Annotated in this window: 67 protein-coding genes and 1 tRNA gene (1 of these 68 running past the window's edge); 24 read left to right on the forward strand and 44 right to left on the reverse strand. The window is 71.8% G+C overall.

Annotation, left to right across the window (positions count from 1 at the left end; translation table 11 throughout):
• Positions 1–118: 118 nt before the first annotated feature.
• Entirely contained in the window at positions 119–691 is a 573-nt protein-coding gene (locus tag VFV89_RS19240) for a class I SAM-dependent methyltransferase (protein WP_329707585.1), read from the forward strand.
• A 13-nt stretch (positions 692–704) separates the two neighbouring features.
• Here VFV89_RS19240 and VFV89_RS19245 read toward each other — a convergent pair whose 3' ends face one another.
• The 4 genes from VFV89_RS19245 to modA form a co-directional block, all read right to left on the reverse strand.
• The gene (locus tag VFV89_RS19245) at positions 705–1,088 is read right to left on the reverse strand and encodes a TOBE domain-containing protein (RefSeq protein WP_329707586.1); all 384 of its coding nucleotides are present in this window, start codon (positions 1,086–1,088) and stop codon (positions 705–707) included.
• Between the two features lie 9 nt (positions 1,089–1,097).
• Positions 1,098–2,156 (reverse strand): sulfate/molybdate ABC transporter ATP-binding protein, encoded by a 1,059-nt coding sequence (locus VFV89_RS19250; protein WP_329707587.1) that lies wholly within the window; start codon positions 2,154–2,156, stop codon positions 1,098–1,100.
• Entirely contained in the window at positions 2,153–2,941 is a 789-nt protein-coding gene (locus tag VFV89_RS19255) for an ABC transporter permease (RefSeq protein WP_329707588.1), read from the reverse strand. Before VFV89_RS19255 ends, VFV89_RS19250 begins: the two co-directional genes overlap by 4 nt.
• Before the next feature lie 85 nt (positions 2,942–3,026).
• Complete coding sequence (gene modA, locus VFV89_RS19260; protein WP_329707589.1) at positions 3,027–3,797, reverse strand: molybdate ABC transporter substrate-binding protein; 771 nt, start codon at positions 3,795–3,797, stop codon at positions 3,027–3,029.
• Positions 3,798–3,852: 55 nt separating this feature from the next.
• Here modA and VFV89_RS19265 point away from each other — a divergent pair, with 55 nt between their 5' ends.
• From VFV89_RS19265 to VFV89_RS19280, 4 genes are all read left to right on the forward strand, one after another.
• Complete coding sequence (locus tag VFV89_RS19265; RefSeq protein WP_329707590.1) at positions 3,853–4,191, forward strand: DUF202 domain-containing protein; 339 nt, start codon at positions 3,853–3,855, stop codon at positions 4,189–4,191.
• A gap of 60 nt (positions 4,192–4,251) precedes the next feature.
• Positions 4,252–4,671 (forward strand): PPOX class F420-dependent oxidoreductase, encoded by a 420-nt coding sequence (locus VFV89_RS19270; RefSeq protein ID WP_329707591.1) that lies wholly within the window; start codon positions 4,252–4,254, stop codon positions 4,669–4,671.
• Between the two features lie 74 nt (positions 4,672–4,745).
• Positions 4,746–5,786, forward strand: a complete 1,041-nt coding sequence (locus tag VFV89_RS19275; protein WP_329707592.1) for a YihY/virulence factor BrkB family protein — start codon at positions 4,746–4,748, stop codon at positions 5,784–5,786.
• Between the two features lies 1 nt (position 5,787).
• Positions 5,788–7,200 (forward strand): FAD-dependent oxidoreductase, encoded by a 1,413-nt coding sequence (locus VFV89_RS19280; protein WP_329707593.1) that lies wholly within the window; start codon positions 5,788–5,790, stop codon positions 7,198–7,200.
• Positions 7,201–7,203: 3 nt separating this feature from the next.
• Here the strand turns inward: VFV89_RS19280 and VFV89_RS19285 are convergent, their stop codons facing one another.
• Both VFV89_RS19285 and VFV89_RS19290 read right to left on the reverse strand, forming a co-directional pair.
• Complete coding sequence (locus VFV89_RS19285; RefSeq protein ID WP_329707594.1) at positions 7,204–7,536, reverse strand: co-chaperone GroES; 333 nt, start codon at positions 7,534–7,536, stop codon at positions 7,204–7,206.
• Between the two features lie 61 nt (positions 7,537–7,597).
• A complete protein-coding gene (locus tag VFV89_RS19290) occupies positions 7,598–7,861 on the reverse strand; it encodes a DUF3618 domain-containing protein (RefSeq protein ID WP_329707595.1) in 264 nt (87 codons plus the stop codon).
• Positions 7,862–8,148: 287 nt separating this feature from the next.
• Between VFV89_RS19290 and bcp the strand changes: the two genes are divergently transcribed.
• The 3 genes from bcp (at position 8,149) to VFV89_RS19305 (ending at position 9,321) form a co-directional block, all read left to right on the forward strand.
• A complete protein-coding gene (gene bcp, locus VFV89_RS19295) occupies positions 8,149–8,622 on the forward strand; it encodes a thioredoxin-dependent thiol peroxidase (RefSeq protein WP_329707596.1) in 474 nt (157 codons plus the stop codon).
• Positions 8,612–9,223, forward strand: coding sequence for a maleylpyruvate isomerase N-terminal domain-containing protein (locus tag VFV89_RS19300; protein WP_329707597.1), 612 nt, complete (start codon positions 8,612–8,614; stop codon positions 9,221–9,223). The genes bcp and VFV89_RS19300 overlap by 11 nt, the downstream gene beginning before the upstream one ends.
• Before the next feature lie 16 nt (positions 9,224–9,239).
• Positions 9,240–9,321, forward strand: a tRNA-Leu gene (locus VFV89_RS19305).
• A 21-nt stretch (positions 9,322–9,342) separates the two neighbouring features.
• Here the strand turns inward: VFV89_RS19305 and rdgB are convergent.
• Together rdgB and rph are read right to left on the reverse strand one after the other, a co-directional pair.
• On the reverse strand, positions 9,343–9,948 hold the full coding sequence (gene rdgB / locus VFV89_RS19310; RefSeq protein ID WP_329707598.1) for an RdgB/HAM1 family non-canonical purine NTP pyrophosphatase: 606 nt from the start codon (positions 9,946–9,948) through the stop codon (positions 9,343–9,345).
• Complete coding sequence (rph, locus tag VFV89_RS19315) at positions 9,945–10,664, reverse strand: ribonuclease PH (protein WP_329707599.1); 720 nt, start codon at positions 10,662–10,664, stop codon at positions 9,945–9,947. The genes rdgB and rph overlap by 4 nt, the downstream gene beginning before the upstream one ends.
• 69 nt (positions 10,665–10,733) lie before the next feature.
• Between rph and VFV89_RS19320 the strand changes: the two genes are divergently transcribed.
• Complete coding sequence (locus VFV89_RS19320) at positions 10,734–11,255, forward strand: SigE family RNA polymerase sigma factor (protein WP_329707600.1); 522 nt, start codon at positions 10,734–10,736, stop codon at positions 11,253–11,255.
• On the forward strand, positions 11,252–11,878 hold the full coding sequence (locus tag VFV89_RS19325; protein ID WP_329707601.1) for a hypothetical protein: 627 nt from the start codon (positions 11,252–11,254) through the stop codon (positions 11,876–11,878). The genes VFV89_RS19320 and VFV89_RS19325 overlap by 4 nt, the downstream gene beginning before the upstream one ends.
• A 37-nt stretch (positions 11,879–11,915) precedes the next feature.
• On the opposite strand, the gene VFV89_RS19330 is transcribed toward VFV89_RS19325, so the two are convergent.
• Entirely contained in the window at positions 11,916–12,704 is a 789-nt protein-coding gene (locus tag VFV89_RS19330) for an ABC transporter permease (protein ID WP_329707602.1), read from the reverse strand.
• A complete protein-coding gene (locus VFV89_RS19335) occupies positions 12,701–13,633 on the reverse strand; it encodes an ABC transporter ATP-binding protein (protein WP_329707603.1) in 933 nt (310 codons plus the stop codon). The genes VFV89_RS19330 and VFV89_RS19335 overlap by 4 nt, the downstream gene beginning before the upstream one ends.
• A gap of 131 nt (positions 13,634–13,764) precedes the next feature.
• Between VFV89_RS19335 and VFV89_RS19340 the strand changes: the two genes are divergently transcribed.
• The gene (locus VFV89_RS19340) at positions 13,765–14,922 is read left to right on the forward strand and encodes a sensor histidine kinase (RefSeq protein ID WP_329707604.1); all 1,158 of its coding nucleotides are present in this window, start codon (positions 13,765–13,767) and stop codon (positions 14,920–14,922) included.
• On the forward strand, positions 14,919–15,593 hold the full coding sequence (locus VFV89_RS19345; RefSeq protein WP_329707605.1) for a response regulator transcription factor: 675 nt from the start codon (positions 14,919–14,921) through the stop codon (positions 15,591–15,593). Before VFV89_RS19340 ends, VFV89_RS19345 begins: the two co-directional genes overlap by 4 nt.
• 134 nt (positions 15,594–15,727) lie before the next feature.
• Here the strand turns inward: VFV89_RS19345 and VFV89_RS19350 are convergent, their stop codons facing one another.
• On the reverse strand, positions 15,728–16,489 hold the full coding sequence (locus VFV89_RS19350; RefSeq protein WP_329707606.1) for an MBL fold metallo-hydrolase: 762 nt from the start codon (positions 16,487–16,489) through the stop codon (positions 15,728–15,730).
• 7 nt (positions 16,490–16,496) lie between these two features.
• On the reverse strand, positions 16,497–17,303 hold the full coding sequence (murI, locus tag VFV89_RS19355; protein WP_329707607.1) for a glutamate racemase: 807 nt from the start codon (positions 17,301–17,303) through the stop codon (positions 16,497–16,499).
• 148 nt (positions 17,304–17,451) lie between these two features.
• Between murI and VFV89_RS19360 the strand changes: the two genes are divergently transcribed.
• Positions 17,452–17,742 (forward strand): DUF1330 domain-containing protein, encoded by a 291-nt coding sequence (locus VFV89_RS19360; RefSeq protein WP_329707608.1) that lies wholly within the window; start codon positions 17,452–17,454, stop codon positions 17,740–17,742.
• A 4-nt stretch (positions 17,743–17,746) separates the two neighbouring features.
• On the opposite strand, the gene VFV89_RS19365 is transcribed toward VFV89_RS19360, so the two are convergent.
• Positions 17,747–18,346: a TetR/AcrR family transcriptional regulator gene (locus tag VFV89_RS19365; protein ID WP_329707609.1), complete on the reverse strand. Its 600-nt coding sequence runs from the start codon at positions 18,344–18,346 to the stop codon at positions 17,747–17,749.
• A 76-nt stretch (positions 18,347–18,422) separates the two neighbouring features.
• Here VFV89_RS19365 and VFV89_RS19370 point away from each other — a divergent pair, with 76 nt between their 5' ends.
• The gene (locus VFV89_RS19370; RefSeq protein WP_329707610.1) at positions 18,423–19,493 is read left to right on the forward strand and encodes a hypothetical protein; all 1,071 of its coding nucleotides are present in this window, start codon (positions 18,423–18,425) and stop codon (positions 19,491–19,493) included.
• Between the two features lie 33 nt (positions 19,494–19,526).
• Here VFV89_RS19370 and VFV89_RS19375 read toward each other — a convergent pair whose 3' ends face one another.
• The 10 genes from VFV89_RS19375 to clpS all read right to left on the reverse strand — a co-directional run bounded on the left by VFV89_RS19375 (position 19,527) and on the right by clpS (position 27,860).
• Positions 19,527–21,239 carry a VCBS repeat-containing protein gene (locus VFV89_RS19375; protein ID WP_329707611.1) on the reverse strand — a complete coding sequence of 571 codons (1,713 nt, stop codon included), beginning with the start codon at positions 21,237–21,239 and terminating at the stop codon, positions 19,527–19,529.
• 59 nt (positions 21,240–21,298) lie between these two features.
• The gene (locus VFV89_RS19380) at positions 21,299–22,276 is read right to left on the reverse strand and encodes a ribose-phosphate pyrophosphokinase (protein ID WP_329707612.1); all 978 of its coding nucleotides are present in this window, start codon (positions 22,274–22,276) and stop codon (positions 21,299–21,301) included.
• A 26-nt stretch (positions 22,277–22,302) separates the two neighbouring features.
• On the reverse strand, positions 22,303–23,262 hold the full coding sequence (locus VFV89_RS19385) for a DUF3152 domain-containing protein (protein WP_329707613.1): 960 nt from the start codon (positions 23,260–23,262) through the stop codon (positions 22,303–22,305).
• Between the two features lie 140 nt (positions 23,263–23,402).
• Positions 23,403–24,368, reverse strand: coding sequence for a PLP-dependent cysteine synthase family protein (locus VFV89_RS19390; RefSeq protein ID WP_329707614.1), 966 nt, complete (start codon positions 24,366–24,368; stop codon positions 23,403–23,405).
• Entirely contained in the window at positions 24,368–24,640 is a 273-nt protein-coding gene (locus VFV89_RS19395; RefSeq protein WP_329707615.1) for a MoaD/ThiS family protein, read from the reverse strand. The genes VFV89_RS19390 and VFV89_RS19395 overlap by 1 nt, the downstream gene beginning before the upstream one ends.
• Positions 24,640–25,083, reverse strand: coding sequence for a M67 family metallopeptidase (locus VFV89_RS19400; RefSeq protein WP_329707616.1), 444 nt, complete (start codon positions 25,081–25,083; stop codon positions 24,640–24,642). The genes VFV89_RS19395 and VFV89_RS19400 overlap by 1 nt, the downstream gene beginning before the upstream one ends.
• Positions 25,077–26,351 (reverse strand): MFS transporter, encoded by a 1,275-nt coding sequence (locus tag VFV89_RS19405; RefSeq protein ID WP_329707617.1) that lies wholly within the window; start codon positions 26,349–26,351, stop codon positions 25,077–25,079. The genes VFV89_RS19400 and VFV89_RS19405 overlap by 7 nt, the downstream gene beginning before the upstream one ends.
• Before the next feature lie 48 nt (positions 26,352–26,399).
• On the reverse strand, positions 26,400–26,903 hold the full coding sequence (locus VFV89_RS19410; protein ID WP_329707618.1) for a MarR family winged helix-turn-helix transcriptional regulator: 504 nt from the start codon (positions 26,901–26,903) through the stop codon (positions 26,400–26,402).
• Positions 26,904–26,972: 69 nt separating this feature from the next.
• On the reverse strand, positions 26,973–27,560 hold the full coding sequence (locus VFV89_RS19415) for a DUF2017 domain-containing protein (protein ID WP_329707619.1): 588 nt from the start codon (positions 27,558–27,560) through the stop codon (positions 26,973–26,975).
• A 3-nt stretch (positions 27,561–27,563) separates the two neighbouring features.
• Complete coding sequence (gene clpS / locus VFV89_RS19420) at positions 27,564–27,860, reverse strand: ATP-dependent Clp protease adapter ClpS (protein ID WP_329707620.1); 297 nt, start codon at positions 27,858–27,860, stop codon at positions 27,564–27,566.
• 33 nt (positions 27,861–27,893) lie between these two features.
• Between clpS and VFV89_RS19425 the strand changes: the two genes are divergently transcribed.
• Genes VFV89_RS19425 through VFV89_RS19440 form a run of 4 tightly spaced genes read left to right on the forward strand, consistent with a single transcriptional unit; the run spans position 27,894 to position 31,302 of the window.
• A complete protein-coding gene (locus VFV89_RS19425) occupies positions 27,894–29,189 on the forward strand; it encodes a nicotinate phosphoribosyltransferase (RefSeq protein WP_329707621.1) in 1,296 nt (431 codons plus the stop codon).
• Positions 29,189–29,953, forward strand: coding sequence for an alpha/beta hydrolase family protein (locus VFV89_RS19430; RefSeq protein WP_329707622.1), 765 nt, complete (start codon positions 29,189–29,191; stop codon positions 29,951–29,953). The genes VFV89_RS19425 and VFV89_RS19430 overlap by 1 nt, the downstream gene beginning before the upstream one ends.
• Before the next feature lie 22 nt (positions 29,954–29,975).
• Positions 29,976–30,533 carry a nicotinamidase gene (locus VFV89_RS19435; RefSeq protein WP_329707623.1) on the forward strand — a complete coding sequence of 186 codons (558 nt, stop codon included), beginning with the start codon at positions 29,976–29,978 and terminating at the stop codon, positions 30,531–30,533.
• Complete coding sequence (locus VFV89_RS19440) at positions 30,520–31,302, forward strand: enoyl-CoA hydratase-related protein (protein WP_329707624.1); 783 nt, start codon at positions 30,520–30,522, stop codon at positions 31,300–31,302. The genes VFV89_RS19435 and VFV89_RS19440 overlap by 14 nt, the downstream gene beginning before the upstream one ends.
• Positions 31,303–31,305: 3 nt before the next feature.
• Here VFV89_RS19440 and VFV89_RS19445 read toward each other — a convergent pair whose 3' ends face one another.
• Together VFV89_RS19445 and VFV89_RS19450 are read right to left on the reverse strand one after the other, a co-directional pair.
• Entirely contained in the window at positions 31,306–33,249 is a 1,944-nt protein-coding gene (locus VFV89_RS19445; protein ID WP_329707625.1) for a bifunctional metallophosphatase/5'-nucleotidase, read from the reverse strand.
• A 112-nt stretch (positions 33,250–33,361) separates the two neighbouring features.
• Positions 33,362–33,886, reverse strand: coding sequence for a DUF1697 domain-containing protein (locus VFV89_RS19450; protein ID WP_329707626.1), 525 nt, complete (start codon positions 33,884–33,886; stop codon positions 33,362–33,364).
• Positions 33,887–33,942: 56 nt separating this feature from the next.
• Between VFV89_RS19450 and VFV89_RS19455 the strand changes: the two genes are divergently transcribed.
• Together VFV89_RS19455 and VFV89_RS19460 are read left to right on the forward strand one after the other, a co-directional pair.
• Entirely contained in the window at positions 33,943–34,410 is a 468-nt protein-coding gene (locus VFV89_RS19455; protein ID WP_329707627.1) for a MarR family winged helix-turn-helix transcriptional regulator, read from the forward strand.
• Entirely contained in the window at positions 34,407–35,660 is a 1,254-nt protein-coding gene (locus tag VFV89_RS19460; protein ID WP_329707628.1) for an MFS transporter, read from the forward strand. The genes VFV89_RS19455 and VFV89_RS19460 overlap by 4 nt, the downstream gene beginning before the upstream one ends.
• Before the next feature lie 9 nt (positions 35,661–35,669).
• Here VFV89_RS19460 and VFV89_RS19465 read toward each other — a convergent pair whose 3' ends face one another.
• The 8 genes from VFV89_RS19465 to hppD form a co-directional block, all read right to left on the reverse strand.
• On the reverse strand, positions 35,670–35,963 hold the full coding sequence (locus VFV89_RS19465) for a DUF3303 domain-containing protein (RefSeq protein ID WP_329707629.1): 294 nt from the start codon (positions 35,961–35,963) through the stop codon (positions 35,670–35,672).
• A gap of 37 nt (positions 35,964–36,000) precedes the next feature.
• The gene (locus VFV89_RS19470) at positions 36,001–36,615 is read right to left on the reverse strand and encodes a hypothetical protein (RefSeq protein WP_329707630.1); all 615 of its coding nucleotides are present in this window, start codon (positions 36,613–36,615) and stop codon (positions 36,001–36,003) included.
• Positions 36,612–37,490 carry a hypothetical protein gene (locus VFV89_RS19475; RefSeq protein ID WP_329707631.1) on the reverse strand — a complete coding sequence of 293 codons (879 nt, stop codon included), beginning with the start codon at positions 37,488–37,490 and terminating at the stop codon, positions 36,612–36,614. The genes VFV89_RS19470 and VFV89_RS19475 overlap by 4 nt, the downstream gene beginning before the upstream one ends.
• Positions 37,487–38,356: an ATP-binding cassette domain-containing protein gene (locus VFV89_RS19480; RefSeq protein ID WP_329707632.1), complete on the reverse strand. Its 870-nt coding sequence runs from the start codon at positions 38,354–38,356 to the stop codon at positions 37,487–37,489. Before VFV89_RS19480 ends, VFV89_RS19475 begins: the two co-directional genes overlap by 4 nt.
• Positions 38,353–39,177, reverse strand: coding sequence for a hypothetical protein (locus VFV89_RS19485; RefSeq protein ID WP_329707633.1), 825 nt, complete (start codon positions 39,175–39,177; stop codon positions 38,353–38,355). Before VFV89_RS19485 ends, VFV89_RS19480 begins: the two co-directional genes overlap by 4 nt.
• The gene (locus VFV89_RS19490; protein WP_329707634.1) at positions 39,174–39,710 is read right to left on the reverse strand and encodes an RNA polymerase sigma factor; all 537 of its coding nucleotides are present in this window, start codon (positions 39,708–39,710) and stop codon (positions 39,174–39,176) included. The genes VFV89_RS19485 and VFV89_RS19490 overlap by 4 nt, the downstream gene beginning before the upstream one ends.
• 63 nt (positions 39,711–39,773) lie before the next feature.
• Entirely contained in the window at positions 39,774–40,523 is a 750-nt protein-coding gene (locus VFV89_RS19495; RefSeq protein WP_329707635.1) for an RDD family protein, read from the reverse strand.
• A gap of 10 nt (positions 40,524–40,533) precedes the next feature.
• Positions 40,534–41,745 carry a 4-hydroxyphenylpyruvate dioxygenase gene (gene hppD, locus VFV89_RS19500; RefSeq protein WP_329707636.1) on the reverse strand — a complete coding sequence of 404 codons (1,212 nt, stop codon included), beginning with the start codon at positions 41,743–41,745 and terminating at the stop codon, positions 40,534–40,536.
• Positions 41,746–41,826: 81 nt separating this feature from the next.
• On the opposite strand from hppD, the gene VFV89_RS19505 reads away from it, so the two are divergent.
• Together VFV89_RS19505 and VFV89_RS19510 are read left to right on the forward strand one after the other, a co-directional pair.
• Positions 41,827–42,306, forward strand: a complete 480-nt coding sequence (locus VFV89_RS19505; protein WP_329707637.1) for an Lrp/AsnC family transcriptional regulator — start codon at positions 41,827–41,829, stop codon at positions 42,304–42,306.
• Between the two features lie 69 nt (positions 42,307–42,375).
• Positions 42,376–43,179, forward strand: coding sequence for a hypothetical protein (locus VFV89_RS19510; RefSeq protein ID WP_329707638.1), 804 nt, complete (start codon positions 42,376–42,378; stop codon positions 43,177–43,179).
• A gap of 9 nt (positions 43,180–43,188) precedes the next feature.
• Here the strand turns inward: VFV89_RS19510 and VFV89_RS19515 are convergent, their stop codons facing one another.
• Both VFV89_RS19515 and VFV89_RS19520 read right to left on the reverse strand, forming a co-directional pair.
• Complete coding sequence (locus VFV89_RS19515) at positions 43,189–44,856, reverse strand: DEAD/DEAH box helicase (protein WP_414690409.1); 1,668 nt, start codon at positions 44,854–44,856, stop codon at positions 43,189–43,191.
• A 107-nt stretch (positions 44,857–44,963) separates the two neighbouring features.
• Positions 44,964–45,254 (reverse strand): DUF3039 domain-containing protein, encoded by a 291-nt coding sequence (locus VFV89_RS19520; protein ID WP_329707639.1) that lies wholly within the window; start codon positions 45,252–45,254, stop codon positions 44,964–44,966.
• A 250-nt stretch (positions 45,255–45,504) separates the two neighbouring features.
• Between VFV89_RS19520 and VFV89_RS19525 the strand changes: the two genes are divergently transcribed.
• On the forward strand, positions 45,505–46,722 hold the full coding sequence (locus tag VFV89_RS19525) for a cation:proton antiporter (RefSeq protein ID WP_329707640.1): 1,218 nt from the start codon (positions 45,505–45,507) through the stop codon (positions 46,720–46,722).
• A gap of 4 nt (positions 46,723–46,726) precedes the next feature.
• Here the strand turns inward: VFV89_RS19525 and VFV89_RS19530 are convergent, their stop codons facing one another.
• Positions 46,727–47,296: a YqgE/AlgH family protein gene (locus VFV89_RS19530; protein WP_329707641.1), complete on the reverse strand. Its 570-nt coding sequence runs from the start codon at positions 47,294–47,296 to the stop codon at positions 46,727–46,729.
• Positions 47,297–47,430: 134 nt separating this feature from the next.
• Between VFV89_RS19530 and VFV89_RS19535 the strand changes: the two genes are divergently transcribed.
• Positions 47,431–48,114 (forward strand): TetR/AcrR family transcriptional regulator, encoded by a 684-nt coding sequence (locus VFV89_RS19535; protein WP_329707642.1) that lies wholly within the window; start codon positions 47,431–47,433, stop codon positions 48,112–48,114.
• A gap of 26 nt (positions 48,115–48,140) precedes the next feature.
• Here the strand turns inward: VFV89_RS19535 and VFV89_RS19540 are convergent, their stop codons facing one another.
• The 8 genes from VFV89_RS19540 to VFV89_RS19575 all read right to left on the reverse strand — a co-directional run.
• Complete coding sequence (locus VFV89_RS19540; protein WP_329707643.1) at positions 48,141–49,151, reverse strand: DUF3048 domain-containing protein; 1,011 nt, start codon at positions 49,149–49,151, stop codon at positions 48,141–48,143.
• 155 nt (positions 49,152–49,306) lie between these two features.
• Positions 49,307–50,074 carry a 3-oxoacyl-ACP reductase FabG gene (locus VFV89_RS19545; RefSeq protein ID WP_329707644.1) on the reverse strand — a complete coding sequence of 256 codons (768 nt, stop codon included), beginning with the start codon at positions 50,072–50,074 and terminating at the stop codon, positions 49,307–49,309.
• A gap of 51 nt (positions 50,075–50,125) precedes the next feature.
• Positions 50,126–51,295 carry a hypothetical protein gene (locus VFV89_RS19550; RefSeq protein WP_329707645.1) on the reverse strand — a complete coding sequence of 390 codons (1,170 nt, stop codon included), beginning with the start codon at positions 51,293–51,295 and terminating at the stop codon, positions 50,126–50,128.
• A 65-nt stretch (positions 51,296–51,360) separates the two neighbouring features.
• Complete coding sequence (locus tag VFV89_RS19555; protein ID WP_329707646.1) at positions 51,361–52,107, reverse strand: hypothetical protein; 747 nt, start codon at positions 52,105–52,107, stop codon at positions 51,361–51,363.
• Between the two features lie 44 nt (positions 52,108–52,151).
• Entirely contained in the window at positions 52,152–52,571 is a 420-nt protein-coding gene (locus tag VFV89_RS19560) for an HIT family protein (protein ID WP_329707647.1), read from the reverse strand.
• Between the two features lie 44 nt (positions 52,572–52,615).
• Positions 52,616–52,933, reverse strand: coding sequence for a metalloregulator ArsR/SmtB family transcription factor (locus VFV89_RS19565; RefSeq protein WP_329707648.1), 318 nt, complete (start codon positions 52,931–52,933; stop codon positions 52,616–52,618).
• A gap of 212 nt (positions 52,934–53,145) precedes the next feature.
• On the reverse strand, positions 53,146–53,355 hold the full coding sequence (locus VFV89_RS19570) for a hypothetical protein (RefSeq protein ID WP_329707649.1): 210 nt from the start codon (positions 53,353–53,355) through the stop codon (positions 53,146–53,148).
• 9 nt (positions 53,356–53,364) lie between these two features.
• Positions 53,365–53,870, reverse strand: partial view of a GNAT family N-acetyltransferase gene (locus VFV89_RS19575; RefSeq protein WP_329707650.1) — the 3' portion only. 1 nt of this gene lie beyond the right edge of the window; 506 of the gene's 507 nt are visible here — the last part of the coding sequence; only part of the start codon is in view: it crosses the right edge, with 2 bases visible at positions 53,869–53,870; its stop codon occupies positions 53,365–53,367.

A 53,870-nucleotide genomic window follows, 5' to 3' on the forward strand; every position in this document is an offset into this window, starting at 1 on the left:
GAACGCCTGGACCGTTGCGACTGGTTGACAGGTCACCGCCGCCACGACTCGTGGGCCGCGAAAGGGTCGCGCCCCCACACAGGCAAGACACGGATGCAGGCGATTAGGGTCCACGCCCGTGAGCGAGTTCTGGGACGCCGAGGCGGCGAGCTTCGACGACGAGCCCGACCACGGGCTGCGCGACCCCGCGACCCGCGAGGCCTGGCGCCGGCTGCTGCGCGACCACCTCCCCGAGCCGCCCGCGCGCATCGCCGACCTGGGCTGTGGCACCGGCACGCTGTGCGTCCTCCTCGCGGACGAGGGGTACGCCGTCGACGGGGTCGACTTCTCGCCGGCGATGGTCGATGCCGCACGGGCCAAGGCAGGCGGCCGATCCGGCATCACGTTCGCGGTGGGTGACGCCGGCGAGCCGCCGCTCGACCGGGCGGCGTACGACGTCGTGCTCTGCCGGCACGTGCTCTGGGCCCTCGACGACCCCGCGGCCGCCCTCGACAGGTGGATCGGCCTGCTCCGGGAGGACGGACGGCTGGTGCTGGTCGAGGGCGCCTGGCACACCGGTGCCGGCCTCCGGGCCTCCGAGACCGAGGCCCTGCTGCGTGCAGCGGGCCGCGAGCCGACGACCACCCCGCTGCGCGAGGAGGCCTACTGGGGTGGCCCGACCACAGACGAGCGCTACCTCGTGGTGGCTTGACCGCCAAGCCTGGCTACGCCTGGTTGACCTCGACGATCACGTTGGTCGCCTTGACCACCGCGGTGGCGGGCTTGCCCACCTCGAGGCCGAGCTCGTCGGCGGCGTCCCGGCTCATCAGCGACACGATCCGGTAGTCCCCGCAGGCGAGCTCGACCTGGGCCATCACCTCGTCCCGCTTGACCCCGACCACGATGCCGGTGAGCCGGTTGCGCGCGCTCGACGTCGACGACGAGCCGGCCAGGGAGGCGATCAGCGGAGCCAGCTCGGCCGCCGGCAGCACCCGCTGGTTGCCCTGCCGCTGGAAGGTGACCTTCCCCTCGGTCTCCCACCGCCGCAGGGTGTCGACGCTGACGCCGACCGCCTGGGCCACCTCGCCGATGCGCAGGTACTCCGCCACCCGCGAAGTCTACGAGCGCGAATAGACCGAGACCTCGGTCGCCTTGACCACGAACCGCACGACCTGGCCCGCCGCCAGCTCCAGCTCGGCCGCGGCCTGGACCGTGACGTCGGCGTGCAGCGGCCCGGCGTGCACCCGGACCAGGTCCGCCAGCGGCTCGAGCTCGCTCACCGTCACGGTCAGCTCGTTGCGCGGGCTGCCCTCGACGGGGTCCCGGTAGACCGCGACGGCGGCCGGCCGGAAGGTCGCGATCGCGGCCTCGCCCTGCGCAAGCGGCCCACCTTCGACCTGACCGTGCACCCGCAGCCCGTCGGGCGCCTCGACGCAACCGTCCCGCCAGGTGCCGGAGACGAGGTTCAGCCCGGCGAGTCGCGCCGCGAAGGGGCTGCGCGGCCGGGACAGGACCTCGGTGGCGACGCCCTGCTCGACCACCCGGCCCTCGGAGAGCACCACCACGCGGTCGGCGAGCAGCAGCGCGTCGAGCGGGTCGTGCGTGACCAGGACGGCGCTGCGGCCGGCCAGCACCCGGCGCAGCGTCTGCCGCAGCGCCGGCAGGACGGCGACGTCGAGCGCCGACATCGGCTCGTCGAGCAGCAGCAGCGCAGGCGCCGCGGCCAGGGCCCGCGCCACCGCGACCCGCTGGGCCTGCCCGCCCGACAGCTGCGCGGGCCGACGGTGCGCCAGCTCCCCGACGCCGACCTCGTCGAGCCAGCGCTGCGCCGACCGGCGCGCGGCAGAGCGACCGGCGCCGGCACTGCGTGGCCCGAAGGCGACGTTCTCGAGTGCGTCGAGGTGCGGGAAGAGGAGCGGGTCCTGCCCGAGCAGCGCGGTACGCCGGTCGTGCGGCGGCACCAGCAGCCCGGGCCGGCCGGGGCCGACGTCGGTGAGCACGCGCCCCTCCAGCACGACCCGCCCGGTGTCGGGTGCGACCAGGCCGGCGGCGACGCCGAGCACGGTCGACTTCCCCGACCCGTTGGGACCCAGGACGGCCAGGGTCTCCCCCGTGGCGACCTCGAAGGCCACGCCGACGTCCCGCTCCGCCACGTCGCAGGCCAGCTCGAGGGTCACAGCGCACCTCGTCCCTGCCGTGCGAAGCCGATGACCAGCACTGCGACGACGACCAGCACGAGCGAGAGAGCGACCGCGGCGTCCGGGTCGGTCTCGCGCTGCAGGTAGATCTCGAGCGGCAGGGTGCGGGTCCGGCCCTGCAGGCTGCCCGCGAAGGTGATGGTGGCCCCGAACTCACCCAGCGCCCGCGCGAACGACAGGACCGTCCCCGACACCAGCCCGGGCAGGACGAGCGGGATCGTGATCCGCCGGAACACCGTGGTCGGGCCGGCACCGAGCGAGGCGGCGACCACCTCGTAGCGCTGGCCGGCGGTGCGCAGCGCGCCCTCCAGAGACACGACGAGGAACGGCATCGCGACGAACGTCTGCGCCATCACCACTGCGATCGTCGAGAACGCCACCTGGACCCCGAGCACCTCCATGGCGCCGCCGAGGAGGCCCCGGCGGCCGAAGGTGTAGAGCAGCGCCAGCCCGCCCACCACCGGCGGCAGCACGAGCGGCAGCAGCACCAGCGATCGCAGCACGGAGAGTCCGGGGAACTCCCGGCGGGCCAGCACCAGCGCCAGCGGGACGCCGAAGACCAGGCACAGCACGGTGCTGGCCGTCGAGGTCTTCAGGCTCAGCCAGAACGCCGTCCGGGAGTCCTCTGAGGTGATCAGCGCGCCGAAGTTCGCCCAGTCGACCTTGGCCAGGATCGCGACGAGCGGGAGCAGCACGAACGTCGCGCCGGCCAGCGCAGGGACATACACCCAGCGCGGCAGATCGACGGGGCGCGGCGCGGTCACCGGCCGGCCCCGGTCACGGCTCGGGTCACGGCTCGGGTCACGGCTCGGGTCATGGCTCGGGTCACGGCTCGGGTCATGGCCCGGGTCATGGCTTGGCGAAGCCGGCCGCGTCGAGGATGGACTGCCCGGTGTCACCGGTCACCAGGTCGATGAACTCCTGGGCGAGGTCGGCGTTCTCGGAGTCGTCGAGCGCCACGATCGGGTAGGTGTTCACGATGTCGCTGGACTCGGGGAAGGTCACGCCCTCGACCGAGTCGCCCGCGCCCGTGACGTCGGTGACATAGACCAGCCCGGCGTCGGCCTCGCCCGAGGACACCTTGGCCAGGACGTCGGTGACCGACTGCTCCTCGCTCACCGGGTTGATCGTGACGCCGGTGGCCGCCTCGGCCTTGACCGCCGCCGCTCCGCAGGGCACCTCCGGCGCGCAGACCACGACGTTCACGCCGTCCTTCCCGAGGTCGGCGAACGACGTGACCCCGGCTGGGTTGCCCGGCGGGGTGGCGATCTCGAGGGTGTTCGAGGCGAAGTCCACCGGGTCGCCGGCCTGCAGGTCGTCAGCGGTCAGCTTCTCCATGTTCGCCTGGTCCGCCGAGGCGAACACGTCCGCCGGGGCCCCCTGCTGGATCTGCGCCACCAGGTCGGAGGAGCCGCCGAAGCTGAACTCGACCTCGACCCCGTCGTGGTCCGACTCGAACTCCTGGCCGATCTCGGTGAAGGTCTTGGTCAGCGACGCCGCTGCGAAGACGGTGAGGGTCGTGTCGCCGCCGCCGTCGTCGGAGTCGTCCCCGCAGCCCGAGACCAGACCGGCGAGCAGGAGCACCGCGACGCCGAGGACGCCCGGGCGACGAGAGATCATGGACTGAATGGAACCACATCACCTAGGCAATACCTAGGTTGAACTGGAGGTGCTGATGGCCGAGTCGAGCGCGGTCCGCGACCACCTGGCCAACGAGCGCACCCAGCTCGCGTGGCTCCGCACCAGTGCCAACGTGATCGTGGTCGGGCTGGCGGTCGCCCGCTTCGCCGACGGCGGGGAGGTCACCGCGGCCAGCCTGGTGGCCGGCGGCGTACTGATCCTCACCGGCGCGGTCGGCGTCGTCTACGGGACACTGCGCTACCGGCGGGTCAGCGAGGCGATTCGGAGCGGGGACATCGGCGGCGTCAGCTCGAGCCTGGGGCCCAGCGTCGCGGCGATCGTGCTGCTCGCCGCCGTCCTGGTCTCGGCGGTGGTCCTGCTGGCCAGCGCCTGACCGCCGGCGGACCCCCTCCCGCCGAGGAACAACCACCGGTCCCGGTGCGCTGCACCGGACATGGACATCGAGACTGCCCTCGAAGCCGCCCGCGCGACGCACCAGTCGATCCTCGTCACGATGCGCAAGGACGGCCGGCCGCAGCTCTCGAACGTGCTGCACTACGTCGGCGACGACGGAGTCATCCGGGTGTCGACCACGGCGGACCGCGCCAAGTACGCCAACCTGCGCCGCGAGCCGTGGGCGGCGTTGCACGTCGACGGGTCGAGCTTCTGGTCCTGGGCGGTGCTCGAGGGCGAGGTGACCCTCTCGCCGGTGGCGGCGGACCCTGCCGACGAGACGGTCGACCAGCTGGTCGACTACTACCGGGCGATCAGCGGCGAGCACGACGACTGGGACGACTACCGGGCCGCGATGGTGCGGGAGCGGCGGCTGGTCGTCCAGCTGCGACCGACTCGGGCCTACGGCGCCCTGCGCTGAGACTGCAACGACCAACTCCGGTCGATCGTCCGCGGACGGGTGTGTCGTCCCGGGCGGTGGGTCACCGGGAGTTCATGCCCCTGACGAAGTCCCGGCCCGCGTCGGCCTCGGACGAGATCGACAGCCCGACCGACCTGGACAAGCCCTCGTGGCGTTACGTCCTGCGCCGGACCGTCCGCGAGTTCTCGGCCGATGAGTGCACCGACCTCGCCGCAGCGCTCACCTACTACTCGGTGCTCGCCCTCTTCCCGGCCGCCATCGCACTCACCTCGCTGCTGGGGCTCGTCGGACAGGGCACCGAGGCCGTCGACCAGGTGCTCGGCATCCTGCGTGACCTCGGCGCCTCGGGCGTCGTGGACAGCGTCGGGCCCACCCTGCGGGAGCTGGCCGGCTCCCAGTCCGCCGGCTGGGCCCTGCTGCTCGGGCTGCTCGGCGCACTGTGGTCGGCCAGCGGCTACGTCGGCGCCTTCGGCCGCGCGCTGAACCGCATCTACGAGAGAGGTGAGGGAAGGCCGGTCTGGAAGCTTCGCCCGGCCATGCTCGTGCTCACCGCGTTCCTGGTCGTGCTGGTGGCGATCGCCCTCGCCGGGCTGGTGGTCAGCGGCCCCGTCACCTCGGCGATAGGCGATGCGATCGGCGTCGGGTCCACCGTCCAGACCGTGTTCTCGGTGGTCAAGTGGCCGATCATCCTGGCGGTCGTCGTGCTCATCGTCGCCCTCCTCTACTACTGGACCCCGAACGTGCGTCAGCCCAGGTTCCGCTGGGTCAGCGTGGGGGCGGTGCTGGCGATCGTCACGTGGGCCGTCGCCTCAGCGGCGTTCGGCTTCTACATCGCGAACTTCTCGTCCTACGACAGGACCTACGGCTCCCTGGCCGGCGTCATCGTCTTCCTGCTGTGGCTGTGGATCACCAACCTGGCGCTGCTCTTCGGCGCCGAGCTGGACGCCGAGCTCGAGCGCGGGCGCGAGCTGCAGTCGGGCATCGCCGCTGAGGAGTCCATCCAGCTCCCGTCGCGCGACGACAGGAACCTCGAGAAGCGAGCGAGGAAGGACCGGGCGGACGTCCTGCGGGGCCGAGAGCTCCGCAGCCGCGCCCGCCGACACCAGAAGGACTGACATGACCCTGACCTCCCTGTGGCAGGACCGTCATCCCCGGACCCCGCCGGCCAGCGTTGCGGCCATCGGAGGCCGCTACGACGTCGCGGTGGTCGGGGCCGGCCTGACCGGGCTGACCACCGCGCTGCTGCTCGGCCGGGCCGGGCGCTCGGTCGTCGTGCTCGAAGCCGGCCACATCGGGTCGGGCACGACCGGCCGCAGCACGGCCAAGATCAGCTGCCTGCAAGGCACGCAGCTGTCGAGCATCGCCAGCAAGCACCGCGCGTCGGTGGTGGGTCACTACGTCCAGGCCCAGCTCGAAGGGCTGGCCTGGCTGGCCCGGTTCTGTGCGGAGCACGCCGTGCCGACGCAGACCCGGGACGCGGTGACCTACGCCAACACCGCGGAGGGCGAGCTGCGCGTCCGCAACGAGCTGGAGGTCGGCCGGTCCGCCGGCCTGCCGTGCGAGTGGGACGCCGACCTCCCGCTGCCGTTCCGGACTCGCGGCGGGGTGCGGCTCGCCGGACAGCTGCAGGTCGACCCTGTCGAGCTGCTCGACGCGCTGGCGCTCGAGGCCGCGGCGCACGGCGTACATCTCGTCGAGCAGGCGCGGGTGACCAAGGTCTCCGACTCGGACCCGTTGCGGGTCACGACCACCGCCGGCGAGACGAAGGCCGCCAAGGTCGTGCTGGCCACCAACATGCCGATCCTCGACCGGGGCGGCTTCTTCGCCCGGATGGAGCCGGCGCGCTCCTACAGCCTCGCCTTCCGGACCCCGACGCGCTATGTGGACGCGATGTACCTCTCGGCCGACCGGCCCTCACGCTCCCTGCGGGATGCGGGGAGCGACGACGGCCCGATGCTGCTGGTGGGTGGGAACGGCCACAAGGTGGGTGCCGCCGTGGACACCCGGCGCCGGGTCGAGGAGCTGCGCACCTGGACCCACGAGCTCTGGCCCGACGCCGTCGAGACCCACGCGTGGTCGGCGCAGGACTACGTGCCGCACCATGCGCTGCCGTTCGCCGGTCCGGTGCTGCCAGGATCGGACATCTTCGTCTCGGGCGGCTACTCCAAGTGGGGGCTGACCAACGCCGTCGCGGGCTCGCTGGTGCTGAGCGCGCAGCTGCTCGGTGGCCACCTCGGCTGGGCCGAGGCGTTCCGCACGTGGAGCCGCCACGAGGTGCCCGGGCTGGCCAGGGCGGCGCTGGTCAACGCCGGCGTCGGCTGGGAGATGACCCGTGGCTGGGCCGGCGCCCTGGCCGGCCGGTCGCTCCGAGCAGACGGTGTCGTGCGGGTCTGCACCCACCTCGGCGGCATCGTCCGCTGGAACGACGCCGAGCGGAGCTGGGACTGCCCCCTGCACGGCTCGCGGTTCGACGAGGACGGCTCCGTGCTCGAAGGGCCGGCCGTGTGCGGGCTGCGCCGGACCCCGTGAGCCCTAGAGGTAGAGCCCGGTCGAGTCGCCGCCGTCGTCGTCGAGCCGGTCGGCGGCCACGGCGTGGATGTCGCGCTCGCGCATCAGCACGTAGATCTCACCCTGCACCTCGACCTCGGACTTGTCCTCGGGGTCGAAGAGCACCTTGTCGCCGACCTGCACGCTGCGGGCGTGCGGCCCGACCGCGACCACCTCCGACCACGCCAGCCGGCGTGCGCCCATCGCGGCGGTCGCCGGGATCACGATCCCGCCGGACGAACGCCGCTCCCCGGCCTCCTGGTCCACCTCGACCAGGATCCGGTCGTGGAGCATGCGGATGGGGGTCTTCTCGCTCATGTCCTTCGGGTTCCCCGCGGGAGGGTGGTGCGAAGCGGGGCGGTTCGCGGTCGGGTGGGGGTCAGCGGGTGACCCTCCGGATCAGGGTGAACAGCACCACGGCGCTCACGACGCCGCCGACCACCTTGAGGATGTTCTCGGTCCGCGGCTCGCCGGTGTGCGGGTCGACGAAGTACCCCTTCACCTGCGCGGCCTGGCGGCTGACGATGGTGCGTGGGCTGGAGCGGTAGATCAGCTCGTCGATGGTGCCGGCGAGCCGTTCGCGGGTCTCCTCGATCTCGCGCGCGAGCTCGGTGGGACCGTCCACCCCCTTGTCTCGTGCCACGAGCCGGAGGCTATCAACCGCACCGCCCGCGCCGGACGCCGCGGTGCCGCGCTCGTGGTCACCTCCGCAATTCTCGGCCCGTGGTGGAGCGGTGGCTGAGGTGCGAGGAGCGCCAGCGACGAGCCTCGAAGCCACGCGACCCGTGGCTGGAACTCGCCTCGGTGCCCACGCCGCGGAGGCTTCGAGGCTCGGCCGTGAACGGCCTCGCACCTCGGCCACCGTGCCAGCTCTGCCGAGAGAAGTCGGTACCTCCATTGCCTCCGACGGCACCCACTAGCGTGGAGCCCGTGACGAACCGACTCTCACCGGGTGACCCCGCACCCGACTTCACGCTGACCAGTGACACCGGCGACCAGGTCCGGCTCGCCGACCTGCGCGGGAAGAAGGTGATCGTCTACTTCTACCCCGCGGCGATGACGCCGGGCTGCACCAAGGAGGCGTGCGACTTCACCGACAACCTCGCCTCGCTGAAGGCCGCGGGTTACGAGGTGCTCGGCATCTCCCCCGACAAGCCGGAGAAGCTGGCGAGGTTCCGCGAGCGCGACTCGTTGACCATCACCCTGCTTTCCGACCCGGACCGGACGGTCATGAACGCCTACGGCGCCTACGGCCTGAAGAAGCTCTACGGCAAGGAGATCGAGGGCGTGATCCGCTCGACCTTCGTGGTGGACGAGGAGGGCGCCATCCAGCTCGCCCAGTACAACGTCAAGGCGACGGGCCACGTCGCGAAGCTCCGCAAGGACCTCGGGCTTGCCGCCTGAGTCAGCGCCCGAGTGGGCTGCGACCTACCTCGAGGCAGCCAGCTCGTTCGCCGACCTGGTCGCCGGGCTCCCGCCATCGCTCTCCGGGCCGGGTCTCGGCGAGTGGGACCTGCGCGCGCTGGTCGGACATACCTCCCGGTCGCTCGTCACGGTCTCGGACTACCTCCGCAGACCCGCGGATTCGGTCGCCCTCGAGAGCGCGGTGGACTACGTCGCGAGCCTGGCCGCGGCCGCCGGCGACGCCTCCGTCACGCCGCGCGGCGTCGAGGCCGGCGAGAAGCTCGGCGACGACCCGGCGGGCGCCGTACGCGCGCTGCTCGACCGGGTCACCGCGGACCTGTCGCACGCCGACCCCGACCAGGTGATCACGACGTACGCCGGCGGCATGCGGCTGCGCGACTACGTGCCCACCCGCACCTTCGAGCTGGTCGTGCACTGCCTCGACATCGCCGCCGCCGTCCCCGCTCGCTGGACTCCCCCGGCCGCCGCCCTGCGCGAGGCGGTGCTGCTTGCCGCCGAGGTGGCCGTCCGCCGCGGTGAGGGCGCGGTCCTGCTCCGCCTGGTCACCGGTCGCGAGCCGGGCGGTCTCGCGATCGTCTAGCCTCGTCGCGGCACTCGCCGGAGTGGTGGAACAGGCAGACACGCACGGTTTAGGTCCGTGTGCCTTCGGGCGTGCGGGTTCGAATCCCGCCTCCGGCACAGCGGCTGGCCGCGGCCGGGTCAGCGCAGCAGCGCGGCCACCTGCGGCGCGATCGCGCGCAGCGCCCGGCCGCGATGGCTGATGGCGTCCTTGTCCTCGACCGACAGCTCGGCGGTCGTGGGGCCGGGGTGGTCGTCGGCCACGAACACGACGTCGTAGCCGAACCCCCCGGTCCCGCGGGTCTCGCGGATGATCCGGCCGTCCATCCGGCCCTCGACGACCAACTCGTCGTGGCCGGGCGCGCAGAAGGCGACCGCGCAGGTGAAGTGGGCACCGCGGCGCTCGTCGGGGACGTCCTCGAGCTGGGCCAGCAGCAATGCGTTGTTGCGCTCGTCCGACTTGGGTGTGCCCGACCAGCGTGCCGAGAGCACGCCGGGCATGCCGTTGAGCGCGTCGACGCAGAGGCCGGAGTCGTCGGCCAGCGACGGCAGCTCGGTGTGGGCGAGAGCGGCCCTGGCCTTGAGCAGCGCGTTGCCCTCGAACGTCGGCTTGTCCTCCACGGGCTCGTCGTAGGCCGGCACGTCGTCCAGGCCCAGCACCTCGACCGAGGGCAGGTGCTCGCGCAGGATCCGCTGCATCTCGGCGAGCTTCTTGGGGTTGCGAGAGGCGAGCAGCACCTGGCTCACGAAGCCAGCGCCTGCTGCTGCAGCCTGGTCAGGTCCGCGCAACCCTTCTCGCCGAGGGCGAGCAGCGCGTCGAGCTCCTTGCGCGAGAACGCCGCTCCCTCGGCGGTGCCCTGGACCTCCACGTAGGACCCGGCGCCTGTCATCACGATGTTCATGTCGGTCTCGGCGCGCACGTCCTCCTCGTAGGGCAGGTCGAGCCGCGGGGTGCCGTCGATGATGCCGACCGACACCGCGGCGACCGACCCGGTGAGCGGCTCGCCGGCCAGCAGCCCCTCTCCGCGCAGGTGCGCGACCGCGTCGGCCAGGGCGACGTACGCCCCGGTGATCGAGGCGGTGCGGGTGCCGCCGTCGGCCTGGAGGACGTCGCAGTCGAGCTGGATGGTGTTCTCGCCGAGCGCCTTGTAGTCGATCACCGCGCGCAGCGAGCGGCCGATCAGCCGGCTGATCTCGTGGGTCCGGCCACCGATCCGGCCCTTGACCGACTCCCGCTCGGAGCGGGTGTTGGTCGAGGCGGGGAGCATGGCGTACTCCGCCGTCACCCAGCCCAGCCCCGACCCCTTGCGCCAGCGCGGCACGCCCTCGGCCGCCGAGGCGGCGCACAGCACGCGGGTCCTGCCGAACTCCACCAGCACCGAGCCCGCGGCGTGGTCGAGCCAGTGCCGGGTGATCCGCACCTCTCGGAGCTCGTCGTCGGCCCGTCCGTCAGCTCGCGTCATAGGCAGGACACTAGATGGGAGGCAACCGGGCGGGTGCCCGCACCCGTCAGGCTGGGTGAGAGGAGATGGATGCGAGCCACCGAGCGCGACACCGAGTTCGTCGAGTTCGTCACCGCCCAGCGCACCGCGCTGCTGCGGATGGCGCGCCTGCTCACGGCCGGTGACGACGCCGGGGCCGAGGACCTCGTGCAGACCACGCTGACCCGGCTCTACCTGCACTGGCCGCGAGTACGCCGCGCGGGCAACCCGGTCGGCTACGCGCGGACCAGCCTGACCCACGCGTTCGTCGACGAGCAGCGCCGCGCGTACAAGCGTCGCGAGCTGACCACGGACGTGGTCACCGACCGGGCTACGCACGACGACGACCGGGACCTGCCCCAGCTGGTGCTGGCGGCCCTCGCGCAGCTGGCGCCCCGGCAGCGAGCGGTCGTCGTGCTCCGGCACTTCCTCGACCTCGACATCGCCGAGACCGCGCGGATGCTCGGCTGCACGACCGGCACCGTGAAGTCCCAGAACGCCAAGGCCCTCGACCGGCTGCGCTCCGTCCTCGAACCAGAGATCACCGTGTCGACCAGCAAGGAGCTCGCATGAACGACCTCAACGCTCTCCTGGAGCGGGCCGCCGGCCCGGCCACCGCCCCCTTCGACGCGTACGCCGACCTGACCCGGGCCCAGCGCGCGCTGTCGCGCACCAGGCGCCGCCGGCGCGCACTCGGGCTGGCCGGAGTCGCCGCGGCCGGCGTGGTCGGTGTCGGGATCGAGCGGTTCTCGGGCCAGGGAGACCTCGCCACCGACCGGACCGCCGCGAGCGATCCGACGGTCCCCACGGCGACCCCGGCCCCCCCGGACGTCACGGCAGGGCCGTACACGTTCCCGGCCCTGCCGGACGGCTGGGAGGTCCAGAGCGCCAGGCCCCAGGTCGTGACCATCGCGCCCGTCGGCTTCCCCGACCAGCAGCCGCTCTCGTTCTTGGGCAAGCTGGTCATCGGCTACGACCAGAACCCGCCCTCAGGGGAGAAGGTGCAGCGAGACGGGCGGACCTTCTGGGTCAACGACGGTGGCGACACGGCCATCGTCTCCGCGCGCACCCGGCCCGGCGAGCCCGACGGCGAGGTGACGGTCCAGTTCCCCACCGCCGCGTTCTCGACCGACGACATGATCACCTTCCTGGCCGGCGTCCACGTCGGCCCGGGTGCCGAGCCGGCACTCGGTTAGGCGACGGGGGGCCCGGCCGCCGCCAGCACATCCAGAGCTACTTGACCTCGGCCTTGCTCACCCGGATCAAGCCGGCGATGAACGGCGCGACCACCCAGATGAGCGTCGACGTGGCCAGCTGCCACCACTCCTTGCTGGAGAGGTCGTCGAGGTTCTGCAGCGGAGTCTGGGCGTAGTTGAGGTCGACCCACCCCTGGTACTGGTTGAGCCAGTGCCAGACGCTCGCGACGATCGAGAACACGATCGGCAGCAGGTAGTTGAGCACGATGGCGGCAGCCGAGTTGAGCAGGATCAGGCCGAACGCGAGCCCGAGCAGGATGCCGAGCTCCTCGGTGAGCAGGATCTTGCCGACCGCGTCGAGACCGACGCCGTCCCACGCGCCGGAGTCACCGAACGCGACCGTCGCCAGCGCCGCGAAACCCATCGCGACGATGGCGGCGACCACACCGAGCATGACGGCCGCCGTCACTTTGGCCGCGACCACCCGGCCGCGTGACGGCTCGAGCGTGAATGTCGTCAGGTTGGTGCGCTGCCCCCACTCGCTGGTCACCAGCAGGATGCCCAGCACCGGCAGCAGGATGCCCTGAGGCGCTCCGCTGGCCGCCATGAAGTTGGGGAACGTGCGCTCACCGTCGTGTGCGGCGAGCACGAAGATCACGTTGATCAGCAGCGTCACCCCGACGATCGACAGGAGCAGCCAGAAGCCGGCGCGGGTGTCCCAAGTCTTGCGCAGCTCGACTCCGGTCAGCCGCGAGAACGAAAGCCGCGGGGTCGAGGTGACGTCGAGAGAGGGTACGTCGGGGAGGGGAACGGCGGTGGTCGTCATGCGGAAGCTCCTTCGGTGGTTGCGGCCTGGGCGGGGACCTCGTCGCGCTGCACGTCCTCGGTGAGCGACAGGAACAGCTCCTCGAGGCCGCCGTCGGCGGACCGCAGGTCGGACAGGACGATCCGGTTCTCGGCGGCCGCGCGGCCGACCTCGATGGGGGCCACTTCAACGCGCAGCCCGGTTCCGGCGGTGGAGACGTCGTACCCCTTCGCCTTCAGGGCATGGATGAGCTGGTCGTTGTCCTCGGCGGTGACGAAGGTGGACTTGTGCTCGGTGTTGCTGAGCAGCGAGGCCTTGTCGCCCTGGGCGACGATCCGGCCGCGGCCGATCAGGATCAGCTCGTCGGCGATCAGCTCGACCTCGTTGAGCAGGTGGCTGGAGAGGAGCACGGTGCCGCCCCGGTCGGCGTACGACTTGAGCAGCCCGCGCATCCAGCGGATGCCGGCCGGATCGAGCCCGTTCGCGGGCTCGTCGAGGATCAGCACCGACGGGTCGCCGAGGAGGGCGTGCGCGATGCCGAGCCGCTGCTTCATGCCGAGCGAGTAGTTGCGGAAGCGCCGGTCGGCCTCGTCCTTGTTCAAGGAGACCAGCTCGAGCATCTCGTCGACGCGGGAGCGGGGCAGGCCCATGCTCATTGCGCCGAGGGTCAGGATCTCGCGGCCGGTGCGCCCGCCGTGCTGGGCGCCCGCCTCGAGGAGCACGCCGACGTGGCGTCCGGGGTTGGGGATCTCGGAGTAGAGGTGCCCGCCAATGGTGGCACGGCCGCTGGACGGCGCGGTGAGACCGACCAGGATGCGCATCGTCGTCGTCTTGCCGGCACCGTTGGGGCCCAGGAACCCGGTCACCTGACCGGGTTGGCAGACGAAGCTGATGTCGTCGACGGCGGTGAAGGTGCCGTACTTCCGAGTGAGACCTTCGACTTTGATCATGTCGTCAACCCTGCCGGACGGGAGCGCCGCCGCGCATCGGCAATTTGTCATGTTCGGAACGAGACGAAAGTAGGGGTGGGTCGCTACCCGCGACGCCTGTGCGCACACTCGGGTCGGCCTAGCCTTGGAGGGTGCCCGAGGACTGTGACCGCCCGGCTCCCGAGGCCTACCAGCCTCGGTTGAGCCTGTGGGGGCACGCCTGGCGGCTGGTCGCCATGCTCACCATCAGCGCCGTGGCCTGGCTTCCCATCGCCGGCGACCAGGCCGACTGGCTCCTCGTGCTCGACCTCAGCCTCGGCCTGGTCAGCTTCGTCCTGGTGTTCTACCGGCGGCGCTGGCCGGTCCAGGTGGCCACGGTCATCCTCCTGCTCTCGCTCGTCTCGGGCACCGCCAGCGGGCCGGCGGTGCTCGTCTCGGCCTCGGTGATGACGCGCCGGCGTCCGCGCGAGATGGCGTACATCGCCTCGCTCGGGTTCGCGACGGCTCAGTTCTTCTCCGTCACCCAGCCGACCGGTCAGGACCCGTTCTGGCTCAACCTGACCTTGAACGTCATGGTCACCGTCGCGATCGTGGGTTGGGGCGCCTACGTCGGCTCGCGCCGCGAGCTGTTCTGGACACTCCGGCATCGCGCCGAGCGCGCCGAGGCCGAGCAGGAGCTGCGGATCGCCCAGGCGCGGGCCAACGAGCGGGCCCGGATCGCCCGCGAGATGCACGACGTCCTCGCGCACCGCATCTCGCAGGTGTCGATGCACGCCGGGGCGCTGGCCTTCCGCGAGGACCTCAGCCCCGACGAGGTGCGCGGCAGCGCCGCGGTGATCCGGGAGAAGGCGCACGAGGCGCTGACCGACCTGCGCGGCGTGCTCGGGGTGCTGCGCAGCGCGGACGGCGAGCCGGCGCTCACACCGCAGCCGACGTACGCCGACCTGGACGACCTCGTCGAGGAGGCCCGCCTCGGCGGCCTGCACGTGGACTTCCGCGACCACGTCAGCGCGGCGACCGAGGTCCCCGACGTGGTCGGCCGCACCGTCTACCGCATCGTGCAGGAGGGCATCACCAACGCCCGCAAGCACGCCCCCGGCACGCTGCTCACCGTGGAGCTGAGCGGCTCGCCCGAGGACGGGCTCGACGTCGTCATGAAGAACCCGCTCGGCTTCGGCAGCGCCACGCCCGGCGCCGGGCTCGGGCTGGTCGGCCTGACCGAGCGGGCCGAGCTGCGCGGCGGCCGGCTGCAGGCCTACCGCAACGGCGCCCACTTCGTCCTGCACGGCTGGATCCCGTGGGCGGCGTGACCACCACGGCGAACCCGGACCGGGTCCGGCTGCTGGTGGTCGACGACGACCCGCTGGTCCGCTCGGCGCTGGTGCTGATGCTCGGGGGCCAGCAGGACCTGACCGTCGTCGGTGAGGCGAGCGACGGCCGCGAGGCGCTCCGCAGGGTCGACGAGCTGCACCCGACCGTGGTGCTGATGGACATCCGGATGCCGCGGATGAGCGGCCTCGAGGCCACCAGGGCGCTCCACCAGCGTCCCGACCCGCCGCACGTGATCGTGCTGACCACCTTCGACGCCGACGAGCACGTGCTCGGCGCGCTCGCCGCGGGCGCGGACGGCTTCCTGCTCAAGGACACTCCCCCGCCGCAGATCCTCGAGGCGATCCGCGCCGTGGCGGACGGTGACCCGATGCTCTCGCCGTCGGTGACCCGCACCTTGATCGATCGGATCCGCGACGACTCCGGGGACGATCGCGAGGACGTGGCCCGCGCGCGGCTCGGCGTCCTGACCGGGCGCGAGCAGGACGTGGCGCTCGCGGTCGGCCGCGGGCTCACCAACGCCGAGATCGCCCGCGAGCTGCACCTGTCGGTGCCCACGGTGAAGGCGCACGTCTCCCGGCTCTTCGACAAGCTGCAGGTGACCAACCGGGTGCAGATCGCGATCTGCGTCCACGACGCCGGTCTGGTCTAGATCTAACCCGGAGCCCGGGGGGAGTTTCGTCGGTCAGCCGACGAACCTCTTCCCCGGACGACGAAGCTTCGTCGTCCCACCGAGAGTTTTGTCGGCCAGCCGACGTAACTCCCGCCCGGCGGGGTCCCCTGAGATCAGACCTCGAAGACCGCTCCCTGGCGGGCGAGGTCCGCGTCGCCGTCCCACTCCGCCTGGGCGGCGAGCAGCATCTCCTTCGGGTCGTGCCACGGCGGCACGTGCGTGACCACGAGCCGTTCGACCCCCGCGTCACGGGCCAGCCGGCCGCAGTCCCCGCCGGTGAGGTGGATCCCGGGCGGGTTGGGGTCCCCGTCCCGGAACGACGCCTCCGCGAGCAGCAGGTCGGCGCCGCGGGCGACCGTCTCGAGCTGCGGGCACCGCGCGGTGTCGCCGGTGTAGGCGAGCAGCGACCCGCCCGCCGAGATCCGCAGGCCGTAGGCCTCGACCGGGTGCTCCACCCGGATCGCCTGGACGGTGAACGGGCCGATCCGGGTCGGCTCGCCGGGTGCCCAGGTCCGGAAGTCGAACTCCAGGCTCATGCCCGGGTCCTCGGGCAGGTCGTAGGCGCGGGCCATCCGCGCTGCCGTGCCCGCCGGTCCGTAGACCGGGAGCCGCGACTGGGGTCCGTCCGGGTGGTACTTGCGCAGCACGTAGTAGCCGCACAGGTCGAGGCAGTGGTCGGCGTGCAGATGGCTGAGCAGCACGGCGTCCACCTCGAGCGGATCCAGGTGCCGCTGCAGCGCGCCGAGCGCGCCGTTGCCGAGGTCCACGAGCACTCGCCAGGTCCGGCCGTCGTGGTCGGCCTCGACCAGGTAGCACGACGCCGGCGAGTCGGGGCCCGGGTAGGAGCCCGAGCACCCGATGACGGTGAGCCTCACCGCCGCCTCACGTCAGGCCGCCGGCGAACTGGCTGGCCGCCATCATCTCCGCACCCAGGAAGCGGCGGCCGATCGTCTCGAACTCGTCGGGGGCGCCGGTGGTCGAGAACGTGTACGCCGGCACGCCGGACTCGCGCATCAGACCGGTGCTCGTGAGCACCTTGTAGAGGTCCTTGGCGCACTCCTCGGCGCTGCTCACCAGGGTGACCTCGTCGCCCATCACGTAGGAGATCACGCCGGTCAGCAGGGGGTAGTGGGTGCAGCCGAGGATGAGCGTGTCCACGCCGGCGGTGGTGAGCGGGTCGAGGTAGTCGTGGGCGATCCCGAGCAGCTCCTCGCCCCCCGTCACGCCGGCCTCGACGAAGTCGACGAACCGGGGGCAGGCCTGGGTGGTCAGCTCGATGTGGGGCGCCGCCGCGAAAGCGTCCTCGTAGGCCATGGACTCCTTGGTGGCACGGGTGCAGATCACGCCGATCCGGCCGGTGCGGCTGGCCGCGACCGCGCGCCGGGTGGCGGGCAGGATCACCTCGACGACCGGTACGTCGTACCGCTCCCGGGCGTCGCGGAGCATCGCCGCGCTGGCGGAGTTGCAGGCGATGACCAGGGCCTTGACGCCCTGCTCGTAGAGGTGGTCGAGGCACTCCAGTGCGTACTCGCGGACCTCGGCGATCGGCTTGGGGCCGTAGGGCTGGCGCGCGGTGTCGCCGAGGTAGTGCACCGACTCGTGCGGGAGCTGGTCGATGACCGACCTGGCCACGGTCAGGCCGCCGAACCCGGAGTCGAAGATCCCGATCGGGGCGTCAACGGCTGGCACGACCACGAGGGTAGGCGGCGCGATGCCCGCACGCACGGACACGTCGCGCAGGTCACGTCGGGGAAGATCCTGGTGTCGCGGTTGTTGACCACCACGAGCAGCCCGGGCCGGCCCGCTGCCGGACCCGGACGCAACAGGACGGAGCACCATGACGGCGTACTGGATCAACACCTTCCGCTCGGTGGGCGACGAGGAGCGCGTGGCCGCCTACGCCGAGCTCGCGGGCGCGGCGATGCTCGCCGGCGGCGGCCGGTTCCTCGCCCGAGGGCTCCCGGCCGCGGCGTTCGAGAGCGGGAGCCTGAGCCGGACCACCCTGATCGAGTTCCCCAGCGTCGAGGCGGCCGTGGCGACCTACGAGGGCCCTGCCTACCAGGAGGCGCTCCGGGTCCTCGGTGACGCCGCCGAGCGGGACATCCGCATCGTCCCCGCGGCCGCCTGAGCGGTCACCGCGTGGCGCGGCCCGCCCCCAGGTCGAGGTAGCGGCCGAGGTGGTCGTCGAGCAGCCGGACCGCCGTCGTCCCCCGGAGGCCGGTGGGGTCGGTGAGCATGTGCAGGAGCATGCCGTCGACGAGCGCGGTGGTCACCGCGGCCGCGTCCTTCGGGTCGAAGTCCGTGACCACCTCACCGGACTCCTGGGCGGCCGCGAACACCTCGGCGCACCGACGCCGCATCTCCCCGAGGAGCTCGTGCTGGACCTCCGCGAGCCCGGGGGTCACGGCCGCGCGGGCGGCGAAGGCGAGGTAGACGCGGCACTCCCGGCGGCGGAGGTCGTCGAGCGGCAGGAACTCGTGCAGGGCGCGGCGCAGCGCCTGGGCGACCGACCCGGAGCGTGAGGTGGCCGCGGCACGGTCGGTGATCCGGGTGAGGATGTGCCGGAACGCCGTCTCGAGCATCTGGTCCTTGGAGCGGCAGTAGTACTGCACGGTGCCGACCGAGACCCCGGCCTCCGCGGCGACCTCCCGGATGCTGACCTGGTCGAGGCCCCGCTCGGCGGTGATGGACACAAGCGCGTCCAGGACACGGTCCCTCGCGGACTCGGCCATCGAGCTCCCCTCCCGCTTCCACATCGTAATACGATCGTATCATACGTTCGTATCATACAGTCGTATGGTCACCACCATGACCCAGCTCCACCCGCGATCGGACACATCAGCTCGCGCATCCGGCCGAGCGGACCGGCTCCACGGCCAGCTCCGCGACCTTCTGCGCGACCTGCTCCGGCGGCGCAGCGTGCAGACCGCCCTCGCCGCCTGGGCCGCGACGAACGCCGCCTTGATCGCGTTGGGAGGCGACCACCTGCCGTTCCATGCCTCCAGGCTCGCCGACCCGCCGACCACCGGCGCGGTGCTGCAGACCAACGCGATGTTCGTGGAGGTGTTCGCCCTGATGGGGGTCGTCCACCTGCTGACCCGGCGGCGCGCCGCACCCGACGTCGCGGCACGGGCTCCCGACCGCAGCCGGGCGGCCCGGGAGGCCGCGCTCGTCCTCGGCTACGGAGTGCTCGCCATGACCGGGGGGTACGTCGTCGGGCACGCCTTCGGCTGGCACGCGTTCGGGTTCCACCTCGACGGGATGATCATCCGCACCGGTCAGGCGGTGACCCCCCGCGAGGCGCTGGGCTGGGCGGCGTACAACCTCCTGGCGTACGCCGTGGCGCCCCTCCTCTTCTTCCGGCGGCGCTACACCGCCGACCAGCTGAGCCTGCGCTCGTCGGACCGGCGCGGCGACCTCGCGGTGATCGCCGTGGTGCTCGTGCTCGAGTCGACGGTGCAGCTGCTCCTCGACCCCGCCGTGCTCCACCTGGGCCCGCGGCAGCTGCTGCTCGGGGCCCCGCTGACCTTCGCCATCTCGTTCGCCGGGACCGTGCTGCCGACGATGGTGTTCGTCTACTGCATCCTGACCCCGCGCTACCTCCGGCTCACCGGCTCCTTCGCTGCCACGGTCATCCTCGGCGGCCTCACCTACGCGACGCTGCACGTCCTGGACGGCTGGACCAGCCTGGCCTCACCGACCGACGCGTTGCTGTCCGCGCTCTACGTGCTGCTCTTCTACAGCGCACCCGGGATGTTCAAGACCTTCGTCACGCTCCGCACCGGCAACGCCTGGGTCCACGTGTGGGCCTACCACGCGATCGCGCCGCACACGCTGATCGATACGCCCATGTTCGTGAGGATCTTCGCGATCAGGTGACCGCGATCTCTGGTGAACGGCAGTGGGTCCCAGTCACGGCGCCGTCGCCGGGCCCATGCCGTTACGGAGCAGGTTGCCCCGCCCGGTGGGCCAGGGCAGGCAGCCCGTGCCGGACCCGGGCACGGTGTAGACGTCGATGCCGTGGTCGAAGGTGGTGAGCACGATCTCCAGCGTGCCGTCTCCGGTCAGGTCCCCGATCGACGGCGCCGCAGGCACGCCGATGCCGTTGCCGTCGCGCCCCTGGTGCTTGAGCCGGGTGACCGAGAGCTTCTTGCCCGTGGCCGAGAGCACGACGAGCTTCCCGGCGTTGCGGTGCAGCGAGTAGGTGCCGAAGACGAGCTCGGGCCTGCCGTCCTTGTTGAGGTCGGCGGCGGCCACCTCGGAGGCGAACGTCTTCGCGCGCTTCGGGGCGTAGGTCGAGGTCCAGAGCCGGCGCCCGTCGGGCCCGACGGCGTACACCCGGCCGCCGGGCAGCGACGCGACGATCTCGGGGCGGCCGTCGCCGGTGAGGTCGACGACGGTCGGCGCGGGGATGCCGCTGGGCGGGTACCAGTCGCCGTCGGGACGGAACACCGGCTTGTTGGACACGATCAGCCTGTTGAAGCCCGGGTGCCGCATCGCCGAGCGGCTGCCGTCGCCGTACGCGCCGTCCAGCACCATGAACGCATAGCCCTGGGTCCGGTAGGGGATGTGCTTCTCGACGTTGGGCAGCCCGATCACCTCGTTGCGGCCGTCACCGTCGAGGTCCGCGACCGAGGGAGGCGACGCGGTCCACTGCAGCCACGGCTGCCGGGCCGGGCTGGGCCACGCGCCCTTGTGCAGGTGGTAGTGGCGCCGCTCGACCTTCGGGCTGGCCCATCGGATGAAGTCACCCCACGCCATCCGCCGGCCCACCTGTCCCGACTCCCGGTTGGTGAACCACGGGGAGGCGAGGATCGAGGTGCCGTCGAGGTTCATCGCGTCGATCTGGTGGTTGTCGAAGGTGGCGATGATCTCGAGCTGGGGGTCGTCGTCGATGTTGCCGATGCCGACGTTCTCGCCGTAGGCCCCGTAGCCACGGTTGCGCGGCCAGGCGTGGGTGTTGCCACCAGGCGCGAACAGCCGGCCGTTGGCGTCGAAGACGAAGACCTGGGCACCCTTGGACGCGGTGTTGGTGGTCGTGGCCACCACCTCGACCCGGCCGTCGCCGTCGAGGTCCGCCGCCGCGAGGCCGCGGACCTCGGGTGACTGGCCACCGCTGTTGGTGGACGCCGGCCAGCCGGGCTTGAGCCGCAGCTTCCCGCCGCGGAGCTCATAGGCCGCCACGGTGCCCTCGTTGCCGCCCACGACGATGTCCTTGACGCCGTCGCCCTCGAGGTCGGTCACGACCCCCGGGGCGTAGACCCGGCCCTTGCTGGCCCGGCCCTTGCCCAGCAGGTGCCCGTTCGCGTCGTAGACGAAGGTGGAGTAGAACGGCGCGACGATCTCCAACCGGCCGTCGCCGTCGAGGTCGACGAGCCCGGGCGAGGAGAACCAGCCGGTCTCCCCCGTCGGGATGTTCCTCACCCGCTTGGGCTTGGCCACCGGGCCGCCGCCGCCCTGCGCGACGCACGCCGGAGCCTTCTGGACGGCCCGGGCGACCTGGGCGACCCGGGTGCTCGGCGCGGCGGTGTCGGGCCCCGTCCCGGCGGCCGGCGCGGCGGCGGGCGCGAGGCCGGCGACCAGGAGCACCCCGGACGCGCTGACTGCGAGACGGGGCAGGTGCACGCTCAGGACCATAGCGAAGGTCACGGCGCGGGCCCGCCGAGCCCGGACGAAGAGCGTGCTCAGTCGAAGAGACGAGGCTGCGGCGGCCCGAGCGCCGGGTCGACGCCGTCGAAGAGGCTGGAGATCGACTCCCCGGCGTGGATCCGCTCGATCGCCGCGCCGAACAGCCCGGCCACCGAGCGCACCTCGAGCTCGGGCCAGCCGGCCGGCGGGGGCACGGTGTCGGTGGTGACGACCTCGCTGATCATCGGGTGGTCCCGGAGCCGCTCGACGGCCTTGCCGACGAACAGCCCGTGGGTGCAGGCGACCGCGGCCGACGTACAGCCCTGCTCGGACAACCGGTCGAGCAGCTCCACGATGGAGCCGCCGGTGGCGATCTCGTCGTCGAGGATGATCGCGCGCCGGCCCTCGACGTCGCCGACGATGGCGTCGATGACGACGCGGTCGTCGGCCAGCCGCTTCTTGGAGCCCGCGGCGACGGGTACGCCGAGCAGCCGCGAGAACTGGGTCGCCGTCTTGGCGTTGCCGAAGTCCGGCGACACCACGACCGCGTCGGAGAGGTCCTGCCCGAGGAAGTGGTCGGAGAGGACGCCGAGCGCGGTCAGGTGGTCGACCGGCACCGAGAAGAACCCGTGGACCTGAGGCGCGTGCAGCTCCATCGTGAGCACCCGCTGGGCGCCGGCGGTGACGAGCATGTCTGCGACCAGCCGGGCGCCGATCGAGAGGCGGGAGGCGTCCTTCTTGTCCGAGCGGGCGTAGGCGAAGTAGGGGATCACGGCCGTGAGCTGCGCCGCCGAGGCGCCCCGGGCCGCGTCCAGCATCAGGAGCAGCTCCATCAGGTGCTCCTGCGTCGGCGGCGCCAGCGGCGCGACGACGTAGACGTCGCGCTGCCGGCAGTTGGCCTGCAGCTGTGCCTGGAGGCAGTCGTTGCTGAACCGGGTCAGCTCGACCGAGCTGAGCTCGACGCCGAGGGAGTCACAGACCGCCTGGGCGAAGGGTCGGTGGCCGCTGCCGCTGAAGACGACGATCTCGCGCAACTGCTCTCCCCGTACGGGCGGTCCGGCTACTCGACGTCAGGAATGTAACCCTCCGCCCCCAGCACGGCCATCATCCGTCCGCGTGGCGTGCGGCTCTCGATCTCACGGATCGTCGGGAACGGGTTGAACCGGCAGCCCTGCAGCCCCTTCGACTGCTGCATCATCACCGGCGCGAGCCGGCCCTTGCCCGGGCAGCCCGCGTGGTGCAGCCCGAGCCAGTGGCCGGTCTCGTGGTTGACCACCATGTGCCGGTAGTCGCGCAGCGGGAGGTGGGCGGCGTTCCAGGCCGGCGAGGCGTTCTTCCAGCGGTCCTGGTTGATGATCACGAAGCGACCCACCCGGCAGCTCCACATCGAGCTGCACTGCGACGAGAACGACGGCACCAGGGCGGCCTGGGCAAGGACCAGCGTGAACGCTCCTCCATGGGTGACCGGCACGAACCTGATGCCGGCGGCCCGCCAGCCGCGCGGGTCCTCGTAGGTCTGCTGCGCCTGTGCCCTGAACTGCTTCAGGCTCGTCGTGATCCGGCCGCGGGTCTCGACGTGGTAGCGGACCGTCCGGCGTACGTCGACGCGGTGCCGAACCACCGGCGTCGGCCTGGTCACCACGGTGAGCGGGTCGAAGCCGTGCGCGATCACGGTCAGCCGGACCCGGAGCCGCTCGCCGACGTCGCGCGGCGCGAGCGCGTATCGCCGGCCCGTGGCGCCCGCAATCGGCTTGCCTCCGCGGAGCCACTGGTACCTGATCTTCGAGGGCTTCCCCTGGTAGCGGCCCGGCGCGACGACGAGCGTGTGGGTGTAGCGGGCCACGCCCTTCACGCGCGGTTGGCGCTTCACCCCGGGCGTCGACCGCTGCGCTGCCGCGGTGGCCACGGTGGTCGCCGTGCCCGCCGCGTCCGCCGCGTCCGCGGCGACTGCCGTGCCCGACACGGCCGACAGCAGGGAGCCGGTGAGGGCCAGGACGAGGGTGAGCAGCAGGCGTCTCATCGGGTCATGACGATAACCCGGCGCCGGGACGGCGTGCGGTCACGACCCAGGCCCGGGAGCAGAGCGCAGGCCCGGGGTCGGCCGGCCTGGCCGCCCGGCGAGTCGAGCTGCCCGTGCCGCACCCGACGTCGAGGACCCGTTCACGCCCAGAGCTGCCCCTCCAGGGCCTCCTCGGCCTCGTCGATGGTGCCCTCGTAGGCACCGGTGGAGAGGTACTTCCAGCCGCCGTCGGCCACGATGAGCGCGATGTCGGCGGACTCCCCCGCCTTCACCGCCCTGGCGGCCTGCGCGAGGGCGGCGTGCAGGATCGCGCCGGTCGAGATGCCGGCGAAGATGCCCTCGAGCTCGAGCAGCTCGCGCACCCGGCGTACGGCGTCGCGCGGGCCCACCGAGAACCGTGCGTCGATCAGCTCGGCGTCGTAGAGCTCGGGGACGAAGCCCTCGTCGAGGTTGCGCAGCCCGTAGACGAGCTCGCCGTAGCGCGGCTCGGCGGCCACGATCCGCACGTCGGGCTTGGCCGCACGGAAGAACCTGGCGACACCCATGAGGGTGCCGGTGGTGCCGAGTCCGCCCACGAAGTGGGTGATGCCCGGCAGGTCGGCCAGGATCTCCGGGCCGGTGCCCTGCTCGTGCGCGAGCGCGTTGGCCTCGTTGCCGTACTGGTAGAGCATCACCCAGTCGGGGTGCTCCTCGGCCACCTGCTTGGCCACGCGCACCGCTTCGTTGGAGCCGCCCGCGGCGGGCGAGGTGATGATCTCCGCGCCCCACATGCGCAGCAGCTGGCGACGCTCCTCGGAGGTGTTCTCCGGCATCACGCACACCATCCGGTAGCCCTTGAGCTTGGCCGCCATGGCCAGCGAGATGCCGGTGTTGCCGGACGTCGGCTCCAGGATCGTGCAGCCGGGCCGGAGCCGGCCGTCCTTCTCGGCCTCCTCGACCATCCGCAGCGCCGGGCGGTCCTTGATCGAGCCGGTCGGGTTGCGGTCCTCGAGCTTGGCCCAGAGGCGTACGTCGGCCCTCCCCTGGTCGAACTGGGCAGACAGCCTCGGCAGCCCCACCAACGGCGTACCGCCGACGGAGGCGAGGAGGTTGTCGTAGCGGGCCATCAGCCGCCGGCGACCGCCGGGAGCACGACGACCTGGTCGCCGTCGCTCAGGGTGGCCTCGAGCCCGCCGAGGAAGCGCACGTCCTCGTCGTTGACGTAGACGTTGACGAACCGGCGGAGGTCACCGTTGTCGATGAGCCGGTCCTTGATGCCGGGGTGGTTGGACTCGAGGTCCTCGATGAGCGCGCTGAGGTTGATCCCCTCGCCGTGGACCGACTTCTCACCGTCGGTGTAGGTGCGCAGGATGGTCGGGATGCGGACCTCGATGGCCATCAGGTGGTGCTCCTCCTAGGTAGTTGCTCGACGACGACGACCTCTTCCTCGGTCACCTCGCCGTCGACGATCCGATAACTCCTGAACTCCACAGGGCCGTCGTTGTTCCCGTGCTCGCGTGTGCTGACCAACACATAGTGGGCGTTCGGCTCCATGGCCAGACCGATGTCGGTCCGGCTCGGGTAGGCCTCGGTGGCGGTGTGCGAGTGGTAGACGACCACCGGCTCCTCGTCGTTGGCGTCCATCTCCTTGTAGAGCTGGAGGAGGTCGGTGGAGTCGAACTCGTAGAACGTCGGGCTGCCCGCGGCGTTCACCATCTCGACCAGCCGCTCGGCGCGGTCGCTGCCGGCCGGACCCGCGACGACCCCGCACGCCTCGTCGGGATGGTCCCGCTTCGCGTGCGCGACGATCGCGTCGTAGGTCGCCCGGTCGAGTGTCAGCACCCTTCAAGGGTATGGGTGGCGACCCGTCCGGCCGGGTGCGGCCCGGCGACCGGACAGCGGCGTCCAGCCGCGGCTCCGGCGAGGTAGACGGCCACGAGCGCCCCCAGGACCAGCGCTCCGGCAGCGAGGAGGAACCCGGCCGCCCGGCCCTCGCCAGCAGCGACGGTGGCGACCACCGCGAGCCCGACCACCCCGCCGGCCTGCTGGGTGGTGTTGACGAACCCGGACGCGGCCCCGGCGTCGCGTGAGGGCGCCGCTGCCATCGCCAGCGCCGTGACCTGAGGCATGGCCAGGCCGAAGCCCGCGCCCATCACGACGAACCCCGGCACGACATGCACCGCGAAGCTCCCGTGGTCGGGGAGCGCGGCCATCAGCAGCATCCCGGCCATGAAGAGCACCAGCCCCGCGACCATCACCTGCTCCTGCCCGAACCGTGCCGCCAGACGGGCGCTGACGCCCAGCGAGCTCACCGCGATCGCAAGGGTGACGGGAAGGTAGGCCAGGCCGGTGCGCAGCGCGTCGAGGCCGAGGCTGTCCTGGAGGTAGAGCGCGGTGAGGAACTGGAAGGAGAAGCCGGCCACGGTCATCGTGAACAGCACGAGGTTGGGGAGCAGGAAGGCCCGGTCGGACACCAGGCTGCGGGGCACCAGGGCCCGGCTCCGAGACAGGCCGCGGCGCAGCCCGGGGACGTCGGGCGTCTCGTCCAGCACGGCGTGGGCCGCGAACAGCACGGCGAGCCCGATGGGGACGTTGACCCAGAACACCCAGCGCCACGACGCGAGATCGGTGAGCAGCCCACCCGAGAGGACGCCGATCGAGGCCCCGGCCGACCCCACGAACGCGACGAGCGCGAACGCCCGTGCCCTGGCCCGGGCGTCGTCATAGAGCGCCGCGATCATGCCGAGCACGACCGCGGAGGTGAGCGCGCCGCCCACGCCTTGGGCGACGCGCGCGACGACGAGCACGGCCGGCCCGGTGGCGAGGCCGGCCGCGGCGGTGGCCGCGGTGAAGACGACCAGCCCGGTCACGAAGACCCGTCGGCTGCCGACCAGGTCGCCGAGCCGACCGGACGGCAGCAGGAGCAGCGCGAACGGCACGAAGAACCCGTTCACCACCCAGGCCAGTCCCGCGTCACTGAAGCCGAGGTCGTCGCGGATCGTCGGCAGTGCGACGTTCACGATCGTGCCGTCCAGGATCACCATCAGCTGGGTGGCGAGCAGTACCCACATGGCCCAGCGGTGGCTGCCGGTGCGTGCGTCGGTCCTCATGGATAGGACCGTATCAAATAGTTTTGTATAAGACGATCTTGTATTGAACTATCCCGTAGGAGACTGTCTCCGCCGGACCTCCTTGCGCCGGGCCGCCCGGACGTGGGACGGCGACGCCAGCGGACCGCCGTCCTCGACCAGCCCCTGGAGACCGCGGACGAAGCTCTCCATCCCCTTGGCGCCGAGCGCTCGCAAGGTCTCGAGGGTGACCCGGTCGTAGGCGCGCTGCGCCTCGGCGTAGGCCCCGCTGCCGCGCGGCGTCACCGCCACCACCCGGGCGCGCCGGTCGATGTCGGAGACGCGGCGCTCGACGAGGCCGCGCTCCTCGAGCCGGTCGAGGGTGAGCACCAGCGTGCTCTTGTCCAGCCCCGCCAGCTCGGCGACCTCCTGCTGGGTGCGCTCGGCCTCCTCGGCCTTCCAGAGCACGCAGTACTCGCGGACGGTGAGCCCGTGCTCGGCGAGCGCCTCGGCCAGGTGCGCCTCGAAGGCGTAGGCAGCCTGGTTGAGCAGGAACGAGAGGTCGAGCCGAGTCTCGTCGGGCGGTTCCTCCATGGCTCCAGAATAGTTCGATACGAGATCGTCTCGTATCGGACTATCTGCGGGACTGTGGAGAACGCCGGCTCAGCGCGAGGCGAGTGCCTGGACCAGGGTCTCCTGGAGGAAGCCGACCCACTCATAGATCTCGTGCGCCTGCGCCCGCGGGTCGTCGTCGGGCAGCGAGTGCCAGTAGGCCTCGTCACCCTCCTCGACGCCGAGCCGGGTGGCCAGCGCCAGCCGCAGGTCGGTGAACGAGCGCATCCAGACCTCGGCTGTCGGCTCGTCGAGCTCGACGTCGATGACGAGCCCGTCCTCGGTGAGCTCGGGCGGCAGCCCGGCCTCCTCGAGACCGTCGATGATCGTGATGGCGGCGTTCGCCTTGCCGTCGCGAAGCGTCCCCTCGGTGAACCGCCGGAACTCGGCGGCCGCGTCCTCGTCCTTCGGGTAGGCCGTGGGGAAGAGCCGGGCCAGCACCGGGTCCTCAGGCTCGGTGGTCGGCCCGGAGAAGTCCATCATCGCCTCCAGCGGGTCGGCGTCGTCGCGCGGGACCGCGGCCTCGTTGCGCAGCAGCTCGACGAGCTGCGCGGCCAGCGAGCGCAGCAGGTCCGCCTCGAAGCCGCTGAACGTGGCGATGAGGTGCTTGCTCCGGCGGTGGCGAGTGAAGCCGCTCAAGGATCAGCTCTGCTTGTCCAGCGTCGCCCACAGGCCGTACTCATGCATCGCCTGCACGTCCCGCTCCATCTCCTCGCGGCTGCCGCTGCTGACGACGGACTTGCCGTCCTCGTGCACCTCGAGCATCAGCTTCTCGGCCTTCTTCTTCTCATACCCGAAGTACTTCTGGAACACGTAGGTGACGTAGGACATCAGGTTGACCGGGTCGTTCCAGACGATCGTGACCCAGGGCACCGCCAGCACGGTGATCTCGTCGGGCGTGCTGGTCGGCTCGACCTCGACGGGGGAAGCGGCGGACACGTTCCCATGGTGCCACGGTCCTAGGGTGGCTCCGTGGCATCGACGTCGACTGCCCTGCTGACCGACCACTACGAGCTGACGATGCTCCAGGCCGCGCTGGCCGGAGGTACGGCGCACCGCCGCTCCGTCTTCGAGCTGTTCGGCCGCCGGCTGCCCGAAGGCCGGCGCTACGGCGTCGTGGCCGGCGTGGGGAGAGCCCTCGACGCGATCGAGGCCTTCAGCTTCGACGACGACGTGCTGGCGGCGCTCGACGGCGTGGTCGACGCCCCGACGCTCGAGTGGCTGTCGGGCTACCGGTTCTCCGGCAACGTCTGGGGCTACCCCGAGGGCGAGGCGTACTTCGCGCACTCACCCCTGGTGATCGTCGAGGCGAGCTTCGCCGAGGCGGTGGTGCTGGAGACGGTCCTGCTCTCGATCTACAACCACGATTCGGCCATCGCCTCGGCGGCGTCCCGGATGACCTTCGCGGCCGGGGGGCGACCGTGCATCGAGATGGGCTCGCGGCGCACCCACGAGAAGGCGGCCGTCGCCGCAGCGAGGGCGGCGTACGTCGCCGGGTTCGACACGACCTCGAACCTCGCTGCCCGCGACCGCTACGGAGTCCCGACGGCCGGCACCAGCGCGCACTCGTTCACGCTGCTGCACGACACCGAGGAGGAGGCCTTCCGTGCGCAGGTGACCTCGCTCGGCACCGGCACGACGCTGCTGGTCGACACCTACGACGTCACCGAGGCAGTCCGGCTCGGCGTCGAGGTCGCGGGGACCGGGCTGGGCGCCGTCCGCCTCGACTCCGGCGACCTGGCCGTGCTGGCCGAGCAGGTGCGCGCCCAGCTCGACGAGCTCGGCGCCACGGGCACCCACATCGTGGTGACCAGCGACCTCGACGAGTACGCCATCGCCGCGCTCGCCGCGGCGCCGGTCGACGCCTACGGCGTCGGCACCCAGCTGGTCACCGGCAGCGGCCACCCCACCTGCGGGTTCGTCTACAAGCTGGTCGCTCGTGAGAACGACGACGGTGTCCTGCAGTCGGTGGCCAAGAAGAGCGTGGACAAGATCTCGGTCGGCGGCCGCAAGTACGCCCTGCGCCGGCTCACCCGGGGCGTCGCGCAGGCCGAGGTGGTCGGCATCGGCACACCGGCCGCGAACGATGGCGACGACCGGGAGCTGCTCGTGCCGCTGGTCCGCGACGGTGAGGTCGTGGGCCGTGAGCCGCTGGAGGCCGCCCGCGAGCGCCATCGGCGCAGCCGCGCCGAGCTGCCGCCGGCCGCGCAGCAGATGTCGCGCGGAGAGCCGGTGATCCCCACCGTGTTCGAGGGCGACGCGCACTGATGGCGCTCATCTCGTGCGAGCTGTTCTCCGAGTCGCTGATGCGCGCCACCACGATCACCGTCATCCTCCCCCAGGCCACCGAGCAGCAGATCGGCCTGATCGACCAACCGCTCGACGGGCCGCCCCCGGTGCTCTACCTGCTCCACGGGCTCTCCGACGACCACACCGCCTGGCAGCGCTACACCTCGGTCGAGCGGTACGCCGTGGCCCGCGGCCTGGCCGTGGTCATGCCGGCGGTCGACCGGAGCTTCTACGCCAACGAGGCGCAGGGCCACCGCTACTGGGACTGGGTGTCGGAGGAGCTGCCCCGGCTCGTCGGACAGTTCTTCAACGTCTCGCAGACGCCGGAGGACACCTTCGTCGCCGGGCTGTCCATGGGCGGCTACGGCGCGCTCAAGCACGCGTTCACCCATCCCGAGCGGTACGCCGCCGTGGCCACGCTGTCCGGCGTCGCCCGGATCCAGGCGCTGGGCGACGACCTCCCCCGGCCCGAGGTCGTCCAGCGCGTCTTCGGCGGCGAGATCACCCCGGCCGACGACGTGCTCGCCCTGCTCGAGGCAGCGAAGGGGCCGCTGCCGAAGCTCTATGTCGGCTGCGGCAACGGTGAGGAGCTGCTGCTGCCGCAGAACCAGGCGCTGGTGGCGGCCGCCGAGGCCAAGGGCATGGACGTGACCGTCGACTTCCGGCCCGGCACCCACGAGTGGACGCTGTGGGACGCGCAGATCCAGGACGTGATCCGGTGGCTGCCGGTCAGGATCGACTAGCACAGGTCACTATGGTCGGAGCGTGAAGAGCGCACTGATCGTCGTCGACGTGCAGAACGACTTCTGCGAGGGCGGCTCGCTGCCGGTGACCGGCGGCGCCCAGGTGGCGTGCGACATCGCCACCCTGCTGCGCGACGGGTCGGCGTACGACCACGTGGTCGCCACCAAGGACCACCACGTCGACCCCGGTGACCACTGGTCCAAGCAGCCCGACTTCGTGGACTCCTGGCCGGTGCACTGCCGGGTCGGGACGGAGGGTGAGGCGTTCCACCCCAACCTCGACCCGCAGCCGTTCGACGCGATCTTCCTCAAGGGGGAGCACCAGGCGGCCTACTCCGGCTTCGAGGGCGCCCACGAGGGCCAGCCGCTCGCCGACTGGCTGCGAGCCCACGAGGTCACCCGCGTCGACATCTGCGGCCTGGCGACCGACCACTGCGTCCGGGCCACGGCCCTGGACGCCGCGCGGGAGGGGTTCGAGACGGCCGTGCTGCTGGACCTCTGCGCGGGGGTCGCCCCCGAGACCACCGAGGCCGCGCTGTCCGCGATGCGCGAGGCGGGCGTGACCCTTGCCGGAGACTGACGACCTGCTGGTCGAGCTCCGCGACGACGGCGCGCTCTGGCTCACCTTCAACCGGCCCGAGGTGCTCAACGCCTTCAGCGAGGAGCTGTTCGTGGCCCTGGCCGAACGGCTCGAGGACGCCGCGTCCGACGACGCCGTGCGCGTGGTCGTGCTGACCGGCGCCGGCCGGGCGTTCAGCGCGGGCGCCGACATCTCGGGGCCAACCGCCCCGGAGCGGTTCGACGTTCGCATCCTCGATGCCGCGAACCGGGTCATCCGCGCGGTGACCAACTGCCCCCGGCCGGTGGTGGCCGCGGTCAACGGCGTCGCTGCCGGCGTCGGCTGCTCCACGGCCCTGGCCGCCGACATCGTCGTGGCCTCGGAGTCCGCGAGCTTCCTGCTCGCCTTCGCCCGGATCGGCCTGATGCCGGACGGCGGCAGCTCGGCGACCGTGGCCGCCGCGATCGGCCGGGCCCGGGCGATGCGGATGGCGCTGCTGGCCGAGCCGCTCACCGCGCGCGAGGCCCACGACGCCGGGCTGGTCAGCCACCTGTCGACAGTCGAGGAATTTCCGACCCTCGTGGACACGATCGTCCGGCGGTTGGCCCGGGGCGCTCCCCTCGCCCAGGCCGCGACCAAGAAGGCCGTCAACGCCGCGACGCTCGCGCAGCTCGAGCCGGTGCTCGAGCGCGAGCGCACCGACCAGACCGCACTGCTGCGGACCGACGACGCCGCCGAGGGGATGCGCGCGTTCAACGAGCAGCGATCCCCCCGGTTCAGGGGCCGGTGACGGTCAGCTGATGACCACCGGGGCGTCGTTGTAGACGAGCTTCCAGTCCACGCTCGCGAAGGTGGCCGGGTCGATCGTGTGGTTGGCCGTCACCCAGTCGATGAGCAGCTGCCGGATCTCCACCTGGGCGTTGTAGACCACGGGTGCGGTCTTGACCGCGGGGAAGCCGCCACCACCAGACTGCCGGTAGTTGTTGACCGCCAGCACGAACTGCGCGGCCGGGTCGACGTCCACGCCGTCGTACTGCAGGTGCAGGATCCGGCTGCCGACGTCCTGCCCGACGTCGATCACGTAGGTCAGGTGCTTGTCGAGCCCCCGGATCGAGTCGAAGTTGTAGTCCGGGATGCCCGTGGGCGCCTGCGGCGTGGTCGCGTTGGTGAGCTGGTCGACGGTGTAGGGGCCGCCGCCGCTCTGCTTCTTGAAGTACGCCGCCGACCACTCGAGGTAGGCCTTGACGTCGGCGCCGGTGATCCGCACCCCGAGCAGGGTGTTGTCGTAGATGTAGAGGCCGGCGACGTCGCGGACGCTCACCTGCCCCTGCGGGAACGACGCCGCGCGGTTGAACGGCGCCGCCTCGGACAGCACCGGCAGCGCGGCGTCCGGCCCGGTCAGCGCGGCCTTCACCGCGCCGGCCTGCACGTACTGGATGAAGTCGATGATCGGCACGTCCTCCACGACCGAGCGGGCCGCTGACATCGCGCTCGTCGAGGTGCCGATCGGCGCGTTGACGTAGGCGACCACCTTGTCGTGCCGGCCGCGGATCGCCTTGGCGACCTTGCCGTTCTCCTTGGCGACGTTGGAGTTGAGCAGGTGGCTGCGGGCGCGGACGAGGCGCCAGCTCTTCTTGCGGGCGTGGTACTCGACGGTGAGGTTCATGACCGCCAGCCGCATGCCCCAGTAGTAGGGCTCGCAGAGCAGCACCTGCTTGCCGGTCTTGGCGTTGGTGACGAACCGCTCCGGGATCTCCTGGTGCGCGTGCCCGACCAGGATCGCGTCGATGTCGGGGACCTGCTCGGCCACCAGTGACGAGGCGTTCTCGGGGTAGGGCAGTGCGTCGCCGTAGGACGACGAGGTGTCCATCCCGGAGTGGGCCGAGACGATGACCAGGTCGCAGCCCTTCTTCTTCATCTCGGGCACGAACACCTTCGCCTGCTCCACGAGACCGTTGAAGGTCATCTTCCCGCTGACGTTGGCCTTGTCCCAGATCGCGACGCCGGGGGTGACCAGGCCCAGGATGCCGACCTTGATGGTGTGGCCCTTGGCCCTGACCTTCTTGATGACGTAGGGCCGGAACACCGGCCGGCCGGTGGCCGGATCGAGCACGTTGGCACCGAGCAGCGGGTGGTCCAGCTGCGACTCCCACGTGCGCAGGGTGTCGATGCCGTAGTTGAACTCGTGGTTGCCGAGCGCCGCCGCGTCGTACTTCATCAGGTTCATCGCCGTCGCCATCGGGTGCTCGCCACCCTTGGTGATCGGCGCGATCCGCGCGTAGTAGTAGGCCAGCGGCGTCCCCTGGATGGTGTCGCCGGCGTCGAGCAGCAGCGAGGGCCGCTTCTTCTTGCGCAGCTCCTTGCGGGCGGCCTTGACCAGGGTGGCGACCTTGGCGATGCCGATGTCGTTGTGCTTCGCGTCGTCGTAGGGGGCGTTCTTGTAGTAGTCCCAGTTGAAGACGTTGCCGTGCAGGTCGGTGGTGCCGAGGACGGTCAGCCGGACGCGGGTGCGCTTGCGCTGGCCGTGGTGGTCGGGGCGCTCGACGTCGTCGTCGGCGAGCGCCGGCGCCGCCCAGCCCGCCGCCACGAGCGCGGCGGCGCCGGTGAGCACGCCACGCCGGCCGGGCAGCGCGGCGCCGGCAGCCTCGATGTCGGGGTGCGGCCGGCCGAGCCCGGGCGGGCAGCAGTGCGGGTCGTGGTCGACGGGACGGCGGAACGGGTCCTGGGCCGAAGGCATGGCGTGCTCCCGAGAGTGTGAAGGTGACGAGGGACCGTCCGGTGTCCCCGAGCGGCTCGTCGTTCCTATCACCCCGACGCGGGGGCCACTTCACCCAGGTGGGCGACGACCCTCAGCACCACTTCTCGGCCAGCGCCTGGATCACCGTGAGGTTGCGGTTGGTCGCGACGCCGAGGTACTTCTCGACGGCCGCGTTGGTGAGCCGGGCCTCGTGGTAGTTGGCGCCGAGCAGCAGGTGGACGGCCCGGCCGCCGACCTTGGCGACCTCGTCGGCCGTGCTGGCGTCCTCCAGCCGCTTCACGTCCGCCGCGCTGGGCGCCTCCTTGAGCAGCGAGACGTAGTGCCGGCCGCTGTGACCGAAGGAGGCCGCGTGCTCGGCGATCTCGCGCAGCTCCTTCTGGGTGAACACGATCGTCGGGACCTCGAACCCCGCCCCGGCCTCGAACGCCTCCTCCAGCGCCCGTTCGATCCTGGCCCGCGACCGCATGGTCGTGTCGAAGCGGACGTTGCCGGTGTTGATGTACGTCGCCACGTCGGTGAAGCCCGCCGCCTCGACGGCCCGCACGATCGAGGCCTTGGCGAACTTCCGCGTGGGACCGAGGTTGATCGCGCGCAGGAAGCCGATGTAGGTCGCCACGACTCCGATCCTGCCAAAGGCTGGAGATTCATAGGTTGCCTATGTATAGTCGTGGAGTGCCCATCCCCCTCGACGACGGAGATGACATCGCGCTCGCCGGCGACCTGGTCACCCAGGCCGCCCGGCTGGTCCGGGCCATGCGCCGGCGCCACGAGCTTCCGGCCGCGATCCGGGTGCTCTCGGTGCTCGACGAGCAGGGGCCGCTGTCGGTGACCCAGCTCGCGGCGGCGTACTCGTGCTCCCAGCCGACGATGACCGGCCTGGTCAACCAGCTCCTGCAGCACGGCTGGGCCACCAAGGGACCGCACCCTGACGACACCCGCGCCACGCTCGTCACGCCGACCCCGGCCGGCACCGCCGAGCTGGCCCGCGTGCGCCGCCTCAACGGCGAGGCGGTCGCCGCCCTCGTCGCACGGCACCCGACCCTCACCGCAGCAGAGCTCCGCACCGCCGTCACCGTGCTGCGCGCCCTGCTTGCTGACGACACCAGCACCAGCACAGAAACCGGAGATCGCACCTCGTGACATCCACCCCCGCTCCCTCCCCTGACACCGCTTCCCCCTCCGAGAGCTTCCTCCGCCAGCCTCGCGCGGTCTGGGCCGTTGCCTTCGCGTGCGTCATCGCGTTCATGGGCATCGGCCTGGTCGACCCCATCCTCAAGCCGATCGCCGACCAGCTCGACGCCACGCCGAGCCAGGTGTCGCTGCTCTTCACCAGCTACATGGCGGTGATGGGCGTGGCGATGCTCGTGACCGGCGTGGTCTCCACCCGGATCGGCGCCAAGCGCACGCTGATGCTCGGCCTGGCGCTGATCATCGTCTTCTCCGCGCTGGCCGGGCTGTCGAGCACGATCGGCGCCATCGTCGGCTTCCGGGCGGGCTGGGGGCTCGGCAACGCGCTGTTCATCGCGACCGCGCTGGCCACGATCGTCATGTCGGCCCGCGGCTCGACAGCGCAGGCGATCATCCTCTTCGAGGCGGCGCTGGGCCTCGGCATCGCGGCCGGTCCCCTGCTCGGCGGCGAGCTCGGCTCGATCAGCTGGCGAGCGCCGTTCCTCGGCGTGTCGGTGCTGATGACGATCGCCCTCGTGGCCACGGCGGTCCTGCTGCCGCGCACTCCGGTCACCACCCGGCGCACATCGCTGGCCGACCCGTTCCGAGCGTTGCGCTACCCGGGGCTGCTGACCATCGCCCTGACCGCGCTGTTCTACAACATGGGCTTCTTCACCCTGCTCGCGTTCACCCCGTTCCCGCTGGACATGACGGCCCACCAGGTCGGGCTGGTCTTCTTCGGCTGGGGCGTGCTGCTCGCGATCACCTCGGTGTGGGTTGCTCCGATCCTGCAGCGCCGGTTCGGCTCGATCCCGACCGTGCTCGTCAGCCTGGTCCTGTTCGGCCTCGACCTCGCCGCGATGGCGATCTGGACCGACCACAAGCAGGTGCTGGTGGTCGGCGTGATCGTGGCCGGCGCCTTCCTCGGCGTCAACAACACCGTGATCACCGAGGCCGTCATGGGCGCCGCGCCGGTCGAGCGGCCGGTCGCGTCGTCGGCGTACTCCTTCGTCCGCTTCTCCGGCGGCGCGATCGCGCCCTGGGCGGCCGGCAAGCTCGGCGAGAACGTCAGCGTGCACGCCCCGTTCTGGATGGGCGCGGCGGCCGTGGCCGTCGCGGTCGTCATCCTGGCGACGGGCCGACGTCACCTCGAGCGCACCCAGACCCCCGCCGCGCACTCGCGGGCAGAGGGTGAGCTCGTCGCGGTCGCCGACGCGGGGTAGCGCCGGGCGCTACTCGATCGACTGGAGGAAGGCGACGGCCTCCATGCCGACCGCGGCGGTGTCGGCGATCTCCTGGACCGGGTGCACGGTGAAGTCGAAGAAGCCGACGAACGGCGCGATGTCCTTGGCGACGGTCGCCGGGTCGTCGGTCTCCACGACCGCGAACCCGCCCTGGCCGTCGACCCGTCCGAGGAACTCCCGGAAGTTGCTGGTCGGCTCCCACTTGCCGAAGACCTGCAGGCTCCGTGCGGTCGTCTCCTCGGTGGCGCTGGGCCGGTTGTTCCAGGTGATCACGTACTTCATGTCGAGCACCTCCCGCTCGCATTGGGGTCGCTCGACGCTAGACCCGGCCTGCTGCGGCTCGCATGACACGTTTGGGCTCGCCCGCGCCGTCGCGACCTGCGACGACGATGACCAGGACCGCGACCGCACCGGCCGCCGTCCAGCCGGCCACTCGTCCCGGTGCCGGGTCGGCGTCGGTGAGGTAGAGCGGTGAGCCGACAACTGACGCGACGATGGTGAGACCGAGCCCGAGGACGACCACCACCGGGGCGACGATCGCTCCGGGCTCGGGGTCACCGAGGCGGAAGAGCAGCACGGCGGCCGAGACGGCCACCAGACACATCACCACCAGCTCCGCGGACGACTCGGCGAGGGGCGGCCGGGCACCACGCCACTGCAGGATCGCCAGGATGGTGAGCCAGCCGCCGGCCACCAGTGCGGCCCCGGCGCCGAGGGCGGGTGCGCGGCGGCGCCACGGTCCCTTCGGGGCGACGGTGGTCAGCTGGGCCGCCGCATCGTCGATCAGGTACGCCGCGCCGCCGGCGAGCGCGAGCTCGGCGACCCGCCACACGAACGGGAGCGCCCCGGCCGTCTGCTGGAACGCCGCCGCGAGGAGGACCAGGGCACTCGCGGCCAGTGCCGTCAGCGCGGCAGGCCACGATGTCCTGGTCAAGACAGTGCCAGGACGAAGCACGCCGCCGCTGCGCCCGTGAGGGCACCCCCCGCGATGAGCAGCCGGCGCCGGTGACCCGGGTCGCGGAGCAGGGCCGCCACGACGGCCAGCCCGCACAGGCAGAGCACCCAGCCGAGGGCCCAGATCGGCTCGATGCCGCTGGTGAACGTCGTGCTCACGACGTTCCCGTTCCCGTCGACGTGCTCGTCGATCAGGACGGGCCACGCCGAGACGAGGCGCTCGCGGCCACCCGGCTCGTCGCTCTCCATCATCGCGGTGGCGACCACCAGGACGACGACGCCCAGCAGCGCAGAGCCACGGAACGGCGCCCACCTGGCGACTGCGACACCCAGCAGCGGTCCGCCCAGGGCAGCCACCGGTCCCATCGCGAGCAGCGCGGGCAGCACGTCGCTCGCCGGGTAGTCGGAGAACCACGTCACCGGCAGGCTGGAGGGCTGGCCGTTCGGCGGCCACAGCGCGTTCGCGACGAGCAGGTAGCTGGCCGCGACGAGACCGGCCGCCGCCGAGACGAGACATGCGACGCACAGGGAAGCGGTGCGCTCCTGCCGCTCGACCGGGACGGTGCCCACGAGCTCGCGGGTGCGGAGAAGTGAGGTCGTCAGACGGTGAGCCACGACTAAGCCGAAGACGCCGAGGAAGAGGGCGATCGTCATCGTGTCCACGAGCGGGTTGGTCCCGCCACCCTTCCGGTCAATCGCGTTCGCGAAGATGAGAGCCACGAGGATCGCGCAGGGGACCAGGAAGAGCGGGTGCCGGGCGTACCGGCGGGCGTCGGCGCGGGCCAGCGCCCGGAACGTGGCTCGTTCGGCCACGGGCGACCTGGGGGCCACGGCGTGGGTGAGTCCAGTGGTCATGACACTGCCTCCAGCTCTGGGTCGCTCCCGGCCTCGCCGACGAGCAGCAGGTAGGCGTCCTCGAGATCGGGTTCGATCAGGTCGACGTCCGCGGGTGGGTCTCCGACGTTGCGGACCCGGCCGGTCCCGGTTCGCCAGGCGTGGCGCGCGGCGGGGTGCCGCTCCTGGGCCAGCCAGACCCGCCCGTCGGCCTGGCGGACCAGGTCGACGACGGTGCCGTCGAACAGGATCCGGCCACCGTCCAGCACCACCACCCGCTCGCAGAGCGCAGCCACGTCCGCGGTCTGGTGGGTCGAGATCAGCACCGTGGCCGACTCCCCGGCTCGACCGAGCACGTCGCGTAGGCGACCGCGCTGGGCGGGGTCGAGGCCGGTGGTGGGTTCGTCGAGCACGAGCAGGTCGGGTTCCCCGAGCAACGCCTGGGCGAGCACCACGCGGCGGCGCTGCCCGCCGGAGAGCGCCGCGATCCGCTTGGGAGCCACGTCGGTGAGGCCGACCAGGTCGACCACGCGGCGTACCTCGGCGTGCCGGCGAGTCGGGTCCGACCACTCCTTGAGGATGGCCATGTAGTCGATGAACGAAAAGGCGGTGAAGCCGCGAGGGAAGCCGGTCTCCTGCGGGACGTACCCCAGGTGACGGCGCACCTCGGTCCGTCCCGACGGGGTGGCAGGATCCGCGCCCAGCACCCGAACGGTCCCGCGGTCGGCGGCCAGCGCGGTCGCCATGATGCGGAGCATCGTGGTCTTGCCGGCACCGTTCGGGCCGAGGAGCCCGGTGATGCCGGGGGCGAGGGCGAGCGAGACGTCGGCGAGCGCGTCGGTGCGGCCGAAGGACTTGCCGACCTCGGTCAGCGTGACGGTGTTCATTGGTTCCTCCCCAACAGGTCGAGGGACGGGCTGCGCAGCACGACGACGGCGAGGGCGGCCAGAGCCACCGCGGCAAGCACGAGCTGCATGAGCGGCTCGACGACCTCCACCGGGTCGCCGAGGTGGTACGCCGACAGGACGGCGCAGGACCAGACGACGCCGAAGACCGCCGCGGTCGCTGTGGTGTCCACGTGGGGCGAGACGGCGAGCGTGAGCGCGATGCCTGCCGCGGCGGGTGTCAGCCACGCGACCGCGAGCCAGGCGGGCCCCGGCAGCGCGAGCCCGAGCAGCATGGTGATGGGGGCCGAGGTCATCAGGACACCCGCGGTGCGGAGCAGGAGCAGCCGCACCGATGAGTAGGGAGTGACCGTCACCAGCTCGTGCGCCGGGTCGGCGTCACCGCCGAAGGAGGCCGCGACCCCGGCGACGGGGATGAGAGGTGCGATGACGAGGAAGAGCGTCAGTCCGGTGTCGTCGGCGAAGACCGCGGCTGCGCTGGCGAAGACCAGGACCGTGAACACGCCCAGCAGCCACGCCCCCCGGAAGGCGGGTACGGCGGCGAGCAGCCGGGCGGAGTCCGACGACAGGCCGAGAGCGGCAAGGAGCCGCTCGACGACGCCGGCTCGTGGCTCCTCGACATGCGCCCGGATCGCGCGCCAGGCCCGGTCCAGGGGCTCGGTGGGCATCAGCTCCCGCAGCACCGAGCTGCACTCCCTGCACTCCATGAGATGGGCCTCGACCGACGCGCCACCGACCTGCGTGCTCCGGCCGGCGGCGTACGACTCGAGAACCGATGCGTCCACGTGCCAGGTGGCGCTCATGCCAGCTCCTCCCTCAAGGTGGCCCGGGCCCGCTGCAGCCGCGACTTCACCGTGCCGCGCGGGATGTCGAGAAGCACCGCCGCCTCCCGGGTGTTGAGCCCGTCGATGACGGTGAGCTGCAGCACCACTCGCAGCTCGGGTGACATCCGGGCGAGTGCGGTGCCGACATCGACGTTCTCCAGCCGGAGCAGCACCTGTTCCTCGGCGGAGATCTCGTACTCGTCCCGGTCCAGCAGGGCCGGCCCGAGCAGGACGTCGTTGCGACGGCGCAGCCGGCTGATCAGGCGCCGGATCGCGATCCCCCACAGCCACGCGGGCACCGGCCCGTCGCCGCGGAAGCGGGACGCGCCGTCCCATGCGGCGATGAAGGTGTCCTGCAGCACCTCCGCGACGGCGTCGCGGTCCGCGCAGCGGCGCGCCAGGCGGGCGTGGATCCAGGTCGCGTGCCGGTCGTAGAGCTCGCGGAGGGCGCTCTCGTCCCTCCCGGCCATCGCGTTGATCAGGTCGGCGTCTGTGAGGTCACAGCCAGCCATACAAGGACTGTCGCACCGTGGCCGCCGAACGGACCACGATGCGACGATCCAATCGGAGCAGGGTCAGCGCACCCGGACCACGTTGGTCTTCGCTACCTTGTCGTGGATCGCCTGCTTCTTGTCGTCCCAGACCGGCCACAGGTAGTCCAGCAGCAGGTAGAGGCCGGTCACCGAACCCAGGAACGGAACCAGGCCGATCACGCGGATGCCGAACTGGCCGAGCCAGCGCAGCAGCACCGTCCCGAGCGGGAGGCGTCCGGGGCGCTCGCGCAGCCGCACCCGCAGGCCGATGACGAGCTTGCCCGGGGTCGCCTGCCGCCACATGAGGAAGCCGACGTGGTAGCAGAACTCCACCGCGAGCGTGATCACCCCGATGATCGCGGCCGGTCCCGCCACGTCGTCCTGCAGCTGGCTGGCGGTCGTGCTCGTCGTACCGCTCCCGCTGTCGTTCATCAGGTCGTCGAGCGCGTCCCGGTAGGCGTGCCAGATGTCGCGGATCCACGGCAGCGCGATCACGAGCACGATCGCGGTCACGATCACCCAGTCGATGAGCAGCGCGGCCGCGCGCTGCCACCAGCCCGCGAGGGGTACGCCGTCCGGCGTGGTCGCCGGCGGCTTCGCGGCGTAGGCGTAGCCCGCGGCCTGCGGCCGGGGCGCGCCGTAGGTGCCCTGGTAGGCCGGCGGGGCGTACTGCTGCGGCGCGGCCGGCGCGGTGTGCTCGGTCCAGCGGGTGCCGTCCCAGTAGCGCAGCTGCGGTGGCTGCCCGGGCTGGGCCGGGAGCGGGTCGGGGTGCCAGCCGGGCTGTGACGTCACGACCGGGACGTTACAAGTTGCCCCGAGCCTCCTGCTCGCGCTCGATCGCCTCGAAGAGCGCCTTGAAGTTGCCCTTGCCGAAGCCCAGCGAGCCGTGCCGCTCGATGAACTCGTAGAACACCGTCGGCCGGTCGCCCATCGGTCGGGTGAAGATCTGCAGCAGGTAGCCGTCCTCGTCGCGGTCGACCAGGATGCCGCGCTTCTTGAGCTCGTCGATCGGCACCCGGACCTCGCCGATGCGGGCGCGCAGCTCGGGGTCGTCGTAGTAGGAGTCCGGGGTCGAGAGGAACTCGATGCCGTTGTCGCGCAGGATGTCGACGCTGCGCAGGATGTCGTTGGTCGCCAGCGCGATGTGCTGGCAGCCGGCGCCGTCGTAGAACTCGAGGTACTCGTCGATCTGCGACTTCTTCTTCGCGATCGCCGGCTCGTTGAGCGGGAACTTGACCCGGTGGTTGCCGCTGGCCACGACCTTGCTCATCAGCGCGGAGTAGTCGGTGGCGATGTCGTCGCCGATGAACTCGGCCATGTTGGTGAAGCCGAGGACCCGGTTGTAGAACTCGACCCACTCGTCCATGCGGCCGAGCTCGACGTTGCCGACGCAGTGGTCGACGGCCTGGAAGAGGCGCTTCGGGTGGCCCTCACGCCGCACCACGGTGCTCTGCCGCGCGACGTAGCCCGGCAGGTAGGGGCCGGTGTAGCGGCTCCGGTCGACCAGCGTGTGCCGGGTCTCGCCGTACGTCGCGATCGCGGCCAGCCGGACCGTGCCGTGCTCGTCGGACTCGTCGTGCGGCTCGACCAGGATCGTGGCGCCCTGCGCGCGGGCGTGCTCGATGCACTTGTCGACGTCGGTCACCTCCATGGGGAGGTCGACCACGCCGTCACCGTGCCTGCGGTGGTGGTCGAGGACGGGACTGTCCGGCGTGACGCCGCCGGTGAACACGAACCGGGCGCTGCCGCTGCGCAGGACGTAGGACTTCGACTCGCGGTGGCCGGTCTCCGGGCCCCGGTAGGCCTCGAGCTCCATGCCCATCGCGAGCTGGTAGAACGACGCGCTCTGGGTGGCGTTGCCGACCACGAAGCAGACGGCGTCCTGGGCCACCACGGGGAAGGGGTCGTTGCTCGCGTCGTAGTCGACGAGGCCGACGAGCTGCTTGAGCTGCTCGAGGGAGAGCCCGGCCTGGACTTCCTCGCTGGTCAGGGCGGTGAGGGTCGAGTCGCTCATGTGTCGATCTCAGCCGGTCAGCACAATCTGTGCAAGACTGCGCCGACACGCTGTGCAAGTTGTCCAGTTCGGAGCCGACGCATGGACGATCTCGACCGCAGGTTGATCGACCTGTTCGCCGCCGACCCGCGCATCGGGGTTCTCGAGGCGTCCCGGCGGCTCGGCGTGGCCCGGGGCACCGTGCAGGCCCGGCTCGACAAGCTGGTCACCTCCGGCGTGGTCACCGGCTGGGGGCCGGACCTCTCGCCGGAGGCGCTGGGCTATCCGGTCACCGCCTTCATCACCCTCGAGATCCGCCAGGGCGTCGGCCACGACACCGTCGCCGCCCACCTCGCACGGATCCCGGAGGTGCTCGAGTCGGTGACGATCACCGGCGCCGGCGACATGTGGGCGCGGGTGGTGGCGCGGTCCAACGCCGACCTGCAGCGGGTGATCGACCAGGTGCTCCAGCACGACGGGATCGAGCGGTCCACCACCGTCATCGCGCTGGCGACACAGATCCCCTACCGGGTCCTGCCCCTGGTGCGGGAGGCGAGCGGCGCCCACGCAGGTTCCCGCTGAGCGGACCTTCCGGCGAGTCGCCGACAACGACACCCGTCGCGTGGCAGCCTGCTGCCCAGGGGGCGAGGCATGGACGATGGCGTCGTCGTGATGGTGGACGGCCGCGTGAGGGTGCTGCAGAAGGGCGGGCCCCACGAGGAGGACCGCCTGCGCCGGCTGCTCGACACCCGTCCCGACCTGGTCCTCGCCCCGAACGTCGATGACCACCTGCGGCTGCTGCTGGTGAGCCGGACCGCGACAACCCACGACCCGGCCGACCCCGGGGCGCTGCCGTTGGAGCGGGTGTACGTCGACGGCGAGGGCGTCCCGCTCCTCGTCGCCGTTCAGGTGGCCCCGCACTCCCCTCCCGACGGCAACGCGCTCGTTCGGCTCCTCGAGCGCGCCGCCGTGGAGCTGCCGGGGTGGCGCGACGGAGGGCTGCGCGAGCTGGTGCTCGTGACCCACGGCCACCGCGACGAGGCGGAGCTCCTGGCCACTACGCTCGGCTGGCGCGACGACCCGAATGCGTTCTGGGCGCTGGTCGAGTCCGGTCTCTCCCGCGAGCGGGTCCGGATCGTGCTCGTGGCGGACGAGCTCCCCGAGGGACTGACGCGCGCCGTCGAGTTCCTCGGCTCCCAGCTGCGCGAGGTCGAGGTGCGGGCCATCGAGGCGTCGCTCTACGGCTCCGGCGAGGTCTGCGCGTTCGTCCCGAAGCGCACCAGTGGTGGCTCGCCGCGAAAGGCCGCCAGGCACGCCGCAGCGCGACCCGAGCGCCCGGCCCTGCCCCAGCGCATCGCACTCGGCTGGGAGGCCGGCGCCTCCGTGGTCGGCCTCCACGACACCGAACGGCTCGCCGGCGCCGCCTCCGGCGGCCGGCACCGGCTCAGGGACTGACCCCGCCGGTCAGCTCGCCCGGCTTGCCCACTCCCGCAGCCGGTCGATCCGCTTGCGGAGCATCTCGGCGCTCGCGACCGCGGCCGGAGGGCCACCGCACTCCTTGCGCAGCGCGGCATGGGTGACGCCGTGCGGCTGGCCGGTGCGGTGGTGCCACGCGGCGACCAGGCCGTTGAGCTCGCGGCGCAGGACGGCGAGCTGCTCGTGCGTGGTGAGCTCCGGCACGTCCGGGTCGGGGCGGGCCGGCTTCTTCTTGCGTCGGTCGCTCTGCCGCTGGGCCAGGAGCTGGCGCATCTGGTCGGGCTCGAGCAGCCCTGGGATGCCCAGGAAGTCCATCTCCTCCTCCGAGCCCACGTGCACCTCGCCCTCGTGGCCGAACTCGGCCCCGTCGAAGAGGACCCGGTCGAAGTGCGCCTGCGAGCCGAGCGCCTCGAACTGGGCCGCCTCGAGGTCGGCGGACGCGACCTCGCCGGCCTGCGCCCTGGCGAGCAGGTCGTCCTCCGCGGCGAAGATGTCGTCCTCGTCGGTGATCCGGCGACCCAGGACGTGGTCGCGGGCCACCTCGAGCTCCGCGGCGTAGGTCAGCAGGTTCGGGACCGACGGCAAGAACACCGACGCGGTCTCGCCGCGAGCGCGCGCCCGCACGAACCGGCCGACCGCCTGGGCGAAGAACAGCGGCGTCGACGTCGTCGTGGCATAGACCCCGACGGCCAGCCGCGGCACGTCGACGCCCTCGGAGACCATCCGGACCGCGACCATCCAGCGCTGCTCGCCTGCGGAGAAGTCCGCGATCTTCTTCGACGCCTGCGTCTCGTCGGAGAGCACGACCGTGGGCGGCTCGCCGGCCACCGCCTTGAGCGTCCGGGCGTAGGCCCGCGCGGAGTCCTGGTCGGAGGCGATGACCAGGCCACCGGCGTCGGGGACGTGGCGGCGTACCTCCGAGAGGCGCTTGTCCGCCGCCGAGAGCACCGACGGGATCCACGCGCCGTCGGGGTCGAGCGCGGTCCGCAGGGCCTGGGCGGTGAGGTCCTTCGTCAGGGGCTCACCGAGCCGGGCCGCGACCTCGTCGCCGGCGCGGGTGCGCCACTGGAGCTCGCCGGAGTAGGCCATGAACAGCACCGGCCGGACCACCCGGTCGGCCAGCGCGTCGGCGTACCCGTAGGTGTAGTCGGCCACCGAGCGCGCGACGCCGTCCTCGCCGGGCGCGTAGGTGACGAACGGGATCGGGTTGACGTCGGACCGGAACGGCGTGCCGGTCAGCGCCAGCCGGCGATGCGCCGGCTCGAACGCCTCGCGCACGCCTTCGCCCCACGACAAGGCGTCGCCGGCGTGGTGGACCTCGTCGAGGATCACCAGGGTCTTGAACCGCTCGGTGCGGATCCGGAGCGCCAGCGGGTTCACCGCCACACCCGCGTAGGTCACCGCGATCCCGAGGTAGTCCTGCGAGGTCCTGCCCTTGCCGGCGGCGTACGCCGGGTCGACCGGGATCCCGGCCCGGCCCGCCGCCTCTGCCCACTGGAGCTTGAGGTGCTCGGTCGGCGCCACGATCGTGACCCGGTCGACCAGCCGCCGGCCGAGCAGCTCGGCGGCGACCGACAGCGCGAACGTGGTCTTGCCAGCGCCCGGGGTCGCCACCGCCAGGAAGTCGCGTGGGAGCCGGTCGAAGTACGCCGTCATCGCCGCCGACTGCCACGCCCGCAGCGGCGTCGCCGTCCCCCAAGCCGCGCGCTCCGGCCACGCCGGACCCAGGCCCGGTGCCAGTGGAGCGGCGTCGTCGCCGCGGATCACTCGGTGGGACCCGATCCGGCCGGCTGGCCGGAGTCGTCCTTGAGGGATTCCCAGACTTCCTTGCACTCCGGGCAGACCGGGAACTTCTCCGGCGCCCGGCTCGGCACCCAGACCTTGCCACACAGGGCGACGACCGGGGTGCCCATCACCATCGCCTCGGTGAGCTTGTCCTTGTCGACGTAGTGCGAGAACCGCTCGTGGTCGCCCTCGTCGGTCGGGACGGTCCGCTCCTCGTGGCGGACGTCGGTGTCGACGGCCGTCTGCGTCCCGAAACCGGTGGTGCTCACGCGCCCAGCCTACGTCGCCGGCAGCTGCTCGAGCACTCGGGCCGGCCGCGCGTCCCGGCTCCCCCAGATGACCAATTCCAAGGGCTCGCACGCTACGCGACGCTCAGCATCCACGCTGGCGGCGTTGCGGACGCTCGTTGGACGACCAAGTACGACATCGCGCCCGCGCCTTGCCAGCGCGGCGCTGAACGCCGCTCGCTTGCACGATCCCTTGGAATCAGCCATCTAGGCTCGGGCGCGGGAGGTCGCGATGTCGATCGAGTCGCTGTTCTGGATCTCGCTGGTCGCCGTCGTCGCGCCGCTGGTCTCGGGTGCGGTGCCGCGGCGTCTGGTGCCCGAAGTCGTGCTGCTGCTGGTGCTCGGGGTGGTGATCGGGCCGTTCGGCATCGGGCTGGCCGAGCCCGACGAGGCGATCGACATGCTCAGCGACCTGGGGCTCGCGATGCTCTTCCTCCAGGCCGGCTTCGAGATCGACCCGGCCGAGCTCACCGGCAGCGCCGGCCGCCGCGCCATGTGGACCTGGCTGACGAGCCTGGCCGTCGCGTTCGGCCTGGTTGCGCTGCTCGACGCGGCAGGACTGGTCCACGCCGAGGTCGCACTCGCGATCGCGCTCACCTCGACCGCGCTCGGAACCCTGCTGCCGATCCTCAAGGACGGCGGCCTGCTCGGGCGGCCGGTCGGTGAGCACGTCCTGCGGCACGGTGCCGTCGGCGAGCTGGGGCCGATCGTGGCGATCGCGCTGCTGCTCGGCACCCGGGGACCGATCCGATCCCTGGTCGTCCTGGCGGCGTTCGCGGCGTTCGCACTGCTGGTGACCGTCTGGTCACTGCGGCTGCAACGTCGCGAGTCGCAGATCCTGGAGCTCATCCGGAGGGGGGCGGAGACCACCGGCCAGACGACGGTGCGGGTGACGATGCTGCTCCTGGTCAGCCTGCTGGCCGTCGCGACGGCCTTCCACCTCGACATCGTCCTGGCCGCCTTCGCGGCCGGCTTCATCCTTCGCATCGCCATCCCTGAGGGCGACGAGCACCTGGAGGCCAGGCTCGAGGGGATCGCGTTCGGCCTGCTCGTGCCGATCTTCTTCGTCCACTCGGGCATGGGGCTGGACCCCCAGGCGATCGTGGACGAGCCGGGCGCCTTCGTCGCGGTGATCGTGTTGATCCTGGTCGCTCGCGGACTGCCGGTGCTCGGCGCCTGTCGCCTCGAGCGTGGCCCGTCACGGCTCACCGACCGCGACGGGCTCGCCGTGGCCCTCTTCTCCTCCACCGGCCTGCCGATCATCGTGGCCGTCACCTCGGTTGCTGTGTCCGCGGGACAGATGACCGGCAAGAACGCGTCGGTGCTCGTCGGCGCCGGCGCGGCGACCGTGCTGTTGTGCCCGCTGCTCGCCACGCTGGTGATGGGTCGCACGGCCCCCGAAGCAGCGCAGCGGGGCGAGGGCGACGCGACCCGCGGGACGGTCAGCTGAGCACTCAGTTGAGCTCGGGGTCGACCGGCCGGGTCGAGTGCCAGGCGAGGTTGCCCGGCTGGCGGCGGAGCACCTCGCGCCACAGGTCGCTGGGGTCGAGCCGGAAGACGTCGGGCGCCTCGCCCGGTACGACGTACCAGCTGCCCTCGTCGATCTCCGTGGCCAGCTGCTCGGCGCCCCAGCCGGCGTACCCGGCGAAGACCCGCATCCCCGCCAGCGATCCCGTGACCAGCTCGACCGGCGTGTCCAGGTCGACCAGCCCGAGCAGCCCGTCGACCTCCCGGAAGCCGACCGGCACGTCGTTGCGGTCGCGCAGCAGGGCCACCCCGAGTGCGCCCTCGGTGCTCACCGGGCCGCCGCGGAAGAGCACCTCCGGCTCCGAGGCGATCTCGCCCCAGGTCTCGAGGACGTCGGATACCGGGATCCCGGACGGGCGGTTGAGGACGACGCCCAGCGCCCCGCCCTCGTCGACGTCGAGCATGAGCACGACGGTGTCGACGAAGTTGGGGTCGAGCAGCTGCGGTGTGGCCACGAGCAGCATGCCGGGCCGCACGTCGGACGTCCGGTCGGCCATGTCGACATCATGGCGCACCCGCACGACCGTCAAACCACGAACGACCTCGGATCCGGCGCCCGCAGGTGGCAGGGCGGAGCAGTGCCGGGCCGGCCTCGGCATACCGGCGGTCGGTTTCCGACTACCCTGCCGGAATGCCCAAGTCGGTGGCCCGCCTCGTGGTGCCCAAGGTGCCAGCTGTCCCCGGTGCGTCCCGGCGCCAGCAGTACTCCGCATCGACCAAGCGCGCGCTGGTCGACGTCGCGGAGGAGCTGTTCACCGAGCACGGCTACGCCAGCACCTCGCTGGACGCCATCGTCGCCGGTGCCCGCGTGACCAAGGGCGCGCTCTACCACCACTTCAGCGGCAAGCAGGCGCTGTTCGAGGCGGTCTTCGAGCGCGTCGAGGCCGACGCCTCCAAGACGATCAACAGCTCGCTGCAAGGCAAGAAGGACCCCTGGCTGAAGGCCCAGGCCGGGCTGCGGGCCTTCCTTGGGGTGGTGCAGGAGCCGCGCTACCGCCGGATCGTGATCCAGGAGGGCCCGTCGGTGCTGGGCTACGAGCGCTACCGCGAGCAGGAGGAGCGGTCGACGTTCGCGACCGTCGTCGACATCGTCCGCTCGGTGCTCAGCGCCGGCTCGTGGGCGCTGGACGAGGGGATGGTGCAGACCTTCGCGCGGATCTTCTTCGGCGCGCTGTCGTCGGCGGGCGAGTCGGTTGCGACCGCCGAGGACGCCGAGGAGGCCGCGGACCGGGTCGAGGCCGCGATCGGCTTCATCATCGCGGGCTTCCAGTCGATGGCCGACGCGGGCGTGCAGCCCGAGTGGGTGGCCGACTGAGCCCAGCCGACCCGGCTGCTCGCTGACTACTTGGTGAAGCGGACGCTTCCGCCGACCTGCGGCACCAGCTCGAGCCAGGTGTGCCCGGCCGGCACCGTGAGCTCGCCGGCCTCGGTCGACAGCTTGATGGGCGAGCCCAGCGAGTCCTTGGTCCACTGCGCGCGCACCAGCCGCCCGGCGTGGAAGATCAGCGCCTGGCCCTGGCCGGTGAACTGCGTCTCCGGGACCGGGTTACCGGCCGGGTCGCGGTAGCCCGCGTCGCCGACCTTCACCCGGAGCACCAGGACCGTGTCGGCGGGGAACTCATCACCCGCGGCGGCGTAGGTGTTCTCGTTGTCGTAGGCGCCGTTCTGGAAGGTCCAGTTGGTGGTGTGCCCGCCCGAGAACGACGCGGCGATGGTGCGGGCCGGCTGGCCCTGCGGGAAGTCCTTCTCGTCGCCCCACGGGAGGTAGTCGGCCGGCCGCTCCGGCTCCTTCTGGTCGACCAGCGAGGCGGTCTCGGACATGTTGGTGAACAGGTTGTAGGGCGCGTGCCGGCTGGAGTCGCGGTAGAACCCCTTGTCGCCCTCGGTGTACCACGTGATCCCGGCACCATCGATCCGGTTGATCGTCACCTGGGCGGCGCCCGAGGTCACCACCGTCGCCTTGACCGGCGAGACGATGCCGATGTCGCTGGCGCGCATCGACCGCACCGGCCCGACGTCACCAGGGATGTGGGAGTAGTAGAACGCCGCCAGCCGGGTCATGCCGCCCTCGACCAGCTCCTCGACCACCATGTCCGCCGAGCCCAGCCCCTTCTGGGGAGCGCTGGCGGGGGTGTTGTCCATCTTCAGGACCATCACCGGGTGCTTCTGGGCGGCCTCGTCGTCACCGGTGACCGGGAGGCCGGTCAGCGGCCAGGTCGACTTGACCGTCGTGGCGGCCGCAACGTTCTGGGCGTCCGGTCCGCCCTTGCCGTCTCCGTCGTCGGACCCGTCGTCGCTGCCGCAGCCGGCGAGGACGAGGGTGGTGGCGAGGAGAGCTGCTGCGGCGGTCACGGCACGACGTCGCACGTGCGTACTCCGATCATCGGGGAAGAGTTCTCTACTGAACTGGTTGACTTCGATGGTGCGCCCACCCTGTCTCGGACAGCGGGAGGCGCGCCGACGTTCCCGAAGGCTCGCCCCGACCGGTCTGGAGCGGTCTCGGCGGGTCAGCCCAGCTTGGCCCCGCCGTCGACGTACAGCGTCTGGCCGGTGATGTAGGAGGCCTCGTCGCTGCACAGGAACGCCGCCGCGGCGGCGATGTCGGCGGGCTCGCCGACCCGGCGGACCGGGTTGGACTCGGCGTTGAGCCGGCGCAGCTCCTCGGGCTCCATCTTGAGCCGGCGCGCGGTGGCGTCGGTCATCTCGGTGGCGATGAAGCCGGGGGCGATGGCGTTGGCGTTGATCCCGAACGGGCCGAGCTCGATGCCCAGGGTGCGGGTGAACCCCTGGATCCCCATCTTCGCGGCCGAGTAGTTGGCCTGGCCGCGGTTGCCCAGCGCGCTGACGCTGGAAAGGTTGAGGATCTTGCCGTACTTCTGCTCGACGAAGGGCCGCTGGGCGGCCCGGGTCATCAGGAACGCGCCGCGCAGGTGCACCCCGATCACCAGGTCCCAGTCCTCGTCGGTCATCTTGAACAGCAGGTTGTCGCGGGTGATGCCGGCGTTGTTGACCAGCACGTGGATCCCGCCGAGCTCCTCGACGACGCGCGCGACCGCGGCCTCGGCGGAGTCGGTGTTGCTCACGTCGGCGCCGATGCCGACCGCCCTGCCCTCACCCTGCAGCGGCAGCTTCGCGGCGGCCTCCGCGGCGGCGGACTCGTCGAGGTCGACGACCGCGACCGACGCCCCCTCCTCCGCGAAGCGGGTGGCGCAGCCGAACCCGATGCCACGGGCGGCTCCGGTGACCACTGCGACGCGACCGTCGTATCGACCCATGGACCCCGACTGTAGGGGACGGCCCCAGCCGGTCCGAATCCGCGGGTCGGGTCAGTACACCGAGGCATAGACCTCGCCGAGCAGCATGATCCGGCCGAACGCTTCGCGCTTCTCGAGCACCAGCATCGGGGTCTCGTCGTGGGTCACGGGGTCGAACCGGGTCAGCATCGAGCGGGGCCGGGCGCCGTCGCAGCTGGCCGCGTGCTCGAGGATCAGATCGTTGCCGACGGCGTTGACCATCAGCACGTTGCCGACGGCGCCGGGCACCTTCAGGTGCTTCGTGCCCTTCCGGGTCACCTTCGCGACGTAGGTGTAGCCGCAGGCGCCCGCCACCTGGACGTAGAGCCTCGAGCCGACGTACCGCGCGTCGAGGTGCCCGTAGTCACCGCGCCCGTGGCCGCTGGTCAGCTGGTCGAACCGCCCGGTGGTCGGGTCCACGAGGAAGAGGTTGCGACCGCACATCTCGAGCAGCCGGGTCGCGTCCCACCAGCGGACCGGCGTGCAGTAGCCGCGGTGGCGGAACTCGTGCACGACGGCACCGGTGGAGATCGACAGCAGGAGCTGGACGTGGGGCCGGTCGGCGTCCTGGGTGAGCACGGTCCCGTTCGGCGCCGGGGCGATGTTGCCGTTGGTCGACTCCATCAGGACCGTCACCGCGCCGGTCCACGCGATGCGCTCGAGCACCTGCTTGTTGCTGTGGTTGCCCTTCCACACCGCAGCGAGGATCCCGGTGCCGGACGGGTCGAGCACGGCCGAGCTCAGCCGCTCAACGTGGAGCGTCGTGGCGGTGCCGGCCGCGACGTCGACGACGACCGGCCGCGAGCCGTGTGGGCCGTCCACCAGCAGCAGGGCTGTGCTCCCGTCGGCCGACCAGTCGGCGAGCTGGAAGTAGCCGGCCTTGCGGGTGACCTTGCGCACATAGACGGTGCGGGTGTCCCCCGTCGGGCCCACGAGCACGAGCCACTCTCGGCGAGCACGGATCCCGCCGTCGCTGGTGCCGGGGCCCCGCTCGACGGTGGTGAGGTAGGAGCCGGGTGCGACGGCAGCGGCGCGAAGCGCCCACCGCTGGCCGGGCGACGGCGCGGACGCGGCCCCGGCGAGCGGAGCCGACGTGATGATGAGGACCGAGGCGAGGACACCGGCGATCAGCCTGGCGATCAGGCTGGCGATCAGGCTGGCGAGCGCACCGGCGCGGGCCGGGACGAGGGAGCGCAGCTTCATGTCAACGAAGACGCGCGGTGGAGTCGCCGGGTTGCCGCCGGGTTGCCGCCGGGTTGCCGCCGGGCTCAGCCGATCGGTGCATCGGTGGTCCTCATCGAGCCGAGGACCGTCCGGACCAGGCCCTGCAACGTCGGGGCGTCGCTCGCGGCGATGGTGACCGCGGCGGTGCCCTCCCCGGCCGCGACGACGATGACCGTGGCCTCGGCGTGCCTGCCGGAGAAGTCCAGGGCGTAGGACGCGATCGTGGCGTCGCCGGCGCCCGTCGACTCGTGCCGGACGTCGATGTCCTTCGCGCCCAGCGTGAGCAGCCCGAGCTCCACCTGGGAGTCGTTCTGGAGGGCGATCGGCTGCTCGATCACGTTGATGTTGTCGACGAAGCCCGCATGTGCACCGTCGTCGCTCACGAGGTAGAGGTCGATCGACTCCATCATCTCGACGAGCTGGTCGGGATCGAGCCCGGAGCGGTCGGCCAGATCGGTGAGGAGGTCACTGCTGCCCAGGCCGTCAGCGAGGTCGGCGGCGTCCAGCTCGAGCCAGCCCGACGGCACCTCGAAGGAGATGCCGCTGGACTCGACCCGTCTGGTCGGACCGTGCGGGGCCCGCGCCGGCGTGGGCAGGCCGGACGGTGGTGGCAGGGTCGACGGTGCCGGGTCCGGGGTCGACGGTGGCGACTCGGGGGTCGGTGAGGCAGTAGCGGTGGCCGCAGTGGCCGTGCCCTTCTGGGCCACGGTCCCCGACAGGTCGCCGCACCCCGAGAACAGGGCCAGGGCCGCCGCGAGGGCCGGCAACGCAGCGAGCCTGGGCGCGATCACCGCGTCATGGTAGGGCCGACCTGACGGCCGCGTGGCGTTCTGGCTCAGGTCATCGCCGAGCGGATCCGCTCGGCGTACGTCGCCCGCTCGGCCGGGTCGGCGTACTTGGTGCGTGGCCAGAAGAACCCGCGCAGGCCGTCGCCCTTGGTCCGCGGGACGACGTGGACATGGAGGTGCGGCACCGACTGGCTGACCACGTTGTTGACCGCCACGAAGCTGCCCTGGGCGCCGAGCCCGTCGACCACCGCCGTGGCGAGCCGCTGCGTGGCGGCCAGGAAGCCGTCGCGGAGGGCGGCCGGCAGGTCGGGCAGGGTGACGACGTGCTCGCGCGGCACCAGCAGGACGTGGCCCTTGAAGACCGGGCGGGCGTCGAGGAACGCCACGAAGTCGTCGGACTCGAGCACCCTGTCCGCGTCGACCTCACCCGCCACGATCGAGCAGAAGACGCAGTCCGGGTCGCGCATGGGCAGGAGGCTAGCTGCGGGTGCCGCGTCAGCCGCGGCAGCGGTCAGCCCTTCGCCCAGTCGAGCTCGACGTCCGGGGCCAGATGCACCATGATCCGCCGGCCGGCCAGGAGAAGGTCGCGGATCTCCGGCACCGAGATGGAGTAGACGACCTCGCCGCCCCCGCGCGACGACACCACCAGCTGCGCGCGGCGCAGCACGCTCAGCTGCTGGCTGAGGTTGCTGGCCTCGATCTCCATGCTCTGCCGTAGCTCGTGGACCGCATGCGGCCGCTCGCACAGCAGCTCCAGGATCCGGATGCGCGCCGGATGGCCCAGCGTGCGGAACAGCTCTGCCTTCGCCTGGTAGAGCGGTACGGCCATGGCAGTCCAAGCCCCCTCCCGGGCCGCGTGCCTCGCCTCGCAGCCGCGAGGGGTCAGTGTGGCACATTGAAGACTTCTTCAGTTGCTGCCGTGTTCAGCACGGCGGAACGTCGCAGGCGACCGCGGAGCAGCCGGGCATGGCTGCGCATCGTGCGGGGCACCTGCTCCTCTTCGCGCTGATCACGTGGGTGGCGTGACGGGACGACCCGCCCCTACACCAAGACCAGCGTGAGCAGCACCGCGAACGTCGTCAGCAGCACCATCGTGACCGCCATCCGGAGCTCGACCGCGCGCTCCCGGAGCACCACCGCCTGCTTCTCCTCACCGGCGCGCTGCAGCTTCGCGGCGCGTCGCGTGAGTGAGAGCCGGTAGCTGAGGAATCCGAGGGTCGCGATCCACGTGATCGCGACCAGCTTGACCATGCGATCGCCTCACAGCGCCTTGCGGAAGAAGAGCAGCCATCCCTGCATGACGTCAGGTACCACGTGGAACGGATCGCATTCCTCGAAACCCAGGCTGCGGTAGAGGCCGATCGCCTCGTGCTGCTCGACGCTGGTGTCGAGGTAGAGCGCCGAGTAGCCGAGGTCGCGCGCCCGATGGACGACCGCCTCGCCGAGCGCGCGGCCGACGCCTCGGCCGCGGCCCGCGTCATCGACGTACATCCTCTTCATCTCGCAGGACTCGTGGTCGAGCTGGCGGAGCGCCACGCAGCCCAGTGCCACGCCGTGGTCCTCCGCCAGCAGCAGCGCGCCGCCCTCGACCGCGGCGTAGTCCCCCGGCAGCCCGTTGAGCTCGGCCTGCCACGCGGCGACGTCGAAGTACGACGTGACGAGCCCGGCGTTGTGTCCCTGCCGTTGGTGGTGCCACACGACGAACGCCTGGAACAGCCGGCGGACCTTGTCGAGGTCCTCGCCCGACTCGGCGTCGCGCACGTCCA

The sequence above is a fragment of the Nocardioides sp. genome (assembly GCF_036274455.1).
GTDB lineage: Bacteria > Actinomycetota > Actinomycetes > Propionibacteriales > Nocardioidaceae > Nocardioides.

Coding starts and splice junctions, on each gene's coding strand:
- modA (WP_329707589.1), bottom strand. CDS start 3,797: ATGATCTCTCGTCGCCCGGGCGTCCTCGGCGTCGCGGTGCTCCTGCTC.
- VFV89_RS19265 (WP_329707590.1), top strand. CDS start 3,853: ATGGCCGAGTCGAGCGCGGTCCGCGACCACCTGGCCAACGAGCGCACC.
- VFV89_RS19270 (WP_329707591.1), top strand. CDS start 4,252: ATGGACATCGAGACTGCCCTCGAAGCCGCCCGCGCGACGCACCAGTCG.
- VFV89_RS19275 (WP_329707592.1), top strand. CDS start 4,746: ATGCCCCTGACGAAGTCCCGGCCCGCGTCGGCCTCGGACGAGATCGAC.
- VFV89_RS19280 (WP_329707593.1), top strand. CDS start 5,788: ATGACCCTGACCTCCCTGTGGCAGGACCGTCATCCCCGGACCCCGCCG.
- VFV89_RS19285 (WP_329707594.1), bottom strand. CDS start 7,536: ATGAGCGAGAAGACCCCCATCCGCATGCTCCACGACCGGATCCTGGTC.
- rph (WP_329707599.1), bottom strand. CDS start 10,664: ATGACGCGAGCTGACGGACGGGCCGACGACGAGCTCCGAGAGGTGCGG.
- VFV89_RS19320 (WP_329707600.1), top strand. CDS start 10,734: ATGCGAGCCACCGAGCGCGACACCGAGTTCGTCGAGTTCGTCACCGCC.
- VFV89_RS19325 (WP_329707601.1), top strand. CDS start 11,252: ATGAACGACCTCAACGCTCTCCTGGAGCGGGCCGCCGGCCCGGCCACC.
- VFV89_RS19330 (WP_329707602.1), bottom strand. CDS start 12,704: ATGACGACCACCGCCGTTCCCCTCCCCGACGTACCCTCTCTCGACGTC.
- VFV89_RS19335 (WP_329707603.1), bottom strand. CDS start 13,633: ATGATCAAAGTCGAAGGTCTCACTCGGAAGTACGGCACCTTCACCGCC.
- VFV89_RS19360 (WP_329707608.1), top strand. CDS start 17,452: ATGACGGCGTACTGGATCAACACCTTCCGCTCGGTGGGCGACGAGGAG.
- VFV89_RS19365 (WP_329707609.1), bottom strand. CDS start 18,346: ATGGCCGAGTCCGCGAGGGACCGTGTCCTGGACGCGCTTGTGTCCATC.
- VFV89_RS19370 (WP_329707610.1), top strand. CDS start 18,423: ATGACCCAGCTCCACCCGCGATCGGACACATCAGCTCGCGCATCCGGC.
- VFV89_RS19385 (WP_329707613.1), bottom strand. CDS start 23,262: ATGAGACGCCTGCTGCTCACCCTCGTCCTGGCCCTCACCGGCTCCCTG.
- VFV89_RS19390 (WP_329707614.1), bottom strand. CDS start 24,368: ATGGCCCGCTACGACAACCTCCTCGCCTCCGTCGGCGGTACGCCGTTG.
- VFV89_RS19395 (WP_329707615.1), bottom strand. CDS start 24,640: ATGGCCATCGAGGTCCGCATCCCGACCATCCTGCGCACCTACACCGAC.
- VFV89_RS19405 (WP_329707617.1), bottom strand. CDS start 26,351: ATGAGGACCGACGCACGCACCGGCAGCCACCGCTGGGCCATGTGGGTA.
- VFV89_RS19410 (WP_329707618.1), bottom strand. CDS start 26,903: ATGGAGGAACCGCCCGACGAGACTCGGCTCGACCTCTCGTTCCTGCTC.
- VFV89_RS19430 (WP_329707622.1), top strand. CDS start 29,189: ATGGCGCTCATCTCGTGCGAGCTGTTCTCCGAGTCGCTGATGCGCGCC.
- VFV89_RS19445 (WP_329707625.1), bottom strand. CDS start 33,249: ATGCCTTCGGCCCAGGACCCGTTCCGCCGTCCCGTCGACCACGACCCG.
- VFV89_RS19465 (WP_329707629.1), bottom strand. CDS start 35,963: ATGAAGTACGTGATCACCTGGAACAACCGGCCCAGCGCCACCGAGGAG.
- VFV89_RS19475 (WP_329707631.1), bottom strand. CDS start 37,490: ATGACCACTGGACTCACCCACGCCGTGGCCCCCAGGTCGCCCGTGGCC.
- VFV89_RS19480 (WP_329707632.1), bottom strand. CDS start 38,356: ATGAACACCGTCACGCTGACCGAGGTCGGCAAGTCCTTCGGCCGCACC.
- VFV89_RS19485 (WP_329707633.1), bottom strand. CDS start 39,177: ATGAGCGCCACCTGGCACGTGGACGCATCGGTTCTCGAGTCGTACGCC.
- VFV89_RS19490 (WP_329707634.1), bottom strand. CDS start 39,710: ATGGCTGGCTGTGACCTCACAGACGCCGACCTGATCAACGCGATGGCC.
- hppD (WP_329707636.1), bottom strand. CDS start 41,745: ATGAGCGACTCGACCCTCACCGCCCTGACCAGCGAGGAAGTCCAGGCC.
- VFV89_RS19505 (WP_329707637.1), top strand. CDS start 41,827: ATGGACGATCTCGACCGCAGGTTGATCGACCTGTTCGCCGCCGACCCG.
- VFV89_RS19510 (WP_329707638.1), top strand. CDS start 42,376: ATGGACGATGGCGTCGTCGTGATGGTGGACGGCCGCGTGAGGGTGCTG.
- VFV89_RS19515 (WP_414690409.1), bottom strand. CDS start 44,856: ATGACGGCGTACTTCGACCGGCTCCCACGCGACTTCCTGGCGGTGGCG.
- VFV89_RS19525 (WP_329707640.1), top strand. CDS start 45,505: ATGTCGATCGAGTCGCTGTTCTGGATCTCGCTGGTCGCCGTCGTCGCG.
- VFV89_RS19530 (WP_329707641.1), bottom strand. CDS start 47,296: ATGGCCGACCGGACGTCCGACGTGCGGCCCGGCATGCTGCTCGTGGCC.
- VFV89_RS19535 (WP_329707642.1), top strand. CDS start 47,431: ATGCCCAAGTCGGTGGCCCGCCTCGTGGTGCCCAAGGTGCCAGCTGTC.
- VFV89_RS19545 (WP_329707644.1), bottom strand. CDS start 50,074: ATGGGTCGATACGACGGTCGCGTCGCAGTGGTCACCGGAGCCGCCCGT.
- VFV89_RS19550 (WP_329707645.1), bottom strand. CDS start 51,295: ATGAAGCTGCGCTCCCTCGTCCCGGCCCGCGCCGGTGCGCTCGCCAGC.
- VFV89_RS19560 (WP_329707647.1), bottom strand. CDS start 52,571: ATGCGCGACCCGGACTGCGTCTTCTGCTCGATCGTGGCGGGTGAGGTC.
- VFV89_RS19565 (WP_329707648.1), bottom strand. CDS start 52,933: ATGGCCGTACCGCTCTACCAGGCGAAGGCAGAGCTGTTCCGCACGCTG.
- VFV89_RS19570 (WP_329707649.1), bottom strand. CDS start 53,355: ATGGTCAAGCTGGTCGCGATCACGTGGATCGCGACCCTCGGATTCCTC.